At 37.6% G+C, this 57671-nt stretch carries 56 protein-coding genes, 1 pseudogene and 1 riboswitch (1 of these 58 only partly in view); of the genes and pseudogenes, 8 read left to right on the top strand and 49 right to left on the bottom strand.

All coding sequences use genetic code 11. The features are described 5' to 3' along the window. Window positions 1-560: 560 nt before the first annotated feature. Entirely contained in the window at window positions 561-1616 is a 1056-nt protein-coding gene (locus tag JTI58_RS03515) for a tyrosine-type recombinase/integrase (protein ID WP_205445245.1), read from the bottom strand. Window positions 1617-1760: 144 nt separating this feature from the next. Beyond that, window positions 1761-2135: a HesB/IscA family protein gene (locus JTI58_RS03520; RefSeq protein WP_205445247.1), complete on the bottom strand. Its 375-nt coding sequence runs from the start codon at window positions 2133-2135 to the stop codon at window positions 1761-1763. Window positions 2136-2321: 186 nt separating this feature from the next. Here JTI58_RS03520 and JTI58_RS03525 point away from each other — a divergent pair, with 186 nt between their 5' ends. Next, on the top strand, window positions 2322-3014 hold the full coding sequence (locus JTI58_RS03525; protein WP_205445248.1) for a DUF2225 domain-containing protein: 693 nt from the start codon (window positions 2322-2324) through the stop codon (window positions 3012-3014). A gap of 51 nt (window positions 3015-3065) precedes the next feature. On the opposite strand, the gene JTI58_RS03530 is transcribed toward JTI58_RS03525, so the two are convergent. Next, window positions 3066-3302, bottom strand: a complete 237-nt coding sequence (locus tag JTI58_RS03530; protein WP_004228295.1) for a NifU family protein — start codon at window positions 3300-3302, stop codon at window positions 3066-3068. Window positions 3303-3385: 83 nt separating this feature from the next. Between JTI58_RS03530 and JTI58_RS03535 the strand changes: the two genes are divergently transcribed. Continuing rightward, window positions 3386-3721, top strand: a complete 336-nt coding sequence (locus JTI58_RS03535; protein ID WP_205445250.1) for a YuzD family protein — start codon at window positions 3386-3388, stop codon at window positions 3719-3721. 53 nt (window positions 3722-3774) lie between these two features. Here JTI58_RS03535 and JTI58_RS03540 read toward each other — a convergent pair whose 3' ends face one another. Continuing rightward, window positions 3775-4839 (bottom strand): NAD(P)/FAD-dependent oxidoreductase, encoded by a 1065-nt coding sequence (locus tag JTI58_RS03540; RefSeq protein WP_205445252.1) that lies wholly within the window; start codon window positions 4837-4839, stop codon window positions 3775-3777. Between the two features lie 269 nt (window positions 4840-5108). Between JTI58_RS03540 and JTI58_RS03545 the strand changes: the two genes are divergently transcribed. Continuing rightward, window positions 5109-5345, top strand: coding sequence for a YuzB family protein (locus JTI58_RS03545; RefSeq protein WP_004228286.1), 237 nt, complete (start codon window positions 5109-5111; stop codon window positions 5343-5345). Window positions 5346-5424: 79 nt separating this feature from the next. Here the strand turns inward: JTI58_RS03545 and JTI58_RS03550 are convergent, their stop codons facing one another. After that, window positions 5425-6177 (bottom strand): TIGR01457 family HAD-type hydrolase, encoded by a 753-nt coding sequence (locus tag JTI58_RS03550; protein ID WP_205445254.1) that lies wholly within the window; start codon window positions 6175-6177, stop codon window positions 5425-5427. Next, on the bottom strand, window positions 6174-6626 hold the full coding sequence (locus JTI58_RS03555) for a DUF86 domain-containing protein (protein ID WP_205445255.1): 453 nt from the start codon (window positions 6624-6626) through the stop codon (window positions 6174-6176). The genes JTI58_RS03550 and JTI58_RS03555 overlap by 4 nt, the downstream gene beginning before the upstream one ends. An 89-nt stretch (window positions 6627-6715) precedes the next feature. On the opposite strand from JTI58_RS03555, the gene JTI58_RS03560 reads away from it, so the two are divergent. After that, the gene (locus JTI58_RS03560; protein ID WP_205445257.1) at window positions 6716-6982 is read left to right on the top strand and encodes a DUF3055 domain-containing protein; all 267 of its coding nucleotides are present in this window, start codon (window positions 6716-6718) and stop codon (window positions 6980-6982) included. An 82-nt stretch (window positions 6983-7064) separates the two neighbouring features. Here JTI58_RS03560 and JTI58_RS03565 read toward each other — a convergent pair whose 3' ends face one another. The 18 genes from JTI58_RS03565 to JTI58_RS03650 form a co-directional block, all read right to left on the bottom strand. Beyond that, window positions 7065-7247 carry a hypothetical protein gene (locus tag JTI58_RS03565; RefSeq protein WP_009371989.1) on the bottom strand — a complete coding sequence of 61 codons (183 nt, stop codon included), beginning with the start codon at window positions 7245-7247 and terminating at the stop codon, window positions 7065-7067. Between the two features lie 63 nt (window positions 7248-7310). Beyond that, complete coding sequence (locus JTI58_RS03570; RefSeq protein ID WP_205445258.1) at window positions 7311-7838, bottom strand: D-glycero-alpha-D-manno-heptose-1,7-bisphosphate 7-phosphatase; 528 nt, start codon at window positions 7836-7838, stop codon at window positions 7311-7313. 117 nt (window positions 7839-7955) lie between these two features. Beyond that, window positions 7956-8303 (bottom strand): YutD family protein, encoded by a 348-nt coding sequence (locus tag JTI58_RS03575; protein WP_205445260.1) that lies wholly within the window; start codon window positions 8301-8303, stop codon window positions 7956-7958. Between the two features lie 33 nt (window positions 8304-8336). After that, the gene (gene lipA / locus JTI58_RS03580) at window positions 8337-9254 is read right to left on the bottom strand and encodes a lipoyl synthase (RefSeq protein ID WP_205445262.1); all 918 of its coding nucleotides are present in this window, start codon (window positions 9252-9254) and stop codon (window positions 8337-8339) included. 107 nt (window positions 9255-9361) lie between these two features. Next, window positions 9362-10159: a sporulation protein YunB gene (yunB, locus tag JTI58_RS03585; RefSeq protein WP_205445264.1), complete on the bottom strand. Its 798-nt coding sequence runs from the start codon at window positions 10157-10159 to the stop codon at window positions 9362-9364. 23 nt (window positions 10160-10182) lie between these two features. Next, on the bottom strand, window positions 10183-11292 hold the full coding sequence (locus JTI58_RS03590; RefSeq protein ID WP_205445266.1) for an HD-GYP domain-containing protein: 1110 nt from the start codon (window positions 11290-11292) through the stop codon (window positions 10183-10185). Between the two features lie 33 nt (window positions 11293-11325). Next, the gene (locus JTI58_RS03595; RefSeq protein WP_205445267.1) at window positions 11326-12693 is read right to left on the bottom strand and encodes a bifunctional metallophosphatase/5'-nucleotidase; all 1368 of its coding nucleotides are present in this window, start codon (window positions 12691-12693) and stop codon (window positions 11326-11328) included. Between the two features lie 22 nt (window positions 12694-12715). Continuing rightward, a complete protein-coding gene (locus tag JTI58_RS03600) occupies window positions 12716-13540 on the bottom strand; it encodes a sulfite exporter TauE/SafE family protein (protein WP_205445269.1) in 825 nt (274 codons plus the stop codon). Beyond that, a complete protein-coding gene (locus tag JTI58_RS03605) occupies window positions 13540-14397 on the bottom strand; it encodes a DUF72 domain-containing protein (RefSeq protein ID WP_205445271.1) in 858 nt (285 codons plus the stop codon). The genes JTI58_RS03600 and JTI58_RS03605 overlap by 1 nt, the downstream gene beginning before the upstream one ends. A gap of 173 nt (window positions 14398-14570) precedes the next feature. Beyond that, entirely contained in the window at window positions 14571-15566 is a 996-nt protein-coding gene (locus JTI58_RS03610) for an ABC transporter substrate-binding protein (RefSeq protein ID WP_205445273.1), read from the bottom strand. Window positions 15567-15819: 253 nt separating this feature from the next. Further along, window positions 15820-17217 carry a Fe-S cluster assembly protein SufB gene (gene sufB, locus JTI58_RS03615; protein WP_205445275.1) on the bottom strand — a complete coding sequence of 466 codons (1398 nt, stop codon included), beginning with the start codon at window positions 17215-17217 and terminating at the stop codon, window positions 15820-15822. Between the two features lie 100 nt (window positions 17218-17317). Next, window positions 17318-17743 carry a Fe-S cluster assembly sulfur transfer protein SufU gene (gene sufU / locus JTI58_RS03620; RefSeq protein WP_036078619.1) on the bottom strand — a complete coding sequence of 142 codons (426 nt, stop codon included), beginning with the start codon at window positions 17741-17743 and terminating at the stop codon, window positions 17318-17320. Further along, on the bottom strand, window positions 17733-18962 hold the full coding sequence (locus JTI58_RS03625; protein WP_205445276.1) for a cysteine desulfurase: 1230 nt from the start codon (window positions 18960-18962) through the stop codon (window positions 17733-17735). Before JTI58_RS03625 ends, sufU begins: the two co-directional genes overlap by 11 nt. Continuing rightward, window positions 18962-20269, bottom strand: a complete 1308-nt coding sequence (gene sufD, locus JTI58_RS03630; RefSeq protein WP_205445278.1) for a Fe-S cluster assembly protein SufD — start codon at window positions 20267-20269, stop codon at window positions 18962-18964. Before sufD ends, JTI58_RS03625 begins: the two co-directional genes overlap by 1 nt. Window positions 20270-20287: 18 nt before the next feature. Next, window positions 20288-21067: a Fe-S cluster assembly ATPase SufC gene (gene sufC, locus JTI58_RS03635; RefSeq protein ID WP_004228249.1), complete on the bottom strand. Its 780-nt coding sequence runs from the start codon at window positions 21065-21067 to the stop codon at window positions 20288-20290. A 474-nt stretch (window positions 21068-21541) separates the two neighbouring features. After that, window positions 21542-22306 (bottom strand): response regulator, encoded by a 765-nt coding sequence (locus tag JTI58_RS03640; protein WP_205445280.1) that lies wholly within the window; start codon window positions 22304-22306, stop codon window positions 21542-21544. Next, window positions 22278-23615 (bottom strand): histidine kinase, encoded by a 1338-nt coding sequence (locus JTI58_RS03645; RefSeq protein WP_205445282.1) that lies wholly within the window; start codon window positions 23613-23615, stop codon window positions 22278-22280. Before JTI58_RS03645 ends, JTI58_RS03640 begins: the two co-directional genes overlap by 29 nt. A gap of 89 nt (window positions 23616-23704) precedes the next feature. After that, window positions 23705-25222: a hypothetical protein gene (locus tag JTI58_RS03650; RefSeq protein ID WP_205445283.1), complete on the bottom strand. Its 1518-nt coding sequence runs from the start codon at window positions 25220-25222 to the stop codon at window positions 23705-23707. Between the two features lie 155 nt (window positions 25223-25377). On the opposite strand from JTI58_RS03650, the gene JTI58_RS03655 reads away from it, so the two are divergent. Beyond that, a complete protein-coding gene (locus JTI58_RS03655) occupies window positions 25378-26280 on the top strand; it encodes a glutamate biosynthesis transcriptional regulator GltC (protein ID WP_205445285.1) in 903 nt (300 codons plus the stop codon). 35 nt (window positions 26281-26315) lie between these two features. Here the strand turns inward: JTI58_RS03655 and JTI58_RS03660 are convergent, their stop codons facing one another. The 17 genes and pseudogenes from JTI58_RS03660 to JTI58_RS03740 all read right to left on the bottom strand — a co-directional run bounded on the left by JTI58_RS03660 (window position 26316) and on the right by JTI58_RS03740 (window position 47317). Further along, the gene (locus JTI58_RS03660) at window positions 26316-27245 is read right to left on the bottom strand and encodes a glycosyl hydrolase family 18 protein (RefSeq protein ID WP_243456300.1); all 930 of its coding nucleotides are present in this window, start codon (window positions 27243-27245) and stop codon (window positions 26316-26318) included. A 139-nt stretch (window positions 27246-27384) separates the two neighbouring features. Beyond that, entirely contained in the window at window positions 27385-29136 is a 1752-nt protein-coding gene (locus JTI58_RS03665) for a polysaccharide deacetylase family protein (protein ID WP_205445288.1), read from the bottom strand. Continuing rightward, entirely contained in the window at window positions 29133-30995 is a 1863-nt protein-coding gene (locus tag JTI58_RS03670; protein WP_205447088.1) for a glycosyltransferase family 2 protein, read from the bottom strand. The genes JTI58_RS03665 and JTI58_RS03670 overlap by 4 nt, the downstream gene beginning before the upstream one ends. After that, on the bottom strand, window positions 30995-32425 hold the full coding sequence (locus tag JTI58_RS03675) for a polysaccharide deacetylase family protein (protein ID WP_243456302.1): 1431 nt from the start codon (window positions 32423-32425) through the stop codon (window positions 30995-30997). Before JTI58_RS03675 ends, JTI58_RS03670 begins: the two co-directional genes overlap by 1 nt. Before the next feature lie 16 nt (window positions 32426-32441). Then, window positions 32442-33767 (bottom strand): nucleotide sugar dehydrogenase, encoded by a 1326-nt coding sequence (locus tag JTI58_RS03680; RefSeq protein ID WP_205445290.1) that lies wholly within the window; start codon window positions 33765-33767, stop codon window positions 32442-32444. Between the two features lie 1273 nt (window positions 33768-35040). Beyond that, window positions 35041-35304, bottom strand: a pseudogene (locus JTI58_RS03685) (transposase); the annotation flags it as partial. Between the two features lie 246 nt (window positions 35305-35550). Further along, window positions 35551-36888, bottom strand: a complete 1338-nt coding sequence (locus tag JTI58_RS03690; RefSeq protein WP_205442175.1) for an IS4 family transposase — start codon at window positions 36886-36888, stop codon at window positions 35551-35553. A gap of 279 nt (window positions 36889-37167) precedes the next feature. Next, on the bottom strand, window positions 37168-38019 hold the full coding sequence (locus JTI58_RS03695; RefSeq protein WP_205445292.1) for a MetQ/NlpA family ABC transporter substrate-binding protein: 852 nt from the start codon (window positions 38017-38019) through the stop codon (window positions 37168-37170). Between the two features lie 69 nt (window positions 38020-38088). Continuing rightward, window positions 38089-38757, bottom strand: a complete 669-nt coding sequence (locus tag JTI58_RS03700) for a methionine ABC transporter permease (protein WP_205445293.1) — start codon at window positions 38755-38757, stop codon at window positions 38089-38091. After that, window positions 38747-39775: a methionine ABC transporter ATP-binding protein gene (locus JTI58_RS03705; protein ID WP_205447092.1), complete on the bottom strand. Its 1029-nt coding sequence runs from the start codon at window positions 39773-39775 to the stop codon at window positions 38747-38749. The genes JTI58_RS03700 and JTI58_RS03705 overlap by 11 nt, the downstream gene beginning before the upstream one ends. Window positions 39776-39857: 82 nt before the next feature. After that, window positions 39858-39961, bottom strand: a riboswitch (SAM riboswitch). 56 nt (window positions 39962-40017) lie between these two features. Continuing rightward, complete coding sequence (locus JTI58_RS03710; RefSeq protein WP_205445295.1) at window positions 40018-40329, bottom strand: thioredoxin family protein; 312 nt, start codon at window positions 40327-40329, stop codon at window positions 40018-40020. Window positions 40330-40343: 14 nt separating this feature from the next. Then, on the bottom strand, window positions 40344-40685 hold the full coding sequence (locus JTI58_RS03715) for a toprim domain-containing protein (protein ID WP_004228229.1): 342 nt from the start codon (window positions 40683-40685) through the stop codon (window positions 40344-40346). A 90-nt stretch (window positions 40686-40775) separates the two neighbouring features. After that, complete coding sequence (gene gcvH, locus JTI58_RS03720; protein WP_205445297.1) at window positions 40776-41156, bottom strand: glycine cleavage system protein GcvH; 381 nt, start codon at window positions 41154-41156, stop codon at window positions 40776-40778. Window positions 41157-41236: 80 nt separating this feature from the next. After that, window positions 41237-41593, bottom strand: a complete 357-nt coding sequence (locus JTI58_RS03725; RefSeq protein WP_205445298.1) for an arsenate reductase family protein — start codon at window positions 41591-41593, stop codon at window positions 41237-41239. A 206-nt stretch (window positions 41594-41799) separates the two neighbouring features. Beyond that, a complete protein-coding gene (locus JTI58_RS03730) occupies window positions 41800-43584 on the bottom strand; it encodes an acyl-CoA dehydrogenase FadE (protein WP_205445300.1) in 1785 nt (594 codons plus the stop codon). Window positions 43585-43710: 126 nt separating this feature from the next. Next, a complete protein-coding gene (locus JTI58_RS03735; RefSeq protein WP_205445302.1) occupies window positions 43711-44883 on the bottom strand; it encodes an acetyl-CoA C-acetyltransferase in 1173 nt (390 codons plus the stop codon). 49 nt (window positions 44884-44932) lie between these two features. Further along, window positions 44933-47317, bottom strand: coding sequence for a 3-hydroxyacyl-CoA dehydrogenase/enoyl-CoA hydratase family protein (locus JTI58_RS03740; protein WP_205445304.1), 2385 nt, complete (start codon window positions 47315-47317; stop codon window positions 44933-44935). 351 nt (window positions 47318-47668) lie between these two features. On the opposite strand from JTI58_RS03740, the gene JTI58_RS03745 reads away from it, so the two are divergent. Further along, window positions 47669-48013, top strand: coding sequence for a thioredoxin family protein (locus tag JTI58_RS03745; RefSeq protein WP_205445306.1), 345 nt, complete (start codon window positions 47669-47671; stop codon window positions 48011-48013). A 56-nt stretch (window positions 48014-48069) separates the two neighbouring features. Continuing rightward, the gene (locus JTI58_RS03750; RefSeq protein ID WP_205445307.1) at window positions 48070-48582 is read left to right on the top strand and encodes a C39 family peptidase; all 513 of its coding nucleotides are present in this window, start codon (window positions 48070-48072) and stop codon (window positions 48580-48582) included. Between the two features lie 11 nt (window positions 48583-48593). Here JTI58_RS03750 and spoIIP read toward each other — a convergent pair whose 3' ends face one another. The 4 genes from spoIIP to JTI58_RS03770 form a co-directional block, all read right to left on the bottom strand. After that, window positions 48594-49475, bottom strand: a complete 882-nt coding sequence (gene spoIIP / locus JTI58_RS03755) for a stage II sporulation protein P (RefSeq protein WP_205445309.1) — start codon at window positions 49473-49475, stop codon at window positions 48594-48596. Next, a complete protein-coding gene (locus JTI58_RS03760; protein WP_205445310.1) occupies window positions 49465-50004 on the bottom strand; it encodes an RNA polymerase sigma factor in 540 nt (179 codons plus the stop codon). The genes spoIIP and JTI58_RS03760 overlap by 11 nt, the downstream gene beginning before the upstream one ends. A gap of 112 nt (window positions 50005-50116) precedes the next feature. Then, complete coding sequence (locus JTI58_RS03765) at window positions 50117-51004, bottom strand: 5'-3' exonuclease (protein WP_205445312.1); 888 nt, start codon at window positions 51002-51004, stop codon at window positions 50117-50119. Between the two features lie 115 nt (window positions 51005-51119). Beyond that, window positions 51120-52106 (bottom strand): agmatinase family protein, encoded by a 987-nt coding sequence (locus tag JTI58_RS03770; RefSeq protein ID WP_243456304.1) that lies wholly within the window; start codon window positions 52104-52106, stop codon window positions 51120-51122. A 270-nt stretch (window positions 52107-52376) separates the two neighbouring features. Here JTI58_RS03770 and JTI58_RS03775 point away from each other — a divergent pair, with 270 nt between their 5' ends. Beyond that, window positions 52377-53270 carry a hypothetical protein gene (locus JTI58_RS03775; RefSeq protein WP_205445314.1) on the top strand — a complete coding sequence of 298 codons (894 nt, stop codon included), beginning with the start codon at window positions 52377-52379 and terminating at the stop codon, window positions 53268-53270. A gap of 90 nt (window positions 53271-53360) precedes the next feature. Here JTI58_RS03775 and JTI58_RS03780 read toward each other — a convergent pair whose 3' ends face one another. The 4 genes in view from JTI58_RS03780 to JTI58_RS03795 are tightly spaced (at most 4 nt apart) and all read right to left on the bottom strand, a layout consistent with a single transcriptional unit that may run on beyond the window. Beyond that, complete coding sequence (locus JTI58_RS03780) at window positions 53361-54353, bottom strand: polysaccharide deacetylase family protein (protein WP_205445315.1); 993 nt, start codon at window positions 54351-54353, stop codon at window positions 53361-53363. Window positions 54354-54357: 4 nt separating this feature from the next. Further along, window positions 54358-55104, bottom strand: coding sequence for a hypothetical protein (locus tag JTI58_RS03785; RefSeq protein WP_243456306.1), 747 nt, complete (start codon window positions 55102-55104; stop codon window positions 54358-54360). After that, the gene (locus tag JTI58_RS03790) at window positions 55085-56758 is read right to left on the bottom strand and encodes a GNAT family N-acetyltransferase (RefSeq protein ID WP_205445317.1); all 1674 of its coding nucleotides are present in this window, start codon (window positions 56756-56758) and stop codon (window positions 55085-55087) included. The genes JTI58_RS03785 and JTI58_RS03790 overlap by 20 nt, the downstream gene beginning before the upstream one ends. Window position 56759: 1 nt before the next feature. Further along, window positions 56760-57671 carry the 3' portion of a glycosyltransferase family 4 protein gene (locus JTI58_RS03795; protein ID WP_205445319.1) on the bottom strand. Its footprint extends 219 nt past the window's final position, so the window shows 912 of its 1131 coding nt (coding positions 220-1131); its start codon lies off the right edge, out of view; its stop codon occupies window positions 56760-56762.

Below are 57671 nucleotides of genomic sequence, written 5' to 3' on the forward strand. Positions count from 1 at the left end.
TTAGGAAATCGGAGAAAGTTGTTACCTTATATCTAAAACTCAAAAAGAGTAATAGACATAAAGTAACTACGCGATCATTCAACGTCATGGAGATTTATTGAGGTTGCTCGTCGCCTTGTTTCGCAGCAGACTTTCGTCTGTCACACTCTTACGCAATTATCGTCCTGCGTATGCGGTTGTCGTGAAGCTTGTCCGCATGAGTGCGATTACCCTGCCGTAACAGCCGATAATCCACCGCACCTTTTCAATTGGCAGATGCGCGCCTTCATCACAACCGTAAACAAGGAAACGGCTTGACCTGTGATATAGTCGTTTTTGTGCATCGGTACGACAAACCTTTCCAGTGTCTTTAACGTCTGTTATTGGGCAACCAAGACGGAACGAACCTATTTTTGACAATAGGAAACTAGACCTTTGCATTTTATCTTTTTTTCAAGTAAAATGAAGGCATATCATCGCTCATATTCAATTATGGGTGAAACACTTATGCTGGCGGGCATATTTGTGTTAAATCGGAATAAGAAATGTCTAGCGTTACGAGCGCTAGGCTTTTTCTTTTTTTATTTGCGTATTTTTGTTCTCAGTTTCCGTAAAGGTGAATACTCAAAATGCTTAACCTGTATATCACCGTCAGTCATCTGCACATACCTACGGGTCATTGTGATACTAGAATGACCTAAAATTCGCATTAGCGTATATGGATCACCACCATTTAAAATGAAATTGCGGGCAAACGTATGTCTCCAGGTATGTGCGGTACTCCGAATTTCTTTACCTACTCCGGTAACATCACCGTAATATTTCAAACGTTTATTCATCTGCGTATCTCGTACTTCTTCACCGTAACAAGACAAGAAAATACGTTTCGCTTCCGGGAAATGCTGCTTATTCTCGTCTACCAACTCAAATAGTAGTTTTAATGTATCCTGCGATATTGGCACGACTCTATATCGACGATTTTTATTAAACTCCGCACCTAAATGAATACAGCGAGTCTTAATGTCGATGGATTCAGGTGTTATCGAAAGCAATTCATTCATCCGCATTCCCGTATCCAATAGACAAATTTGAAAAACATAATCGCGGAATCCTACGTAAGTACGTTGATCGCAGGCGTTTATTAGTGCTTCAATTTGTTCATCTGTAAACGATTCTATTTTGTCTATATCGTCTTTTTGGCATCTGATATTATCCATCGGACTTATGCGTACCATGTTCTCCGCCTTCCAAAAATTAAAGGCCACCTTTAAAGCTCTAATCCGCATATTAATAGTTGCAGACGATAAGCCTTTGCCGTAGTCACCGCTCATGTATTTGTGATTCTTAAAACGCGGTGCTTCTTCTGTTAAATACCGAATGTAATCACGGCACATTGTCGATGTAATATCGTTAACATATCGAACCTTATAATCAGCCTCGAATAACCATTCCGTAAAATACCGCCAAGTGTTCGAATAATCCTCTTGCGTTCTTCTTCGAATACCTTCGCCAATCTTAGCGGTAATGAAATAACTCCATGCGTCAGACAGCCCGATTCTATGAACGGTCGTAATCGATTCATTTTCACGTGTCTCTACTCTTGCTCTACGTCGTTTAATAGAACGGTTTTCAGACATAAAAAAAGCGCTCCCTTCCGTATCGTTTTTCAATACGTAAGAAAGCGCAATTTAGCGTTAATATTCATATATCCGATAGAAACCAACTAACAACTAGTCGGTATAAATACGTAAGCATGACGTCCTACTGTCCGTTCAACTAGATTACTCACAAACCTCAGGCGTTCCTTCACGTTTTGCTGTTTTGAATGAAGTACCGCAGCCACATGATGCAATGGCGTTTGGATTATCGATGGTGAAGCCACCGCCCATTAGCGATTGTTTATAGTCAATTTTTGTTCCCATCAAAATCGGCGCATCTTCACGGGAAACAAGAATTGTTAAACCATGCTGTACATCTTCAAAGTCATCATCTTTTTTCTCTTTATCAAAATGCATGCCGTAGGATAGCCCGCTACAGCCACCACCATTCACCACTACACGTAAAAAAGAGCCTTGTTCTTCATTATGCTTCATTATTTCATTAATATGAAAGCCAGCAGCTTGTGTTACTTCAATTACTTGCTTTGTACTTGTCATCCCAATCACCTTCCTTCTTACGTATTATCATAACAATTTTGACCATTGTATGACAAACATTCAGCTTCAAGTCGATTTTAAGTCATAATTCTAATATTTTTCACATTAATAGTATTTTTTATTCATGTTAATAAAAGCATCATTGGTATAATAGTTACAACGAATTCTTGGCAGGGGGTAATATATATGGAGATTTCACCATATTATGAAAAAAAAATTCAATGTTTAAATTGCAAAAAAGAATTTCCAACGCTAAAAGTGCGCTCAAAATTTATTAAAGTAGATCATACAGAAACGGATTTTCAACCTATTTATGCAGATGAAGTGAATGCTCTCTATTATAATGTATTTGTTTGTGAGCATTGCGGCTTTTCCTTTACAGAAGACTTTACAAAATATTTTGCGCCAGGTATTCAAGATAATATTCGCACACAAATTACAGAAAAATGGGTACATCATGATTTCAAGGGTGAACGTACTGTATTTCAAGCGATTCAAGCCTATAAATTAGCTTTTCTTTGTGGCACAATTAAAAAGGAAAAAAATGTAGCGATTGCTGGATTAACTTTACGTCTTGCATGGCTCTATCGTTCTTTGAACAATAGCGGACAAGAGGAACGCTTTATGAAATTAGCACGTGATTATTATATGGAATCTTATTCTACCGAGGATTACAGCTCTACACAAATGTCAGCTGTCCGAATTATGTATATGATTGCTGAATTATCTAGACGCATTGGAGATATTGAAAATGCGACACGCTTCTTTTCTAGAGTCATTGAAAAACAAAGTGTCGGTGGCGAGGCAAAAATTATAGATATGGCGAAAGAACAGTGGGCCATTATTCGTGAAGAAAAAGAACATGCACGTCATGTATAGGTAAATAAAAAAGTTCTAGCTTGGAAATCAGCTAGAACTTTTTACAAAGGCTTAGAATACTTGCTCTACTTCCACAATACCTGGTACTTCTTCTAATAATGCTCGTTCAATACCAGCTTTTAGTGTAATCGTAGAACTTGGGCAACTGCCACAAGCACCTAGTAAACGTAATTTCACAACGCCATCCTCAACATCTACTAATTCACAGTCTCCACCGTCACGTAGTAAGAATGGACGTAATTTATCTAATACCTCTTGAACTTGGTCGTTAATTGTTGCTTCTGCCATTTATCTCGACTCCTTTCCTTATAATGATTATAATGTTAGCAACAGAAAAAATCCAATATTGAATCACAAGGAGAGAAAATACTATGCTATCAACAAAACCTATGATTGAAATTTATGGAACAGCTGTCATCTGTGCTAGCTGTGTCAATGCCCCATCTTCAAAGGATACATATGAATGGCTACAAGCAGCCATCAATCGCAAATATCCAGATCACGCATACGATATTCGCTATATCGATATTGAAGGTCCAATTGAGAATGAACGCGATCAAGAGTATGCGACACGTATTCAAGAAGATGAATTTTTCTACCCTCTTGTCCTCATTAACAATGAGGTTGTTGGGGAAGGCTACGTGCAATTAAAGCCTGTATTTACAGCCCTTGAAAATTTAGGTTTCGTCCCAGACGAAACGGTATAACAAAGACAAAGGGATTGTTTCAAAATGATGTTGAAACAATCCCTTTCAGCTAATTAATCATTTTGACGTTTATAATACCACAATAATCCTGATTTCATTAAGCGAGCGATACGTCCAGTTACTGTTGTATCAGCTAAGTACACAAAGCCTTGTTTTTTACCAAGAGCCCCCATGAAGCCTTTTAATTTAATATCTGGCATCTTCTCTGGTAAATGTTCACCTTTCCAACGCATACGAAGTACTTTCACGATTTGCTCCGCTTGTTCCTCTGCTAACTGTGCTGTTGGAGCTAAATCTGATGAAGCACAATCCCCTACAACATAGACATGTTCATCATCAAGTACATTAAAATACTGTGTGACAAGTGGACGGTCATGTTTATCTTTCTCGACATCCATATCACGAACGATTTTGACTGGCTGTACACCCGCAGTCCATACAACCGCATCGAGTAAAATTTCATCATCATGATTAAAAATTTTACCTGGCTCTACTTTTGTAATATTGGAATTGGCAACGACATCAACATTATGCTTAACAAACCAATCCTTTACATACTTACTTAATTTTTCTGGAAAATCTTTTAGAATACGTTGACCACGGTCAAATAGCTTTATTTTTAAATCTGATCGACTTTCACGTAGCTCACTTGCAAGCTCAATTCCACTTAAGCCAGCCCCTATAATTCCAACTGTAGATCCGGCTGGTAAACCACAAAGTGCTTGGAATGTTGCACGTGATTTGCCCATTGTTTGAATGCTGTACGTGTGCTCTTCCGCACCTGGTACACCATGATATTTATCTTCACAGCCAAGCCCAATGACTAAATCATCATATTCTATACGTTGTCCGTCTTCAAGAATGACTACTTTTTCCGCACGATTAATTTCAACGACTTCTCCATATACGGCTGTTAAACGTTCATGCTCTGGGAAGCTTACACGAATTTCTTTATCTGTTGCAGTCCCTGCCGCCAATGCATAAAACTCTGTTTTTAAACTATGGAAAGGGGCTCTATCTACTATAACTACCTCTCTGTCTAACGGTAGGCTGTTTAATAGACGAAGCATGACACGCATATTGCCGTAGCCGCCACCTAAAAGTACTAATTTTCCCATAATAGTCTCCTTTTATATCTCTTTTAATAATTGTTCACAAAGTATCCACAAACGAGTATAACCGATTGTGAGAAGTTTCACAATATCAGAATGAAAATTTGTGAAAGATTTCACAAAACAAACGAGAACTTGTTCATTTCAATTGATTTTTAAGCCATTAATAACGAATTCCCTTTATCTTTTATAAAAAAACGTTTCTTTTCCCTTAAACGTAAATAATTGACGAAAATCGCAAAACCGAGTAGCATTACTTTGGTGAGGTGACATGGATGAATCCAATGGTTGAATTTTGTATAAGTAATTTAGCAAATGGCTCTCAAGCAACTTATGAAGTACTCGAACGCGATCCAAACATCGACGTTTTGGAATATGGCTGCCTCAGTTATTGTACAAAGTGCTCAGAATCCTTTTATGCAATAGTAAACGGTGAATTAGTAGAAGCTGATTCTCCTGATGAATTAACGAAAGCCATTTATCAATTTATTGAAGAAAATCCATTATGGTAGTTTTCTAAAATGCCTATATGAATAAATTTGAACAAATAAAAAGGATGTTATGCTAAAAATCAGCATAAACATCCTTTTATTACTTTAATACGTCCACTACATATGTAGGTTGGCATTCTTTTTCGAGGACAATCTTTGTAGGTGTAACACCAGTATTCACATGAATAGTGTCACAGCCAAAACGAGTGCCACACATAATGTCCGTATCATAATTATCTCCGATCATTACCATGTCTTCTTTCGCAATCCCATGTTCGGTAGCGATCACTTCCAGCATGGCTGGTGATGGCTTACCAATATAGATTGGTTCAACATCTGCAACCTCTCCTACCAAGCGAGCAAAAGAACCATTGCCCGGTAAGAAACCATATTCTGTTGGGAATTTAATATCCTGATTCGTGGCAATAAAGGTCGCTCCTTGCTGGACAAAAACCGTTGCCCTGGCAAGTGCCATATAATCAAGCGTACGATCAATCCCCATGACAAATACATCCGGCTCCTCCTCAACAGGTACAATATTTTCATTGAGTAATGCCTGACGAATACCATCTGTACCCATCATCGCTACTTTTTTGCCTGTGAAATGTAGAGCCACATACTTTGCGGTTACCAATGCACTTGAATAAATATGATCTAATGGGGCGTTCACACCAATAGAAAGTAAAGCTTCTTGCAGTTGTTCTCGCGTCTTCGATGAATTATTCGTTACATAGAATGGCTCAATTCCTGCTTGCTGTAAACGATGAATAAAAGCAACCGCAGAAGGAATACCTTCCTTCCCACGGTAGACAGTGCCATCTAAATCAAAGCAATAGGCCTTATATTGTTTCATTGATGATCCTCTGGCAAAAATGCAGAAACAGGTCCTAATTCATTTGTTAAATAATGATGAACTGCTGGCGAGAACTGCTTTAAAGGTGTTAAATTGGCTGTTAGAACATGAATAACCTCTTGGATATCTACTTCTATAAACTCACGCACAAGCATTTTACGCAAGCCAACAACTGCTTTGTATGGTGCTTCCATTTCAGCAGCTACAACTTTCTCATCGACTAAAATATCAATAATATCCTCGTAGCTTCCAGGATCACGCATAATGAATCCGTCAATCATTAAATTTCCTACATCCATCATTGACTCCATAATGTTGTGTCCAATTCGCTCGATCGCTAATTTCTTTATATCATTCTGAAGCCAATTATCTTCTGTCTCCAAAATAGTTAATAGCTCATCTAAGTACTGTAAATTTTTTGTGATTTTATTACGATCTACAAAATACACAAGGAAAGCCCCCATTCAAAATCTTTAAAAGTTGATAGTCTTTTCTCTTCTATAGTACCATAACTATAGGATTGGAAGGAGATTAAAAGATGGAACGTTTTTTTTTATATGATGATGTAGAAGATACAAAAACACGATTTGTTAGTTTTGCTGGACAAAAGTTGCGTTATGATTTAGCTATATTACAATCTGGCCGCTTCTTTGGTAAAGTGCTTGTCATGGATATCCAGTTTGGCCGATTTGCTATTATTGGTCCTGATGATGTAGAAGAGCCTGGTTACTTAGAACATGTGTACAATCGCACAGAAGAAGAAACAATCGAATTACGAGATTATTTACGTGAATTATTGAACTAACACCCATTTTATTGGGTGTTTTTTATATGGCATAAAAAAATTCCGCTAGCCATAGGCAATTGCGAAATCTTTTTATGAATTGTTATTTATTTAAAGTGGATGGATTATCTTTATTATGAGGCTTGTCTTTATTTTCATTATCATTTTGCTTTTTCGCTTGTTGATTTTGACCAATCACAGCTAAATCATCTACACTAATATCAAAACCATATCCATATTCCTCTCGATCTAATGGCTTTTTATTGCGCTTTTCTTTTGCCAACATCATCACCTCCACTCATAAATTATCCCTTTTTAAATAATTTATACTTCCTTTTTTGCAGTACTTTTAAGCTGTTGCATCTTTAATAATCCACTGGGCAGCGCTTATTAAATCTGGAAAGACAGCATCTGCTAAAGGGTCTTGTTGCCCTAAGAATACGCCCTTTGTTCCTGCCTGTTTTCCTGCAATAATATCCGTATCCGTATCGCCTACCATATAGGATTTTGCTAAATCAATGTTATATTTCTTTCCTAAATCCACAATTAATTTGCTATTGGGCTTTCGGCATGCACAGCCCGACTTAGGCTTATGGGGACAATAAACAACTTCATGGATGGTTGCCCCTTTTTTCTTTAGCTCCTTCACCATATGCTCATGAATTTTCTGTAAGCCCGTTTCCTTCATGAAACCTAAACCGACACCACCTTGATTTGTCACGACAAACACATAATCGAAATGCTTATTTAGCTTCCTGATTGCCTCAGGCACTTGTGGTAAAAAATACAAATCCTTAGGCTTATTCACAAACTTCACACGATTCGTTAGTACTTCATTGATGACACCATCACGATCTAAAAATACGGCTCTTTTCATTTGCAACACACCTTCAATAAGCTGTTTTGTGCTTTAGTTTTCCCCAATTACGCAAAAGCTAACAATGACGAAGAAAAAACCTGATGCCTATCACATCAGGTTTTTTCGTATAATAATTTATTCTGCTAAAGGTTCATGGTCTGTTGGCTTTGTTACTTCACTCATATCCACTACTTCCGGCTGTTTCATGACTTTTCCTATTTTACGTAACACAAAATAAGCACAGCCAAAATTACAATATTCGTATAGATAATCTTGAAGCGTACTTATTTTCGTATCAAAAGTGGATTTTTGATTTTTATCATCAAAAAAGCCCTTTAAACGTAATTGATTATAGCCCCAATCACCTACAATATAATCGTATCTAGCTAAGATATCTGAGTACCTTTCCTGAAAAACTTCCTCCTGAAAGGCCTCTCGATAATCTTCTAATAGTTCATATTCTAATCCTTCAACTATGATCAAAGTGACACCACCCTTTTCGTTCAGCCTTGACGTTTACACTTCTGCTTGTAATTGACGTTCTTTCGTTGCAGCATTTACTTGTTCATCTGCATGATAACTACTACGTACAAGTGGGCCAGCCTCACAATGTTTGAAGCCTTTCTCCATCGCAATCTTACGCAGTTTACCAAATTCTATTGGTGAATAGTATTTTTTAACTGGTAAATGCTTTTTCGTTGGCTGCAAATATTGACCAATCGTCATAATATCTACATTATTCGCACGTAAATCGTCCATTACTTCTAATATTTCTTCATGTGTTTCGCCTAATCCAATCATTAATGATGATTTCGTTGGAATTTCAGGCTGCATCTCTTTAGCTAAACGCAGGAACTCTAGAGAGCGGTCGTATTTTGCACGAGCACGCACTCTTGGTGTTAAACGGCGTACCGTTTCAATATTATGATTTAAAATATCTGGTTTTGCATCCATTAACATTTGAAGGTTCTCCTTCATTCCACCTAAATCTGATGGCAATACTTCAACAGATGTGAAAGGACTTTTACGTCGAATAGCACGTACTGTTTCTGCTAAAACTTGGGCACCGCCATCCTTTAAATCGTCTCGCGCTACCATTGTAATAACAACGTGCTTTAAATTCATAATGGCTACTGAATCAGCAACGCGCTCAGGTTCTGCCAAATCTAGTTCATTTGGTAAACCTGTTTTCACTGCACAGAAACGACAAGCACGTGTACAAACGGAACCAAGAATCATCATGGTAGCAGTACGTCTCTCTCCCCAGCATTCATGGATATTTGGACAACGAGCTTCTTCACATACTGTATGCAGATTTTTCTCACGCATCAGCTTTTTAAGCCCTTTATATTCATCATTCGTGTTTAGTTTTATTTTTAGCCAGTCTGGCTTTCTTACATGTTCTTCTTTACTTGTAGGTTTACAAGATGTCATACGAATATCGCCCCTATCAAAAATATGCATTTTTTAATATTAACTATCTTCACTGTTGTCAATGTAACATATTCAAGGCACTCCAACAACTATCACAACAAACATTTCTACTTATAAGGGACAGGTATTTCTATGGAAGGCTGAGGCGCATCACTACTATTGGTATAAATGTTTGGAACAGGTCCCCTTGTTAGGCCCATCGCGACAGGGATATCCTGCGCAACGGTTGAAGATTTACTAGCAAATGGGACAATAATCTGGACATTTACCTCTAAATGAATCCCTACCTCCACATAAGCACTGTTGATCCCAAATTCTTGAATGGAGGATGTCACATTACTATGAACATTACCAATCACATGGAAGCGAATCGGGATCTTTGGCCCTAAATTTCCAAGTAAAGGAATATTGGCTGCTTGACCAAGCGGTACAAAAAAGACAATGCCATCTCCATCTTGAATTCTGTTAATATCATATTCAACATTATCTAATTCAGGTAAATGGGCTAGTTCTCCTTGTTCAGCTTGCTCCAAATACATTTTAACAAGCTCTAATGTCTCTGCTCGAACACGATTAATGATTTCTGTATTAAACTTAGTCGTCATCATTTCAGACGTACCTGGAGGAATATCTTCAATGATATCATTTACATCTAATACATTTGAGGTGCGCGAATTAATCGCCTTACTCACAACGTAAGATGCAATTTTCGTGGTTTGTACTTCAGCATATTGCAAATAGGTTGGCATGAGCCGTTCATTTAAATAATAAATAAATAATATAAGGCAAACAACCACACTAACAATTAAAATCGTTAATTTATTAAGACGCATTCCCCTTCTACCATATGAGCGTAATTTCATTCTTTTTCGAGGGAAAAACAAAAAAATCTCCTCCTGTTCCATAACGTATGAACAGGAGGAGCAATTTATTCTACTTTAGCGGGAACCACGTAATCGGTCTCAACATTTTCAATTGTCACACCAGGATAATCCACTAAATTCATTTCATATGTAGCTGCGAGCAATTGATCTTGTTCTTCAAAAATACGAATCCACGGTAATGCCGCATCCAATGTGTTTTGTCTAGATACAATACCACGGCGTCCATCAGATAATTTTAAAATAACACCGTTTGGATAATGGACGACAGCTCTTTTTAAAGCTTTTACAATCCTTGCATCATAAAGAGTACCAGAGCCAGCTTCAACAATAGCAAGCCCTTGTGAAGGTAGCATCTTCTCACGGTAAACACGATTTGTTGTAACAGCGTCAAAAACATCTGCAACCCCAATAATCTTGGCAAATGGATGAATTTCAAAGTCAACAAGTCCTCTTGGGTAGCCGCTTCCATCAATACGCTCATGATGTTGGAAAGCACAGTGCGCCACAAGCAGAGAGATTGAATGTAAATTCCGCAATAAATCAAAGCCATAACGAGCATGCATTTTCATCGTTTCAAACTCATCATTCGTTAGACGTCCTGGCTTTGTTAAAATATCTTTTGGTACCATGAGTTTACCAACATCATGCAATAATGCACCGATCCCGATTAAGCGAAGATCCTCAGCAGAATATCCAAGCTCTTTGGCAATTGCAATAGAATACAAAGTCACTTGGAAGGAGTGTTGATATAAATATTCATCAAATAAATAAGCATCTGTTAAAATCGTTAAAATTTCATTATTTCCAGTAACTGCGGAAAGTAGTTCATCTACAATTGAGACAATTGTCTTTGATTGCTGATCTAATATATAAGAAGCATTTACTGGATTTAAACCATCAATGGATTGGAATGAATCTTTTATCGTTTTGATTACTTTATTTCGCGTAGCAGGTGGTACAGTCTCTTCTACTTCTATACCTTCAGAAATCTCATCGTCAATATATAAATAATGTGTATTTAACTGTTGAAGTCTTTGAATAATACGGTCATTAATGACAACATCTTTCTTTAAAAGCGGATGACCTGCCTCATTCCAAATGGTTCTTCCTAATACCATTCCTTCTTTTAATACATCGATTGAAATTAATCGCATGACTTCTTCCCCATTCCATTCTTTAAACTCTCTCTATTGTTTAAAGAATCTTTGACCATAATCTATCATAATGTTTCGTAAAAATTCAGGTAAAATATATTGTTTTTTTGCATATTTAAAACTTGGATAAAAATAACCAAATGTAAACAGATCCAATGTGACCAGTTTATAAATGTGATCTGGATCTGCTAGCTTACCATTAATCAATAATTGGCGATTTTCATTCATGGAAAATCCATATGTCAATATTTTCCCAAAAATGACGCCTCTAAACCCTAGTCCTTTTAATTCGATATAGGGCCACTCTTCATTTTTAGATTGCATATATATTTCTTTCATTTCAGCAACAGATAATTCAATTGTACATAAATTAATTGGATGAGGAAAAATTCGGTGCAAATCTAGGGCAGTCACTGTTCCCTTAGGAAGCCCATCTAAAAATATCCCTGCATTGAATAATGCACAGTCAGCACCGCTTTTTTCCAAAATTGCATGTGCAAATAAATCAGATAGCTGTGAATAATGGAACCATTCCTTGTTGTAGGCTTTCTTTGTTGTAAAAACTGGAGTATCCAATATTCTGTTTCCTTCATCCTCCAAAAACTGCACCATTTCCTGTTCATTTTTAACAATTGGCAAATCCTTATTATGAATTAAAGTATCCTTTTTTTCAACAATTTTCCTCAATTTTTTATCATATTCTATGACAAGATGTCCAGTATATTGTCCAAACTTTCCTCCACCCGTCAGTAAAACACCATTAATGATTTTGCCATCTGGCAGGACATGATGTGTATGAGAGCCGAATATAACATCAATTTCTGGACATTCTTCCGCTAAGAGCTCATCCTCGGTAATACCTAAATGGGATAAGCATACTACAATGTCTACTTCTTCACGTAGTTGATGAGCTAGACGGAGCAATGTACTGCGAGCCTCGTCCATGTGCCAGTTTAATTCTTCATAATACACTTCAAACATGGCAGTGGCAGCAATGACACCCAACTTCGTACCTGTTGCTGTTGTTATTATTACAAAAGGTTTCATCCATGCTGGTTTCTTCCCGTCAGAGGCATATACATTTGCCACAACGACATCAAAATCTGCATGATCATACAAGTGAAAGAGCTCTTCATGGGACAATGTAATGCCTTCATTGTTACCGATTGTCACAACATCGTAACCCGCCTCGTTGAGCAATTGCACATTGCCTTTTCCAACTGTTGCTTCTGTATAAATATTGGAACGATCTAAATGATCTCCAACATCAAACAAAAAGCTTGTTTCTCCTATATTTTCCAGATTATTTCTTATCTCTTTCACATAGCTTTGCATTCGTGGCCAATACTTAAAATGACTATGCAAATCATTTGTGTGAAAAATATGGATTTTTTCAAGCATTAAAGCCACCTCACTTCAAATATTAAGCTAATATGCCTTCTATAATAGAACGAATTCCTAATAATAATAGAATAATCCGTAATGCCAGTACAAGTGTATCGGATTTAATTCTTTTATTTAACGCTGCACCGAGTTTTGCTCCAATATAAGCTCCCGGAATAACAGGAATAGTATAGAGCCATGGGACATGACCGAAATAAACATGACTTGCAGAATTAACGATGGACGTTAAAAACACCATAAACATGGACGTTGCCACTGCGACATGTGGTGGAAATAAAAACAAAATAATCATTGCTGGCACAATCATGGAGCCGCCACCAATACCAAACAGCCCAGAAGCAAAGCCAATACCAAATGTTATTGTAATGGCAAACCAAATGGGATAGCCATATACATAGGTTTTCCCCTCAGAGTCAGTAAATTCTTGTTGCATACCATTTTTTACAAACCATTTTACAGGCTTCAGTTTGTCACGGACAAGCAAAATAATCGATAAAATAATAAGCAATATACCAAAGTATAAATTGAAGGATGGTAAATCTAATCCTTTATTGACCCAAGCGCCAAGGATTGTCCCTGGAATACTTCCAATAAAGAATATAAAACCACTTTTATAATCCACCGTTTTAGCTTTCATATAGCTTAGCGTGGAGGCAAGTCCCGTGAAAATCATCATCACAACTGATAAACCAACTACTTTTTGTGGTGTAATATCTGGTATCATTCCTAGATTTAAGCCGATGTATAATGTGGCTGGTACTAAAACAATTCCACCACCTAGTCCAACTAATGAGCCAATTAGACCAGCAAACAATGCAATGATGACTAATAAAATAAACTCCATTATAGTTCCCCTTCAAACATGTTTAATTGTTTAGGTGCCAACCCAACATCGTTAATATTCAACATAACTTGTAACTCCTTTGCATTTTTCGCTGCATGGTTACCTGAATTATTATTAAATAATACGAAGAGTTCATTGACCTCTGGTTCAAGCTTTTTCATCCTATGTCCAAGCTGCTGTAATTCTTCTCTATTATAATCATATAAGAAGCGAACTTTACGCCAATTTTCTGCATTTCCTGTGTTCCGCCAGCCATGTATATTGCGACCATGGATACGGATCAACGCTTTATTAGCAGTCACTACAGGATAGAAAGGAACAGATCCTACACCAGCCTGTGGTTCGTCACAAATCGTATGGATAAATTGATGTTCTCGTAAAAAATCCATCGTCTGCTGGACAACATTTTCTGCATACCATGTTTGATTTCGAAACTCAATCGCCACTTCAAAATCCTTGAGCTGTTGCCGGATATACAATAAATATTTCACATTTTTCCCTTGGCAATCAAACCATGGTGGAAATTGTGCTAATATCATGGCTAGCTTTCCATAACGTTTAAATTCATTGGCACATTCAATAAAAGCATTGAACATATCATTTTTTGATTCAAAAGGAATCTCTCCACGTAAATGCCCCGTCATGCCTTGGTAAGCCTTGACAACAAAACGGAAATTTTCAGGTGTATCCTCACACCATTTTCGAACATGCTCTTTGGCTGGTATGGCATAAAAAGAAGTATCGACTTCGACCGTTAAAAAATGACCTGTATAATCAAATAATTTATCCTTTGAGGTAGTCACTCCACTATAAAGTGAAGGGTGATCGCCCCAACCAGTTAATCCAACTACAATCATGTGACATCCTCCTCTATGTACATAATCATAGCACACAGTATGTCACTACAAATAAACATCATGTAAAAAATATAGCTTCTTTTGTCTAATCGAATAGCAGGATTGTCTCCATGCAAAAGAAAAAGCATGAGTCCATATACCATTGAACTCATGCTACTTAAACGGGCTACCAGTTATTTCACAAGATTTTGCTGAATAGCCTCTAAAAACTTAATACGGCTGTATGCAGGGCCGCCTTCCATTAATGGATCTAGTACATTGACAAATACTTGGTCATTTTTAAATGCATTAATATTTTGGATGATTGGATTCTTTTTAAAGTCTTCTAAAGCATTTGGCGCATCTGCATTTTCATCTGTTGAAAACTGCACAAATAAATAATCAGGATTCATATCTGCTAGCTGTTCCACAGAAATGGCCTCTTGCGATTTAGCTTTAGCAACTTCATCAGGTACTGATAAACCAAGCTCTCCATAAAGAACAGCATTTAAAAATACTTCTTTTGGATAAACATATGCTTGTCCTCCACGAATACGAATAGCCGCCACTTTTTGATCTTGTAGTTTCTCAGTTAACGTGGCTTTAGCAGCTTCAATATCAGCCTTATATGTAGACAATATCTTCTCTGCGTCTGCTTGCTTACCAGTTAGTTCAGCTAATAAATTCAAATTATATTCCCAGTTCGTCGAAATATGTGATACTAAAATGGTAGGAGCAATTTTTTCTAATTTACTTTGTACCTCTTCTGGGAATTTAGATGAACCTAAAATGACATCAGGATCTAATTCTAATATTTTTTCAAAGTTTGGTTTGATTTTTTCACCAATTGATTCTGCTTTGTCTGTTACAGAAGCATATAGCTCAGGGAACTTGCCACCAACAGCAATAGCTCCTACTGGATGAACATCCAGCACAACCATATCCTCCATCGCTTCCATAGCACCTGTTACAACAATTCTTTCAACCTTTCCTGGCACTTCATAGCTTTCACCAAGATATTCAATCGTTCTCGTGCCATTTTCATTTGTAGTTTCTTCTTTTGTTTGTGTCGCTTCTTCTTTTGGTGCATCAGTGGACGATTCCTCTTCTACTGCCTTCTTCTCTCCACATGCGGCAAGAATGAGCATAAATAATGCTATAAAACTAATAAATAGAAACTTCTTTTTCATTTACATATTCTCCTTTGAATGATTATTGTTATGACAATTAGCTATGTCATCTTGCATATTGAAGTACTGGACATCTTAATAGTTTTATCAGCCCCTTCAATTGATATTGATTCTCATTATCATTTTAGTATGTATTCTTTCAAAAATCCAGTACTATTTCGATATATTATAAATATCCATTTTCATTCGCAACGTAAAAACACAAAAAAGCCCCTAGTCACAAGTTTTGTTGTGACTAGGGGTTGCTAGTAAATTAACCGATAGAACCTTCCATCTCGAACTTAATCAGACGGTTCATTTCTACTGCGTATTCCATTGGTAGTTCTTTTGTAAATGGCTCGATGAAGCCCATTACGATCATTTCTGTCGCCTCTTCTTCAGAAATTCCGCGAGACATTAAATAGAATAATTGTTCTTCAGATACTTTTGAAACTTTTGCTTCGTGCTCTAAAGATACATTATCATTTAAGATTTCGTTGTAAGGAATTGTATCAGAAGTCGATTGGTTATCCATGATCAGCGTATCACATTCAATGTTTGCACGTGCACCACTTGCTTTAGGACCGAAACGAACTTGTCCCATATACGTTACCTTACCACCTTGTTTAGCAATCGATTTAGAAACGATTGTTGAAGATGTGTTTGGTGCCATATGGATCATTTTTGCGCCAGCATGTTGGTGTTGTCCTTTACCTGCTAATGCAATCGATAATGTCATACCACGAGCACCTTCACCTTTTAGGATACATGCTGGGTATTTCATTGTTAATTTAGAACCGATGTTACCATCAATCCATTCCATTGTACCGTTTTCTTCTACAACTGTACGTTTCGTTACAAGATTGTAAACATTGTTCGCCCAGTTTTGAATCGTTGTATAACGGCAATATGCATCTTTACGTACAATGATTTCTACAACCGCTGAGTGTAAAGAGTTTGTTGTATAAACAGGAGCTGTACAACCTTCAACATAGTGTACGTGAGCGCCTTCATCTACAATAATAAGTGTACGTTCGAATTGACCCATATTTTCAGAGTTAATACGGAAGTAAGCTTGTAATGGTGTTTCTACTTTAACGCCTGGCGGTACATAAATAAATGATCCACCTGACCATACAGCCGAGTTTAATGCAGCAAATTTATTGTCCGTGTAAGGAATCACTTTGCCCCAATATTGTTTGAAAATATCTTCGTTTTCACGTAAAGCAGAGTCAGTATCTTTGAACACAATACCAAGATCTTCAAGGTCTTTTTTCATGTTGTGATAAACTACCTCAGACTCATACTGTGCGGATACACCTGCAAGATATTTTTGTTCTGCTTCTGGGATACCTAATTTATCAAAAGTTGCTTTGATTTCATCTGGTACTTCATCCCATGACTTTTGTGTAGCTTCTGATGGTTTTACATAGTACGTAATTTCATCAAAATCTAAATCACCAAGATCGCCACCCCATTGTGGCATCGGTTTTGTATAAAATGTTTCAAGAGCTTTTAAGCGGTACTCCAGCATCCACTCTGGCTCTTTTTTCATATTTGAAATTTCACGGACGATTTCTTCTGTTAAACCACGTTTTGAACGGAAAATTGATACGTCCTTGTCATGGAAACCGTATTTGTAATCGCCGATATCAGGCATTTTTTTAGCCATCTTTTCTCCTCCGTTCGTTGAGATGTATTTTTCGAGGTATTCATCCCTTGCCTTGAGTGAAAACTTAGTAGCTTTCACTCATGCAACAAGGAAGCAAGATTTATTTCACACCTTTTTCCATTGCTTTCCAAGCCAATGTCGCACACTTAATTCGTGCCGGGAATTGTGAAACACCTTGCAGTGCTTCAACATCCTCAAGGTCATATTTATCGCTGTACTCCTCACCCATCATCATTTTAGAAAAAATATCAGAAAGCTCAATAGCTTCCTCTACTTTTTTTCCTTTGATGAGCTGTGTCATCATGGATGCAGAGGACATAGAAATAGAACAGCCTTCACCGTCAAATTTCGCATCCTCTACAACACCGTCAGTCACTTTTAATGTTAAATGAATACGATCGCCACATGTAGGATTGTTCATATCAATCGTTACAGCATCCTCTTCTAAAGAGCCTTTATTACGAGGATTTTTGTAGTGATCCATAATGACTGAACGATATAGTTGATCTAAATTATTAAAAGACATCGCCAAAATACTCCTTCGCAGAACGTAACCCTGCAACTAAACGGTCAATATCCTCCTCTGTATTGTACAGATAGAAGCTTGCACGCGCTGTCGCTACTTGCTGAAGACATTTCATTAGTGGCTGTGCGCAATGATGTCCTGCACGAACAGCAATACCGTTCATATCAAGCACCGTTGCCACATCATGTGGATGTACATCATCTAAATTAAATGTCACTAATCCACAACGCTTCATCGGGTCACGTGGGCCGAAAATTTTCAAACCGTCAATTGTCTCAAGCTGATCCATTGCGTAGCCTGCAAGCTTATGCTCATGCTCTGCAATGTTATCTAACCCAATATCAGTTAAGAAATCAATAGCGGCTCCTAAACCTATTGCACCTGCAATAATAGGCGTTCCACCTTCAAATTTCCACGGTAATTCCTTCCACGTTGACTCATGAAGCCCAACGAAATCAATCATTTCGCCACCAAACTCAATTGGCTCCATCTTTTCAAGGTGTTCCTTTTTACCATATAGTACACCTATTCCAGTTGGTCCGCACATTTTATGCCCTGAGAAACCTAAGAAATCTACATCCAAATCTTGCACATCAATTTTCATATGTGGCGCGGCTTGTGCACCATCGGCTACCATGACAGCACCATTAGCATGTGCAATTTGAGCAATTTCTTTAATTGGATTTATTGTTCCAAGTACGTTTGATGCCATTGACACCGAAACAATTTTTGTTTTAGGTGTGACAGTCGCACGTACTTTCTCTAAGCTAAGAGTGCCGTCTGCTTCAAGCTCAATGTATTTTAAAGTTGCATTTTTTTCTTTGGCTAATTGTTGCCAGGGAATAATATTGGAGTGATGCTCCATATGAGTAATGACAATTTCATCACCCTCGACAACATTTGCACGTCCATAACTTGACGCAACTGTATTTAAAGCCGTTGTTGTACCACGCGTAAAAATAATTTCCTGTGTTGATTGTGCATTAATAAACTTACGAACCTTTTCACGAGCACCTTCATATTTATCTGTTGCACGGTTTCCTAGTGTATGCACCCCACGGTGAACATTGGAATTATCAAATTCATAATAAGCTTTAATGGCTTCAATCACTTGAACAGGTTTCTGTGACGTCGCTGCACTATCAAGATATACAAGTCTATGACCATTTACATCCTGATTTAAAATTGGGAAATAGCTTTTAATGTCTTTATTCATCATTAGCGAACTTTCCTTTCAATAACCTCCGTCAGTTGCTTTTGAACGCCTTCGATTGGTAATTGCGTAACAACTGGCGCAAGGAATCCATGGATAACAAGGCGCTCTGCTTCTGCTTTCGAGATACCACGGCTCATTAAATAGTAAAGCTGTAGAGGATCTACTCGACCAACAGATGCTGCGTGTCCTGCTGTTACATCATCTTCATCAATTAATAAAATTGGGTTTGCATCCCCACGAGCTTTTTCTGACAGCATTAATACACGTGATTCTTGTTGTGCATCTGCTTTTGTTGCACCGTGCTCGATGTAGCCAATACCGTTGAAGATTGACTGAGCTGCATCTTTCATTACACCATGCTTTAAGATATGCCCGTTAGAGTTTTTACCCCAGTGACGAACCTCAGTAGTGAAGTTAAGTTTTTGTTCTCCACGACCAACTACGACTGTTTTTGTATCTGCATGAGAACCGTCACCAATTAGATGCGTAATGTTTTCTGAGATTGTGTCTGAATCATTCATTAGACCAAGAGCCCAGTCAACTTTCGCGTCACGTGCTAAACGTGCACGACGATTTACATAAGTCGTAAAGCCTTTTGCAAGGACATCTACTGCACCATATGTCACCTGTGCATTATCTTGAACAACAACTTCCGCAATAATATTCGCTTGTCCTTTTGCCTGTTCAATTGTTGAAACATATGTTTCCACATATGTTACAGCTGAATTGGCTTCTGCTACTACTAAAACGTGGTTATATAATGAAGCTTCCGCATTGTCATTTAGGAAAACAACTTGAAGTGGTTGCTCAATAATTACGTTTTTTGGTACGTATACAAACACCCCACCATTAACAAGTGCTGTATGAAGTGCTGTTAACTTATGCTCATCTACTTTAACAGCTTCTGTCATAAAGTATTTTTGAACAAGTTCGCCATGTTCACGAACAGCTGTAAAAATATCAGTAAAAATAACACCTTTATCAGCCAATTCTTGTGATGTCTTAATGTACGCTGGTGTATTATTACGTTGAATATATAGGTTTTCTTGTGCTTCAAGGTCAATTAAACCTTTTGCTTCTTCAGGTAGAGCATCCAATGAAGAGAATGCCTCACTATGAACTGCCAATGCTGGGAAGTTCACGAAATCCCATTTAGTAATATTCGTTCTATCTGGTTTTGGCAAATCTAAACCAGTTACTTTGTCTAGTGCTGCCGCGCGAAGTTCTGTAAACCAAGTTGGTTCACCATTTGCTTCTGAGAACGAGCGCACGTCCTGTACTGTTACAGGCAAGTTAAGTTCCACTGTCATGCTAGTTCGTCCTCCTTCTTATGCTTCTTGTTCTTCTGTTTCTTCTTCGATTCCTAATTCTTTTTTAATCCAGTCATAACCTTCTGCTTCTAAGCGTTGTGCAAGCTCTGCACCACCTGATTTCACAACACGTCCTTGCATCATTACGTGTACATGGTCTGGTGTAATGTAGTTTAATAGGCGTTGATAGTGTGTAATCATTAAGCAGCCAAAGCCTTCACCGCGCATTGCATTGATGCCTTTTGATACAACTTTCAATGCATCGATATCAAGACCAGAGTCAATTTCATCTAAGATCGCAATTGTTGGTTTGATCATCATTAATTGAAGAATCTCATTACGTTTTTTCTCACCACCAGAGAAACCTTCATTTAAATAACGTTGAGCCATATCTTCATTCATTTCAAGGAATTCCATGTTTTTATCTAATTCACGGATAAATTTCATTAATGAAATTTCATCGCCTTCTTCACGACGCGCATTAATTGCTGAACGTAAGAAATCAGCATTTGTTACACCAGCAATTTCAGAAGGATATTGCATTGCTAGGAATAAACCAGCTTGAGCACGCTCATCCACTTCCATTTCAAGCACATCTTCGCCATCAAGCTCAACAGTTCCTGAAGTTACTTCATACTTAGGATGACCCATAATAGCAGAAGCTAGTGTTGATTTACCAGTTCCGTTTGGTCCCATGATTGCGTGAATTTCGTTTGTATTAATTGTAAGATTTACGCCTTTTAAAATCTCTTTTCCGTCGATAGCAACGTGAAGATCTTTAATAACTAAAGTTGACATGAAAATACCTCCATAGTGTTCAGTGAATGGGTCAACCATTCCTTAATTATCATCATTCTAATCTTAACTGAAAATCGTTCTCTATGCAAACCATTTCAATTACTTTCACATTCCTCAAATAAAATCTTGTAAAATAAAGACTTTGTAAGCATTTTCAGATTATTACTACTTCACCTAAACAATGAGAATAGACTTTCTTCATTTTCAATGAAATATCTATAATTGAGAATCGATTTCATCTAGCTACATAGTGAAAACCTCATGAAAAGTGCTAATTGTAGCGGTTTTGTGACAAATTAGCATAAACAACCATATCTATACTATAACCTATTTCATTAAAATGGAATCAATTAAAGCCCATATTGTAAGAAAGAAATTTTGCTATAAAGAAATGAACCATATCTTGAAAGGAAAGCGTGTATAAATTAAAAGGTAGAAACGTTGATGGTATCCAACATTTCTACCTTTTCTCAATCAGCCTAGATGATATGCCCATAAATATCCTTTTGATTCCAGTAAAAAAGCATCCGCATCTGAAGTGGAAGTAACAATAATTGCATCATTCGTCTTCAGCTCATAGCCATCATTTACACGTTCTATCTGAATGGGTAAACTTAGCTCGATAAAAAGCTGACGCAGACGGTAGATTGTACTATAAAGATTGGCTAACGCCCTTTTCTCTTCTAAATTGGGCCAAATATCATCTAAAATACGATATTTTGATACTACATTTCCTTCATTGACTAATAGATAATAAAAAAGTTCCTCTGTGACCTTTGTTCGCCATTTAATAGCTTTGTCATTTAACCTTGCTCCAACTTCACCTTTCAATCTAACTTCCAACTTCGTAGCATTTTGCTTCGTTTGACGTCCATAATATTTCGTCAGTCTTTCATTTATTTGAAGTACAATACTCGGAGTCATTGGCTTTAATACATAATCTAATGCTTGCACTCGAAACGCATCAACAGCGTATTTTGCATATGCTGTTGAAAAAATAATTGGAACATCTATGCCTTCTTCTACTAAATGAGCCGCAAGCTCTAATCCATTCATCTTAGGCATTTCAATATCTAAAATAATCGCATCATATTCACCTTTAATGGTCAAAATTTGAGTTGTCGCTTCTATAGGAGATGTAAAGGAAGCAATAACCTTAAAAATCCCCTCTTTTTCAAGTAATAGTTTGTGCAAATCTAAAATCGGCTGTTCATCCTCTACCATAATAATTCTCCACATATGGAAGCTCCTTTAAAGGTTGTATAAATACCATTGTTGTCCCTTCATCTTTCTTTGAAGTAATCGAAAGAGTAGCATGCGGTATTTCTTTTACTCGACGTAAAACATTCATGAGGCCGATGCCATTTGAAAATATAGTTTCACCATGGTTTAAAGCTTTTACCTGTTCCTCAGTCATACCAACGCCATCATCCATCACTCGAATGCTAAGATGATTTTGCTGCCTTTTTATTTCAATAGTAACTGTTCCATTTCCATCCTTTTCAAAAATCCCGTGACGAATGGCATTTTCGACTAACGGCTGAATCAGTAGACTTGGAATTTCTACCGTTGATGCATCTAATGTCTCTTCTATTGTTAATATAACAGTTAGCTTATTGCCAAAGCGAGCTTGTTCGATCTCTACATAAGCACGTATGATTTCAAGCTCTTTCTCTAATGTTGCGCGTTGTTCATCCTTACCTGATTCTAATATAGAACGTAGGTAGGTAGATAGCATCGTTAATAAATGTCCTGCACGCTCACCATCTGTATAACAAAACGAAATAATACTGCTGAGTGCATTGTATAAAAAATGTGGATTAATTTGTGCCTGTAGAAAAGCCATTTCGTGTTGTATTGCTTTGCCCATAGCCTCTTTAGTTAATGCAATGGCAGATAAACGTGTAATTAACATTTCTTTTGTAGCTGGTTTACGGATATAATCATTTGCTCCTGATTCTAAGACAAGTGAAATATTGGTTGGATATTCATTGGCTACTAACATAATAATCGGTAAATCTATATAACTAAAATACTGTCTTATATGTTTCGTTAGAGCAATACCTCCCATTCCAGGCATCACTTCATCTATCAATAAAAAATCAGGTTTTTTTTGCTGAATAATAGTAAGTGCTTCTTCTGGGCAATGCACAACCTCTATAAAATATTGATTTTGTAGAAGAGTTTGTAACACTTCTGCATGTATGACATCATCCTCAACTATGAGTAACTTCGGCAAGTTTTCATTGAACGGTGTCTGTTTGTTCCATATGACATTCATTTCATTATCTTTTAGCACTTCCTCATAACCCCCAAATGGCAAAGTGATGTTGAAACGAATGCCATTTTGTAATAAATCTATTGAATATGCGCCTTTCATCTGTTCAATGATGGCTTTCCCAATGGACTGACCCGTTTCATCTGCTGCAATTTGCTTTATAGGCTCTGCCCCAGTTCCTTCAACCGAAATTCTTACGTCTGTATTAAGATGTAAAACCGTTAAAATGACATCCCCATTCACAGCATGAGAAATAGCTGTTTCAAGCACCCTGTATAAGATTTGTCCTACTCGCTGCTCATCAGCTTGTACTAATAATTTTGGATTAATGTGCTTGTATACACAAATATTTTTGTTCTTTATTTTTTTTCGTGCATGGTTAATACATGCAGAATAATCATTTGAATATTGACTGGATGGACAGTTATTTGTAAATCTTGGAATCTTATCCGGGTAAAATCCTTCAAGTCATTTACTAAATATAATAAACGTTCTAGTTGTTGTTCTAGTAATTGTTGCTCACCCGTCATAGATTGATTTGACAAGGATTTTGTGATATTTAATGCATGATAAAGGGGTTGTTCTAATTCATTTGTTGTTACCTCTAAGAACGATTCCTTACCAATTGTTGCCTTTTCCAGACGTTGGTTATATAATTCAGCGTCTCTTGTTCGATTAATTAGTCGCATAGCCAAGAAAACATTCATATTTACTACAAAAAATAGCAGGCCAATGCGATTAAAAACATTTCGTCCTGAGAAAAAAAGCTGATCAAATGTTCCACTAACGCTAAAAATAAATAGAGATATTATCGTTGCACTTAATATGGCTAGTTCATTTTTTGGTACATGAGCACTTTTCGTCATCATCAAATACAATAATCTTCCAATTATTAATAATGCTAAAAAATTTATATAGGTGAAAAATAGATATTGGAGATTTGATAAGGATCTTGCTGGTAAAAGGAGCGTTCCAACTCCATATAATATAAGAGGTGACACAAATAACATAGCTGTCCTACGCTTCATCATGGCTGTTACAGTATAGACGAAGAACAGGAATAACATCACTGCATTCAAATACGTTATAAAATCTTGCAGACGAAAATACCACTCAAATGCTATAGAAGGAAACTCTCTATAAAGAGTTCGTTCACCCCTTGTACATACTAGAATTGCTAATGTAAAAAAATAGATTGCACTATAAAAAAACGCTTTATCTCTTATTCTTAATAAATACAAACTAAAATGAAAGATTGAAAATATCAATAACATGATGATGGTTGTTTTTTCTAAGTACACATCTTGAATTACATCTTTTGCAAGAGCATCCGCTTCACCAATATCTATAGGAAATATAATGCCATGCCTAGCATTATAAAAATCTGCCACTTGTATTGTTATGGTTAATGATTCCGAAGAAGGTGAAAAATACACTTCATAAACAGGATTACTTGGTACTGATGCTTCTCGAGCAGTAGTAAGTGTACCATAGGATGCAGCGATCTCATTATTAATATAAAGTTGATGAGATGACCAAATATTTCGTACCCGAATACCTATTTTTTTGAAATGAGATGGTAGCTTAATTTTAAGTTGATAAGTACCGTACTCTGCATCATTCTGCCATGGTCCGGGAACCTTTTCAATCGGAGCGTGATCAGGAAAATTAGCAGGTTCAAGAAATTTATTGCCTATAAACCGCCATTCTCCAGACAATGCTACAATCTCTTCCTCTTTTGTTATTTCTGATAAATCTAATAAACCATCCGTCGCCTGTAATTTAGTATGACTTGTATCTTGATCGTTAAAAATTAAGTATGCTAACATGGCAATTGCTACTAAAATAAATAACCAGCTTAATCCTTTTCTTATCATGAAACCCACCTCATCCCTATCGTACAAAAATAAACTCTCAAATATCTAACAGCTTATAATTTTTATTTTGACATTAACAGTCATTTTTCATCTTCAATAATATATAATTAAGGTATAATCAATCTTATTTTTAGATTAATAGAGGTGAATTGTTAGTGGAGTTACGTCAATTACGCTATTTTGTAGAGGTTGCTGAACGTGAGCATATTTCAGAGGCTGCTGAGCATCTTCATGTAGCCCAATCTGCCATTAGTCGGCAAATCGCAAATCTTGAAGATGAGTTAGGCACCCCGTTATTTGAGCGAGTGGGACGAAATGTTAAATTAACCCCAATAGGGAAGACATTTCTTGAGCATACCATTACGGCATTAAAGGCCATTGATTTTGCAGCAAAGCAAGTGGAAGAATATCTTAATCCTGCGAAAGGCTCTATTAAAATCGGCTTTCCAACAAGTTTAGCTAGCTATGTTCTACCAACCGTTATTTCAGCCTTTAAACGCGAATACCCTGATTTACAATTTCAACTACGTCAAGGATCTTATCGATTTTTGATTGATGCAGTCAAAAATCGGGAGTTGAACCTAGCCTTTTTAGGACCCCTCCCCCCAAAGGACGAATCCATTCAATCAACAATTCTGTTTACTGAAAATATTGCTGCACTCCTACCAGCCAATCATCCATTAGCTAAAAGAGAAAGCATACAGCTTGCAGAGTTGCGAAATGATCTCTTTGTGTTATTTCCAGATGGCTATATTTTGCACAAGGTAGCGATGGATGCTTGTCGAGCTGCAGGCTTTTTACCAAATGTCATTTCAGAGGGGGAAGATTTGGATGCATTGAAGGGCTTAGTTGCTGCTGGCATAGGTGTTAGTCTATTACCAGAAAGCTCTCTATATGATTCAGCGGCTCGCTTTACCATAAAGGTTCCTATTGAATCTCCTACAATCCCTAGAACTGTTGGTATTATTTCACCAGTAAATCGAGAAATTGCCCCTTCAGAAATCATTTTCTTAGACTTTGTGAAAAACTTCTTTTCTCGTCTTTCTCAATTCCAATAAAAAATCGCCTTTTGGGCGATTTTTTTGACTTCACATTATTTAGTTGAATGCTCACCAATCCATTGTAATGTTTTTGCGCCTAAGCCTCCTGCACGCCATAACACCACGTCATGATAGTTTCTCCTCTGTACATAATTCACCCATTTTTCAAGCGTTACTTGATCAGCATACCAAACCTCATGGCTGGTATTACTATCATCTATATACGTAAAATAAACGGCTCCACTTGTCTTATCACGTTTCTTTTCTGCTTGTGTTTCAGCTAATATTTGCTCAGCCTCCAGCTCCGTTAAAGCAACTGTTTTACCTTCTGCTCCCCAATCGAAACCACCCGTAGCAAAGGCAATGGCTAAATCTTGATTTGACTTTTTGATCTTTTTCACTAAATCATTAAGAAAAGTAAAAGTGGCTTTCGCACCTGGCCCACTATGATAGCCATGAACATTATAGGCCATTACAGTATAGGTCGGTCCATTTGGTAATTTTACATCAAATGGAAAACTTGGCTCTAGCACAACATGCAATGTCATATCCTTTTTAGAAAGCGCTTGGTACAGCTCTTTTAAAAAGAGGATATATTTTTTTAGGTCTTCTTGCGCTACCTTTTCATAATCAATCTCAATACCAGCCAATTGGTACTGTTCTGCTACCTCTAAAATATGGCTGATATGCTTTTTTCTAGCAGCAGAATCATATACCAATCTGTGCAAAAGCTTACTATCCTTTTGAACAGATGGAGCGTTATCTGTTACATAATCATTAATAAACGTTAGGATCACATGATGTGAATTGGTAAATTGCTGCTGTGTTTGTTGCAGCATATCAATTGCATTTTCTGTTAAAAGCAATTCGTCTTTACTATTAAAATAAGCACCGAAAACCCTTAGATCTTGTAACCCTTGCTGAGAATTTTTCACATCCTCCATAGCCAATTTATTTTGCCATTCGGGTAACCAGATAGACAATCGGAGCTTCTCCTTATTCTTTGTATCAACTTTTGCTACAGCTGCTGGCTCCTTACTAGGACTACAAGCCGTAATAAATAGGAGCGCTATACAGATAAACAATACAAAATTCTTCACTTGAATTAAATTTCACCTCAGTTTAGAAGGTTTCAATAAAGAAATCCACCACATCATTTAACATAACCATGGCTTTATTCCTTACCTTCTCAAAATTCGTATATTGGTTTGTATAAATGATTTGCTTTTTACTATCTGTAATCAAAATATCCTCTATGAATGTGTCGTAAATATCATCGGCATACTGTTCATGTGAAGTATCCTTTTTACTGTACAGCGCACCAAATCCAATCTGTGCCCCTTGTAATGCTGGATTTATTTGAACGGTTTCGGATAATACATTATCTACATTTATTTCTATTTTATCCTGATGGACTGTAATATTAAATACTCTCTTTTTCGTTAAGTTTCTTGGGTATTCTTTGTCATTAATACGAGAACCTTTTTGAGTATCATGATAGGTGTAAACGGTCGCCTTGTTAAAGGCATATTCCTCTTCATTCCATTTTACTTCATTTAACTGAAATCGTTCCTTCTCAACAATCCCTGCCTCTGGTAATTTTTCACTTACCACAATCTCATTATCTACTAATGCAATTCTCAAATAGCTGTTTGTTGTTGCATCATAATTGGTATAGAAAGCTTGCTGACCTACAACGTTTCCTTTGAATGTAAAATTTGCTTGAAAGTTTTCGGCTAATGCATCCTTTAAGAGAATTCTACCTTCACTAGATGGGGGAGAGGTTAACGTAATTTCATTATTTTCAAATTCTGCCGCCCCATTTACCACATGCCAATTTTGAGCTATTTGAGGATCTCCTATCTTAAATTCAATGTTTTGTTTACTAGTTTGAAAAATTTTCATCATGACATGATTGGTTGACCAATACGGCGAAACTTGTAAACGATTTAAGTTATAAAGATCTGCTTCTCGATCATTATAAGCACCCAACTCTAAATTAAAATGCAGACGAAACTTGTCTTTAATTTCCTTGTCATTGATTTTCTGTACTAACGGGTCCATATTGTTATAAAGAGAGTTAGCATGCATAATCGCATAGGCTTTTGGCACTTCACCAAACTCCTGTTGATAGATATCCTCCATCAGCTTATAATCCTTCTTAATGCGTTCTTCCATCTCTTGCCGTGTTTCACTTGGAATCATATATGGATTGCGAATAAAGTCCATTAAATAGTGGTTGTAGTATTCTATCGTTGTTTTATTGGGTACATCATTTTCATCGATAACACCAAGTGATTGTCCTTTATCATTAAAAACATTAATATAGGTTAGCCTATAGCCATTAGATCCTAATTCCCAATACCCACTTCTTTTCATCAGCTTTAAATCTTTAGGCTTTAAGAATTTACTATCCCTCGTAGCCATTTTATTAGCATACGTAAACATCGTCGCCTTATAATTTAATTTTTCCATAATATTTTGAGCAAAAATACTAGAATCTGTGCGACCATCCTCAAAGGATAAATACAATGCTTTTTTAGGCAATGGTTTGTCTTTTTGATAAAAATCTAAAATATCCTTTTGTGTAATCGTTTGATAACCTTGTTTTTTCAGCAATGTTAATTGTTCATCCAAATTCTTTTTAGACACATATTTGGGAGAATCATTTCTACTCAGCCCAAAATAAGAAAGGGCAATAAATCCCTCTTTATTGTTTAATGGTACCGCTTCAGCCGTTCGCCTCTCTGTCAAAAATATAGCTTTTATTAAAATCACAGCTAATAAGAACACAATGATTAATTGTACGATCGAACGAATGATTTTCCGACGATTTTTTTTAGCTGGCTGGAGTTCTATACTTTTTCCTTTCATTCCTTCTCACCCATTTTTCTATTTTTCAACATCGAAAACCGGGATTTTCGTACTTTTTGCTTTTCCATTTTCTTTTCTTTCGCTAGAACGTCTTGAGGGGTTTCTCTTGTTCCCCATGTAGATTTCCAAAAAGTTACCCAGGCTGCTGGCATCTGCCAAAGCAAAATAAATTCATAATAGAGAACAAAAATAAAACCAAACCCCCATAGTGTGCTCTTTCTAAAGAATAAATGTGCCAAACTCATTAACATTGCCATTAATAGTAAGCCTAGTAAAAATGTTGTTGGAAAAATGCCATATACTAGTGGTACATAAATTAAGTTATACACAACAATAATCGGGGCAGCGATTGGCACAATTAAACCAATGATAAAGAAAAGAAACATAAAAGGTTCTTTTTTCCACATAAATATAAATGCGCGTAATGATTCTCTTAACCAAGAACGTTTCCATCTCATTTGTTGTGCTAAAAAAACTTTCGTATCAGAGGGCACAATCGTAGAACAAATGGCATTATCCTGATAGCCTGTTCGATGTGTTTTCAAAATATAGTTGGTCATGCTGCGGTCATCCCCAAATGTGGCTGGCTGACCGAGAAACTTTTGATTAAGCCAGGCTGTCTCATTTTTTAGAATAAGCTCTTTCCGATAACATGCTAATGGCCCTGATAAACAAGTAACCGTATCAAACCATGATTCGGCTGCTTTCATAATACGGAAGGCAATATAATAACGGACTGTTTGTAATTTTGTAAGAGAATTGGTAAATTTATTTTCAACCTCCGTTCGACCAGCCACACCGCCCATTTTGGGATCTTGGAAAGGCTGAACTAAATTGCGAATGGCATGTGGCTCTAAAAAACTATCTGAATCCACAAACACAACCAATTCATGCTTGGCTTGATGAACCCCTGCAACTAAGGCTTCTCGCTTTCCTCCGTTCTGTGGTAGCTTATAAAACTTTAAGCGATCATTTGTCCTAAAACGTTCACCCTCACCATGTATAAGATTAATCATATCCTTTGCCTTTTCTTCTGTACGATCTGTTGAACAATCATCCACGACGATTACTTCTAACTTATCCACTGGATAATATTGATTAATACAACTAGATACCGTGCGATGAATCCATTCCTCTTCGTTAAACACAGGAATTATAATGGATACACCTGGTTCAAACTTCGGATTGATTGGTATATTTTTGTAAAGCATACCAAATACATATCTGCTTAACAGAAACGTTGCGGCAATAATACTATAAAGATATAAAAATTTATTAAACCTGAAATAAATCAAACTTTCGGCTCTCATTAATATGACACATAGTGACACAATCAAGAAAAATAAGCTGGCTACAAAAATAGAAACGCCCCACCGATTTTTTATCATATACTCATTTAAAGGATGCAAAAATTCACATGCAACATAATAGCGGGTTTGTTCATCTACTTCTTTAGTAAAGCAACGTATAACCCTAGCCTTTAACTTGACTTTGGACTCATAGCCCTCTGGCATTGCCCCACCTGGTATTGTGAATCCCATAGTTAGTATTTCATCGATCAATAAATGCTGGGGCTGATGGGAGTAAACAAGGATACCCGTTACCGAAATATCCTCCGCATAATATTTATTAGAACTCACTGGACGTCTAGGTCTTTTAAGCTGAACCTCAAAATTTGTTTCATAGCGTAAACTCATTCGTTGGAGACGATAAACTTCGTTCACATCTGTAGGATCAATCTCCTCTTTCTGGTAGGATGCACCACGTCGATCCACTAGGTTTCGTACATTTTCAGGATCGGGAATATTTGATAGAATTCGACGGTCAGAGCGTGGTGTCATTAAAATCTCTTTTTTCATCACTCAGTCACATCCCTACTTATATCTTCCTCAATCCAAGTCGACATTTTACTAAAGCTATAGCCATCTTGTTGTAGTTTTTCAATAATTAGAGGTAATGCTTCTACCGTATTCGTCCCATCTAAAATATGCATGACAATGACTTTCCCTGGTGCAGCCCTTTCGATCACTCTTTCATAAATGTCCTGCGCCTTGTAATCTAAATTCCAATCAAAAGAAGCAATATCGTACATGGCAATGGTTTTAATTCCAGCGGCAGTAATAATTTTGGCCGTTCGCTCATCCATTATGCCTTGTGCTGGTCTGAAATATAAAAGTGGTGGCTCTTGTAATGCATAGGTCAGAGCCCTGTGAGCCTTCACTAAATCATCCTGCAATTCTTCAGGTGTCATCTTCGTCACATCTAAATGGTAATAGGAGTGACTTGCTACCTCGTGACCTTCCTCTACAATCATTTTTGCTAACTGTGGATTCTTCTCGACTCCGCTACCAATTAAGAAAAATGTACTTTTGATATTATATTTCCGTAAAACGTCCAGTACTTCTTTTACGCGCTTTTCATGTGCCCAATCATCAAAAGTAATGGCTATTTCCTTTTTGGACGTCTCTTTTCGATAATATATATTGGGCTTGGCATGCTCATAATTTAAATTGGGGCTAACAGCGTCATACCCTTTTATTTCTTCTACTGACTTTGTTAAATAACGTTCGTCTAACACATCGCTTAACGTAGTAATCGTGTACTCATGTTCTTTAGCCAATTGCGCTAATAAGGGGATGGTATCAATAATGGCAGGATTAATGTATGTGTTGAGATGAATGATAGAGCCCCTATCAATATATTGGCTGATATAGTCAATTAGTTCTTGAGCACTTTGCATTTTTCTATCAAGTGGATTAATAGATAATCCAATAACTGCCTTCATGTTTAGTGTGGCTGCTACTAAACGCATGTTTTCGGTAACATCACCTGAGCGACTGCGAACATATTTCGGAGTATAGCCTAAATGCTCTTCAAAAATTTGATTAGTTAAAAAAATTTCTTCATACGTCTGGTCATAATCTAAAGTTGCTACATTTGGAAACGTCAATGTACCGTTTTGTACCTCATGACCTCTCTTTAAGATATCTTTCACAAGCTCTGGCTCCTGAGCAACACGCATCCCCTCCAAGAAAAAAGTCGCTTTCATATCCGATTCATCTAACTTTGTTAGTAATTGCTCCATTGTTTCGTTATCTGCGAAGCCATTAAATGTTAAGGCAACTTTCGACACGACAATGTTGGCATGACTAATTAAATCACTCATTGTACCATTAGATTTTTTGATTTTAATAGAAGAATCTACTGGATGAATCGTTTCTTTGGTAGCGGGGTGACATCCCGTTAGAAGTAATAACATAAGCAGACTACAGATTTTAAGTAGTTTCATTTCCAATGAATTCCCCTTATAACTTGTGATAATTTTTATTTTCAAACACAAAATTGGTATTACGTGTATCAAAAATTAAGGAAGCCTGTTGATCAATTAAAGAATAATCAATTTCTGAATGATTCGTTAAAATTAACACTGCATCTGCATGTTGGACTATTTCTCCTGTTAATGGAACTGTATTTAAAAGGGATTGTTGTACAGAGAATGTTTGAATAAACGGATCGATAATCTTTAGTTCACACTGACTATCTAATAACTGCTGGATAACACGAAGTGCTGGAGATTCACGTGGATCATTTATATTAGGCTTATACGTAACACCAATGATAACAATCGTTGCCTTACTTAGTTCTTTATTTTGTCTACTTAAGTAATTTTCTAATCTATTCACAACAAAGCTAGGCATTGAATCATTGACTTTGTCTGCTGCCTCAATTAATGTTGCAGAGATGCCATGCTGTTGCCCAGCCCATAATAAATATTTAGGATCTACTGGTATACAATGCCCCCCTACTCCAGGTCCAGGTGTAAATGGCATAAATCCGTAGGGCTTTGTAGAAGCTGCTTGAATCACCTCCCAAACATCAATATCCATTTTATAACAAATCTGACTTAACTCATTGACAAGGGCAATATTAATTTGTCGAAACGTATTTTCCAGCAATTTCTCCATTTCAGCTACTCTCGGACTCGACACAGTATATATACTGGTATGAATGACTGTTTCATAAAAGACCTTTGATACTTCTAGACATGCTGCTGTTATTCCCCCAACCACTTTCGGTGTATTCGAAACGGAAAACTTGCTATTTCCTGGATCTATACGTTCTGGTGAATACGCTAAAAACAAATCATGACCGATGACAAAGCCATTTTTTTGTAAAATGGGCTGAACAAATTCTTCTGTTGTCCCAGGGTAAGTTGTGCTTTCTAAAATAATGAGCGCATTGGTCTTAATATTTCTTCCGATGTCATGCGTTGCCTCTTTTATAAATGACATATTAGGCGTTCCATCTACTGCTGTAGGTGTAGGCACACAAATCACTATTACGTCAACTTGCGAAAGTTTGGAAAAATCATTAGTTGCTTCAAATCGACTACTTTTTATGATTCGCTGTAAATTTTCTTTAGGTAAATCAGCTATATAACTATCACCCTCCTGTATCTGTCTGATTTTATCTTGATTTTTATCAAACCCTATAACATGAAAACCACTTTGTACAATCTCAACAGCAAATGGCAGCCCCACATAACCAAGTCCAATAACCCCTATAGTCGCAGTTTTTGTTTTGATTTTATTCGATAAAGCTGAGCTTCGTGATTGCGTTTTTATTTTCATAAAAAATGACTCCTCTATCTAAAACAATTTTCAACTTCCAACGGATTTTAAAGATTTTTGAGCAATGATTTATTGATAGTAAGCGTTCTACAAAGTAATTGAGTATTTCTCATTATCTTTTTAATCAAACTCCTTTCATTGCTATCGACTTCCTCATGATTTTTCTGTGAAAAACGATTAATTAAAAACCTTCAACAATTTGCTAACGTTTATATAGTACTAATTGAAACTAAACAATTTCTAAACATTTCGAAAATACATTATAAAACGCCTATTTTTCTTATAATTCGACAATATTAGTGCAATAATTCACATTATATTTATCAATAAATTCATACCTACTAGTTCAGGCTAAATAATAAATAAATGCAAAAAATCCCTTAAGTATCACCAATACTTAAGGGATTACATAAAAAGGTATGTGAGTCATATGACTCACATACCTTTTTAGTGTTGAAAAACAAAACAGTCAATTGAAAGGTAGAAATGGATTTCCGTTGCAGGCTACTTGCTTTCCTGTGGGCGAGCGTCGAATCGCTTCCTCCGCTACCGCTCCGTGCAGGGTTTCGCCTGTCTCGCTATCCCACGGGAGTCAAGTAGCCTTCCACTTCAACCCACTAATTTTTTAGCAAAGGTTTTCAAATAAAGTGAAGGTGCTCACTACTCTTTATGAAGAGGTGTTGTCACGCATCACTTCTCCACACTGAAAATAAGAGCTTATCCCCTCTAAGAATACAGATAATAGGCGATTTGATTATGAAAAAAAGTAAAGACACTTTGCAGAATGGTTGATTGGAGTGGAGCCAGCGTCACTCCTAGGGGATTTAGCGTTACAGAGGAGACCCTGGAGCGAACGTAAGTGAGTGAAGCGGCTCATCGGACGCCCCCTGGAAAGGACGCTGGCGGAACGGAAATCAACCCCTCACCTTGCAAAGTTGCTTTTTCTGGCGTTGACATCATCTTTTTTCAACAACATGAAGGTATGTGAGTAATATGACTCACATACCTTCGTAGTGTTGAAAAACAAAACAATCAATAGAATTTTTATGAAAGGTGAAAAGGCTTTCCTTTGCAGGTTACTTACTTGCTGCTAACGCTCTGTGCTGAGTCTTTCTATCCTACAGGAGTCAAATAGCCTTCCATGCCCACCCACAAAAGTGTTTTCTTTTTGGCAAAGATTGCACAAATAAAATGAAGGTGTTCACTACCCATTTCATTGATGGTTTCACTACTTCACATTTAAAATAAGAGCCTATCCTTTCTCTATAAATAGAAATAATGCGTTACTTTCAATTTCTTTGATAGTTTGACGCATGGACTGAATACCAAAATCATACTGAATAAACGTCCTTTAAAGAGAACAACAGGATCAATACTAGAAAGACCGTTAGCAGTAAAGGTTTTCTATTAAAGGATAGATAAATGAAAAATCAATAGCAGTCTCTAGTTTTCGCCCTAAATGATCTGTAGGAACTAAATGATCAATCGTTAACTTTTCTAATTGGTCACGGTCATTGGTTTGATTCTTCGTCATCATGGTTGATCACCTCGAAATTTTACTTTTTATCAACATATGAATAAGGAGTTCTTTATGTAGAAGTTGATTGGAACGAAGGGTGGCGACCATAGCCGTGTCCTTAAGAAAACATCAGACATCCTACGCCAGATTTTCGTGTGTTTATCTTCTGTTTAAAATGGGTATTACACAAGGAGTGAGGGAAAAATGGCCTCACTAAATAAACTATACAAATTATCCATCCAAATATTGGGTTTACATCGACTTTTAAGAAGTTTTGCGTTTTTTACACTTTAGGCAAAATGACGAAACGTTTCGGGTGAGCGTATCGAAATAGACATATAGCTGTTTTTTCGAATGCCACATACTTTTTAAAAGTCGATTTATTTGTTTTGCAATCAACCGGACCGTCTTTCTTTCACTAATCCTCCGTTTTCTTGTCACCCATAGATCATTTCTCATCATTCCCATGATCATTTCAGTCAATAAAAGCACAATACTTTGAAGATAGAAATGACATAACCATCGTTCAATCTTCACCTTCTTCACCTTATCGACTTCTAAATCTGATTTCCATGTTTTAAATAAGAGCTCGATTTGCCAGCGTAATCGGTAAAGTTCATGAATTTCACTTGCTGGCATATCCTCTGGTACATTTGTTAAATAGATGACCACTCCAGGTATTTGTTCTACTTCATTTTTATGGACTTGCCCTTGTTTCTTTTGACGTCTTCTTTTTTCCCGCTTGTGTAGCTCTTTTTTCTGTTCCTCTGAGAGGCGATAGAGAATACAACGTGCAGGCATTTTTTCGTGTCGTCCTACAAATAATTGGGACCACTCTTTGTATTCGCCACGTACCATATCTAATGCGATTTCTTCTAAATGAATTTGTTTGTAACGGCGACTTTCAATCAATTTCCCATTTGGATGACGAGGTGGATGACTTACTTCGACAAACAATTGCGTATCTTTTTTCGTTTTTGTGATATAGAAAGCACCTTTTGCGTGCACCTTTTTAAAAAAATCGAATTGAAAATAGCCTAAATCCTGTAGAACCAGTTCTCTCTCCTGAATCAAAGGTAATCGCGTCATTCCTGCTGGATTATCGGCATCACGTCCGTTCATTAAATCAAAATAAAGTAGCTGTTGGGTTAAATAATCAAACTCCACTTGCACTTTAACAGACGAACAATGGACACCCTGAAAATTTCCCTGATAGGCATCTGGCAATTTGATCGTTGTGCTATCTAAAATACGTATTCGAGTAAATGTGTATCCCGTTAGCTTGGGGAAGGCGAGTTGAAGCTGCGTTTTGAATAATCGTCCAAAAATGGTTTCCAAAAAAGTAACAGCCCGTTCATCAAAGCGTTTATTAAGAGCCGATTTCGTCATAAATATATCCTGCTCCGCCAAGTCCGTACAAAGCGTTTCAAGCGAATCACTGATAATCTCACTCTTTTTCAAAAACAGAAAGTGTAAAAATTGTGCCGCACTAAACGAACGCTCGCGTTGAATAAAACCCGATAATCTACCCACCTCTTTTACTTCATTTTTCCCAAGTATCTGAAAAAGTGGCGCAAGTAATTGAATATTTTCTGGTTTCATTTTGCTGGACCTCCTTTATCAAGTGTACTTATCTATACCTTGATAAGAGAAATATGAACCAACGAATAAAGGAAATCACTAAGGACACGGCTATGGGGGTGGCGACTCCTGCGGGAAAATCGAGATCCTGGACTGAGGGAAGCGAGGGAAGCAGCTCGACCCCGCCCGCGGAAAGCATCCGCCCGTAGTGGCAATCAACGGCTTTATTTTATTTCATTGTAAAAGAAAAAGACTGCAGGCAAACTCAAAATTCATTGAGTTTGTCTACAGTCTCGATGATTATTTAACTGGTACTACTGCACCTTTCCACTCTTCTAAAATGAAGTCTTGGATTTCTTTAGATGTTAATACTTCTAATAATTTTTTAATTTCAGGTTTTGTTTCATCACCTGCACGTACTGCGATGATGTTAACATATGGAGATTCTTTATCTTCAAGAGAAATCGCATCTTCGATTGGGTTTAGACCGTTATCGATGGCAAAGTTAGAGTTGATCAGTACTGCATCGCCTTCATCATTTTCGTACATTTGTACAAGCATTTCTGGTGCAGTATTTGCATCGAATTTAAAGTTTTTAGGATTTTCATCAATATCTTTTAATTCTGCTGCTGTTTTATCAATGCCTTCTTTTAATTTAATTAAGCCTTTAGCTTCTAATAATGACAGCATACGACCATGGTCAGATACTGAGTTAGAAAGTAAAATTGTTGCGCCCTCAGGTAGGTCTTCTAACGTTTTATATTTTTTTGAGTAAATACCGATTGGTTCAATATGAACACCACCAGCATTGACAAAATCATAGCCATTGTCTTTGATTTGTAGTTCTAAGTAAGGAATGTGCTGGAAATAGTTTGCATCAATTTCTTTTGACTCTAAATCTTGGTTTGGTAGAACATAATCTGTATACGTTTCAATTTCAAGGTCGACGCCTTCTTTAGCTAAAATCGGTTTTGCTTTTTCTAAAATAACTGCGTGCGGTGTATTAGAAGCACCTACTTTTAATGTTACGTTTTCTTTACTATCTGTTTGATCGCCAGATGCTGATTTTTCATCTTCTTTTTTATCTGTACCGCAAGCTGCTAATGCTAGTACAAGTATTGATAAAAATAATCCTGCTAATAACTTCTTCATTTATGACACTCCCTTTTATTTGTTTAAAATATGTTAGCGGTAAGAACCGGAATAACCTCAATTTTCTTTCTAGCGTTTATCAATTCTCTCAGTAAATAAATCACCAATCCATTGAATAATAAATACGACTACTAAGATCAAAATAGTTGCCATTAATGTCACATCTTGGCGATTTCGTTGGAAGCCGTCTAGGAACGCTAGGTTACCAAGACCACCTGCACCGATAATTCCAGCCATCGCAGTATAACCTACAAGGGCAACAGCCGTTACAGTGATACCAGAAATTAAAGCTGGTAATGATTCAGGGATCAATACTTTCCAAATAATTGTAGAAGTTTTTGCCCCCATTGAACGGGCTGCTTCTATAACACCTTTATCAATTTCGCGTAACGCAATTAATACCATACGAGCATAAAATGGTGCTGCACCGATAATTAATGCTGGTAACGCCGCATTAGCTCCTCGAATTGTACCAAGTAAAAACTTCGTAAATGGAATTAATAAAATAATTAATACGATAAATGGAATGGAACGGAAAATATTAACGAGTGATCCTGTTAAAAAGCTAACGATTTTATTTGCCCATAACTGATTGGGGCTAGTTAAAAATAGAACGATACCAATGGCTAACCCAAGAATAAATGTCACAACCGTAGAAATAGCTGTCATATACAATGTTTCATACGTAGCTTGCCACATATTTTCCCAGTCTACATTCGGAAAGAGATTAGTTAGCATTTGCAATCACCTCCGTTTGTACTTCGACTGTATTTAAATAACGAAGGGCTTCAGCCACGTTTGTCTTCGAGCCATCAATTTGCACAATCAGTGTACCGTATGCACCATTTTTTGTTTGTGAAATATTACCATGAACAATACTTACTTCTACATCAAATTGTTTCACAAGATGTGAGATAACAGGCTGTTCTGTTTTTTCACCAACAAAAATCAGTTTGACAAGTTGTCCAGTTGGATAGTTTGTTTTGATTTGTGCCACCGTATCCTGTGTTTCCTTTGTGTCTGTAATTTGAGATACAAACTTTTTGGTAATGGCCGCTTGTGGTGCTTGGAAGACTTGTAATACCTCACCACGTTCCACAATTTCGCCTGCCTCCATCACCGCTACACGATGACAAATTTTGCGGATGACATGCATTTCATGTGTAATCAGGACGATTGTTAAGCCTAAGCGTTCATTTATATCAACGAGTAAATCGAGAATGGCATCCGTCGTTTCAGGATCGAGTGCCGATGTCGCCTCATCACATAGTAAAACTTCTGGATTATTCGCTAATGCACGGGCAATCCCTACACGTTGCTTTTGTCCACCGGAAAGCTGGGATGGATATGCCTTATCACGTCCTTCTAGGCCTACAAGTGCAATTAATTCCTTTACACGTGCTTCACGTTGAGCCTTTGGAAAACCAGCGATTTCTAAAGGGAAAGCAATATTTTCAGCCACTGTTCTCGACCAAAGTAAATTGAAATGCTGGAAAATCATACTTACCTTTTGTCTAGCTGCTCGAAGCTTTTGCCCTTTTATCGATGAAAATTCTTGATTGTTCACCGTTACTGTTCCTGTTGTCGGTTTCTCTAAACCGTTTAATAAACGAATCATGGTACTTTTACCAGCGCCACTATAGCCGATAATGCCAAAAATTTCACCTTTATTGATGGTAAGGTTGACGTCTTTGACTGCCGTTAATTCGCCATTTGCTGTTTTGTATTTCTTTGTAATATTTTGAAGCTGGATCATAGCGAATACTCCTTTTCTCATATAGAAAACCCCTTCACTCACAGACAAGTAGAAGGGGTCACGTATTATACGTTAAACCGTTCTCTCATCTTTCAAAGAAAAATCTTTGGGTGATTTGGCACCTTTTCACATTGTGATGGTTGCCGGGCTTCATAGGGCACTTCCCTCCGCCACTCTTCATAAGAGTTCGATATATTTAATGTTTTAGTAATATATTTGATACTTTACCACGCTAGTAAAGTTCAGTCAATTGATTTTTTTAACAATTCATATAAAAATGGTACGGATTGAAAAGCATAAATCTTTTCTGTCACTTTTTCGCCATCACTGATGAGTAGACATGGAACACTTTCAATTTGATGCTCATAGGCTATGTGTTCCAAAAAATTGATATTCGCTTTGCCAATTTGTAGCTGTGGCAGTAATTGTTCAATAATGGACATCATTTTGGATGCCACTGCGCACGTTCCACACATTGGTGTATATAAATAAAATGCAGCTGTCTCTCCCGACTGTTGGGCCGCTGCCCACTGCTCTGTTGACCATTCTTCCATTTACTCACGCAACCTTACAAAATATATTCATTATGGATTGAGAAATGTGCACGCAGTAAAATCATTGCTAACACTTTTCTTGGTGTTGTCTCTACTTCCTTGTACGTTGGCATTGTACGAAGGTGCTCAGCTTCTGGATAATGTCTGTCCATTAATGCACGTAGCTTATCACCAGAAGTATCTGCATCAAAAAAAGTAAATAGCTCACAGCCCTCGTAGGGATCAAGTAGTTCTTCTAATTGATGCACACCAATTGTGCCGTTCGTACATAGTATTGTAACATTCTCATTTAAAATAGGCTCAATTTGTAGCTTATCTGAGCGTCCTTCTACTATCAAGCATTTTCCCTCGAACATTACGCCACCTCCATTTAGAGATCCCACTTATAAGTCATTATATAACAAAAAACGCCGGTAGTTTCCGACGTTTTTTGATTATGGCTTGTCTTATTCAGCGATCATTTCTTCGTATTGCTCTGCTGTCATTAGTTTCTCAATTTCTGATGCATCAGCAGGCTCAACAACGATCATCCATGCTTTTTCATATGGTGATTCATTAACGAATTCTGGGCTATCTTCTAAATCTGCATTTACTTCAACTACAGTACCTGAGATTGGTGCGTATAATTCAGAAACAGTTTTTACTGATTCTACGCTACCGAATGGATCATCTGTTTTGATTTCGTCGCCAACTTGTGGAAGCTCAACGAATACGATATCTCCTAATTCAGATTGTGCGAAGTGAGTAATACCAATACGTACTTTTCCATCTTCTACTTTTACCCATTCATGTTCTTCAGAGTATCGTAAGTCTTTAGGTGTGCTCATGCAAAAAACCCCTCCATAAATATGTAATATATTCACTTTCAGTTTGCCATACTTCTCCTATAAATACAAGGTTAAATACGTTATTTCCAAGCTTGCTCAAAATCTGCTTCTTTAAAACCTAAAGTAACTTTTTTTCCATCTGTGACGATGGGACGTTTAATTAACATACCGTCGGAAGCAAGTAGCTCAAGCTGTTCATCCTCAGTCATTTCCGCTAACTTGTCTTTTAAGCCCAGCTCACGATATTTCATACCAGAGGTATTAAAAAACTTCTTCAAAGGCTGTCCACTAGCTTGCCAAATAGCTGTTAATTCTTCCTTAGTTGGCGGTTGCTCTGCGATATGTACCTCTTCATAGGAAACCTCATGCTCATTTAACCACTTCTGTGCCTTTTTACATGTTGTACATTTCGGATAATGGAAAAATTGAATCGTCATTACAATGCTCCTCTTCTGTCTTTTTCTGTAGTATACCATCATAGTTGTTTTCAATGGTGAACTTCACTCTTTTTTGTAAGTTTATCCATCAGTTTCACATTTTTATCCGTCTCTTTTACGATTCTATCCACCAATTTTGCACTTCTATCCATCTCATATAAAAAACCTAGCTATCTTTTGCAGATAGCTAGGCTAGGTGTGCGCTATTAAACAATATATTTTTCAGCATCAATTAGTTTAACTGAAGCCTCACGCTTCTTCGCAATTAAATTGTATGGATTATTGCGCGTTAGCTTACGCAGTGCAGATAATGTCATACGGGCTGCATCGCCATCTGCTGAAGCAAGAATTGTATCTTTTGCTTCTTTTTCGATTTCTGCGAATGCTTCTTGGCAGAAGATTTGTGTGTATAGCAATTTTTGATGAGCTTTTTCAGCGCCGTCACGAGCAATTGCCTTTTCTGTACGTAAGACAGCTGATTCCATCGCAAATAATTGGTTAGCGATATTGGCAATGTTCACCAATACTTCTTGCTCTTGATCAAGTTTTGCGCCAAAGCGTTGTGCTGCTAAGCCTGCAGCTAATACCGCAATCTTCTTCGCATTTTTCACTAAATATTTTTCTTGCGCTAGCGGCTCTGTACCGATATCTTCTGGCATTAGCATGAGCAGCTCTTGCTGTAAACTTTGAGCAACTTGTAATAGAGGAAGCTCACCTTTTAGTGCCTTTTTCATAAATGTACCAGGTACTATCATGCGGTTAATTTCGTTTGTGCCTTCAAAAATTCGATTAATACGAGAATCACGGTAAATACGCTCTACCTCATACTCAGCCATAAAGCCATAACCGCCATGAAGTTGTACTGCTTCATCTGCAATATAGTCTAATGTTTCTGAACCGAATACTTTGGCAATCGAGCATTCAATAGCATATTCAGCAATCGCACCTGCAATCACTTTTCCTTGCTTTTGCTCTTCTAGACTTAATTGGCTTAAGCGATCTTCAAATAAACCAACAGTACGATAGTTTAATGATTCTGAAGCATACAATTGAGAAGCCATTGTTGATAATTTCTCTTTTGTCAGATTGAAATCAGAAAGCTTTGTTTTAAATTGCTGACGTTGGTTTGTATACTGAATAGCTAACTCCAATGCACGTTTAGATCCACCAATTGTGCCCACGCCAAGTTTATAACGACCAATGTTTAAAATATTGAACGCAATGACATGACCACGACCAATTTCACCTAATAGATTTTCTACAGGTACTTCCGCATCTTCTAATACTAATGTACGAGTAGATGATGATTTAATCCCCATTTTCTTCTCTTCTGGGCCTACTGAAACACCAGTGTATGCTCGTTCTACGATAAATGCAGAGAATTTATCGCCATCAATTTTTGCGTAGACAACAAATACATCAGCAAAGCCTGCATTCGTAATCCATTGCTTTTCACCATTTAAAATATAATGTGTACCAGCTTCATTTAATTTCGCAGTCGTTTTTGCACCTAAAGCATCAGAACCTGAGCCTGGCTCTGTTAATGCATAAGCAGCAATTAATTCACCTGAAGCAAGCTTAGGTAAATATTTTTTCTTTTGATCTTCATTACCGAATAGAACAATTGGTAATGACCCAATACCAACATGGGCACCATGTGTGATAGAGAAACCACCTGCAACAGACATTTTTTCAGCGATTAAAGCTGAAGAAACTTTGTCTAATCCAAGCCCTTCGTATTCTTCAGGCACATCTGCTCCAAGTAAGCCTAATTCGCCTGCACTTTTTAGGAGACGCACTGAATGCTCAAATTCATGGTGCTCTAAATTTTCAACTACTGGTAAGACTTCATTTGCCACATATTCCTCTGTTGTTTTAGCAATCATTTTATGCTCGTCAGTGAAATCTTCCGGTGTAAATACACGATCTAATTCCACATCTTCAATAAGAAATCCGCCGCCTTTAATGAAATCAGTTGTTTTTTCAGTCATGATAAATTCCTCCCAATATATCGTTTTGTTAGTTGATTCCCCTAATGATCATGTATAGAAAAGCTTGATGTATACAATGTTCGGAGGCAACCGTAAACAGTACACCTCAAGCTGATCTAGCTAAAATTATAAAATTTCAAATACGCCAGCAGCGCCCATACCGCCACCAATACACATTGTCACGACGCCATATTTTTTACCTTGACGCTTTAATTCATGAATCAGCTTTAATGTTAAAATAGCTCCCGTTGCGCCTAGTGGATGACCTAATGCAATCGCTCCACCATTGACATTGACTTTATCTTGGTCGATGCCTAAATGACGTACAACCTCTAGTGACTGTGAAGCAAATGCTTCATTGATTTCCCATAAATCAATATCATCGATGGATAAACCTGCAATTTCCAATGCTTTTGGCACTGCCACGATAGGGCCGATGCCCATTACTTCAGGAGGTACACCACCAACTGCAAAGCCTAGGAATTTTGCCATTGGTGTCAGTCCCTGCTTGTCAGCTTCTTCACGATCCATTACTAGTACGGCTGCTGCACCATCAGAAGTTTGGGAGGCATTACCAGCTGTTACACTGCCTTTTACATGGAAAGCTGGACGCAGTTTTGCTAAACCTTCAACTGATGTACCTGGACGTACACCTTCATCCATACTAAATGTGAATTTTTTTACTTGTGGTTTATTGTTATCGTCTACGTAATGCTGTTCCACTTCGATTGGTACAATTTCATCATTGAATTTACCTTCTTTAATCGCCTTTTCAGCAAGCGCGTGTGAGCGAACAGCAAAAGCATCTTGATCTTCACGACTAACATTGTATTGACGAGCTACTTCCTCAGCTGTATGCCCCATGCCCATATAGTATTGTGGAGCCGTTTCCGCTAAAGTCGGATTTAAACGTGGTGTATTCCCCACCATCGGCACCATACTCATGGATTCTACACCACCAGCAAGAATGGCCTTTGAGTGTCCTAGCATGATTCGCTCTGCTGCATAGGCAATCGCCTGTAAACCTGATGAACAAAATCTATTAATCGTCAGGGCAGGCGTTGTATCTGGTAATCCAGCAAGTGCACCAATACTACGTGCCACATTCATCCCTTGCTCTGCTTCTGGCATCGCACAGCCTAAAATTAAATCATCAATCGGCCCTTCATAGCCTGCTCTTTTCAATGTTTCTTTGACTACGACAGCACCAAAATCATCTGGTCTTACTGTTGCTAAAGAACCTTTTTTTGCTTTTCCAATTGGAGTTCGTGCTCCTGCTACAATAACGGCTTCACGCATCGTATTAATCCCCCTTTGTTTCATGTGCAAGATTGATCTATTTCGTCAATTAGTTACGAAGTGGTTTACCTTTTAACAGCATGTGTTGCATTCTTTGCTGTGAAAGCGGATTAGCAACAAGGCTAAGGAATGCCTCACGCTCTAAGTTCAATAAATATTGTTCATCGACTAAAGTGCCATACGGAACCTTACCACCTGCAATAACATAGGCTAATTTTTTAGCAATTTTTAAATCATGTTCGCTAATAAAGCCTGACTCAAACATCCCTTGCGCACCGATGAGTAATGTTCCATAGCCTGATGCACCGACCACTGGCACTTTTGTTGGTACAGGTGGTTGATAGCCTGCTTCGTAAAGCGCTAATGCCGCCTGCTTCGCATCATATAATTGATGATCTGGATTAACTGAAATACCATCCGCAAAGTTTAGGAAATTATTTTCACGTGCTTCCTCACCAGATGTTGAAACCTTCGCCATCGCAATTGTTTCAAATACTTTATTAGCAATATGTTGATAGTCTACCTCTACGCCATTTGGTAAGCCCTTTAGGAATTTTTGATAGAGCGCTTTATTTCCGCCGCCGCCTGGAATTAAACCAACGCCAACTTCCACTAAGCCCATATACGTTTCCATCGTTGCTTGAATATGTGCAGCCGGTAAGCAAACCTCTGCCCCTCCACCTAATGTCATGGCAAACGGTGCTGCTACAACAGGCTTACGTGAATATTTAATTTTTTGCATAGCATCTTGGAATGCTTTAATGACGAAATCTAGTTCAAAAATATTATCATCCTGTGCTTCTACTAAAATCATTCCTAGATTTGCGCCGACACAGAAGTTTTTCCCCTGATTACCGATGACTAAGCCCTTATAGTTAGCCTCTACCTCATCTACCGCAAAGTTAATCATTTGGATAATATCTAGACCGATTGCATTGGATTGCGAATGGAACTCAAGTAATGCAATTCCATCCCCTAAATCTATTAAACTAGCACCTGTGTTTGATTTAATCACACCATGCTTTTTCTTATAACGTTTTAAATTAATCTCTTTTTCATTGACTGGTACTTTGACATATTGTGAACCATTATAATAAGCTAAGTCGCCATCTAATTCTGTATAGAATGTCTCAAAGCCATTTCCTAACATCTCTTTGATAAATGCAGGTACCTCTCGACCTTCAGACTCCATTTTTGCTACGGAATCTTTTACGCCTATAGCATCCCAAATTTCAAACGGTCCTTGTTGCCAGCCGAAGCCCCATTTCATCGCATTATCGATGGCTACGATATCATCTGCAATCTCACCATGTAACTGTGCAGAATAAAGTAATGTAGGTGCAAAAATTCCCCATAATAGCTCACCTGTACGATCCTTCGCATAGGTTAATGCCTTAACTTTATTGGCCAATCCACGAGTTTGTTTCGCCATTTCAATAGAAGGTGTTTTTAATTTTTTCGCTGGACTATACGTTAAGGTTGTTGGATCGATTTCATGTATCTCTTTTCCTTGCTTTAAGAAGAAACCTTGACCCGATTTAGCACCTAGCCAACCGTTTGTGACCATTTTTTGTAAAAATTCAGGTACTGCAAATACTTGCTGCTCCTCACCTGTTGTTTGATCGTAAACATTTTTCGCTACATGAATGAATGTATCTAACCCCACTACATCTAGCGTACGGAAAGTTGCAGATTTTGGACGACCAATAAGCGGACCTGTTACAGAATCTACTTCACCAACAGAGTAACCACCTTTTAACATCTCCTGTAAGGTGATAAGTAAACCATATGTTCCGATGCGGTTGGCAATAAAGTTTGGTGTATCCTTTGCAAGTACAACACCTTTACCAAGCACATCTTCCCCAAACGTTTTCATGAAGCTAACTACTTCAGGTGCAGTTGTATTGGCAGGAATCACTTCTAATAATTTTAAATAACGAGGTGGGTTGAAAAAGTGTGTGCCCAGAAAATGCTTTTGGAAATCATCTGAACGTCCCTCTGCCATCGCATTAATGCTAATACCAGATGTATTTGAACTAATGATTGTTCCTGGTGTACGAACAGCATCAATTTTTTCGTAAAGACTTTGTTTAATTGGTAAATTTTCTACAACAACTTCAATAATCCAATCTACATCTTTTAGTTTTCCTAGATCGTCTTCAAAGTTGCCAACCGTTAGTAGCGATAAATTTTTCTTAGAAGTAAGTGGTGCTGGCTTTTGCTTTAATAACTTTTGCAAAGCTCCGTTTACAATACGATTTCTTACAGCTGGATGCGCTAAAGAAAGACCCTTTGCCTCCTCCTCTTGCGTCAGTTCCTTTGGTGCAATATCCAATAGTAATGTTGGTATACCGATATTTGCTAAATGTGCTGCAATTCCAGAGCCCATCACCCCAGAACCTAGAACAGCTGCTTTTTTAATGTTGTAAGTCACAAGCAATTCCCCCTTATTCTCCCATTGAATGAATAGCCATTCATTTTTTGGCCAAAAAAATATCAAGTGTACCTTAGTGAATTTTTTGTCCTTTTGTTGAATGAGATTCTCTCCACTCAACCAAGCACGACTAAGGTTTATCTTCGTTCCAACGACACTTCATAATGAATGAAGATAAAACTACTTTTCTGTTTTTAGTGTAGATTATTTTGTCTAATTTAGCAATCTTTTTTCAAGAATTATTTTTGCAATATACATCTTTTTTTGTTTTTAGCGAGCTAAAAGCGGACAAGAAGTAGCGATCGAAACGGCCAAACAGAAAACTTTCGAATTGCAAGAAAAATGTGTAGAATGGATAGCAAGGAGAGTGAATACTTAATGAAAACTATTACTACTGCAGAACAATTTAATGAACTAATCGCTGGCGACCAAAAGGTTTTAGTAAAATTTTATGCTGGCTGGTGCCCAGATTGCACACGTATGAATATGTTCATCGATCCAATCATTGAAGAGTACAACCAATATGACTGGTATGAGCTAAACCGTGACGAGCTTCCAGAAATCGCTGATAAGTACGATGTTATGGGAATTCCAAGCTTATTGATTTTCCAAAACGGTGAAAAACTTGCACACTTACATAGTGCAAATGCCAAAACACCACAGCAAGTAACAGAATTTTTATCTGCTCAGCAATAATGAATAAAGAGCTGCATTTCTTCGTGAAATGCAGCTCTTTTTGAAAGGAGCCTATTATGCGTCAACATTTGCCACTACGAGGAACCTCACAATATGAGGTTTCCATTGCACCAAGCTATCGCAATTCTGCCTGTGGACCTACTACGATTCACGTCATCTTAAACTTTTTAAACGAGTCAACGCCTTCCATTAATGAGCTGTATAAACTGCTTGGTGGCACAAAAATTGGCTTATTTAAATGGAGACTGATTCGTAACCTTCGTCGACTGCTACCAACCTGGGATATTCGAACTTGTTCATTAAAGGAAGCTCTACAGGAAATTGATGCAGGTCGCCCAGTTGCTATGCGTTTTGACCGCTATTTTAGCCTCCAGTGGCGAGATAAGAAATCAACCTTTTCCTATCATTGGGTACCACTTATTGGCTATGAGATAAAAAATGATGAGCTATGGTTAATATTCCATGATAATGGGGGGCCACATCGTGATAGCCAAATTCGTCAGGCTCTCTATAAGGACAACGAGAAGGTATTATCCTTTGTTAAATTGGCACCTCACGAGAGCAAATAACCACTAACTAATTATTTGCTCTTTTTTAATGTGTCATTAATCACCTCTGCAAGAATATCAGCCGTTCGATAGGTTTCCTCTAGACTATTTTCTACACCTCCAATATTTAACAACAAAGAATTTTCATGTATATCTTGATTATAGGTATTGGCGGTCCTCTCTCCCTTTTCGATAACTCCTCTCGATAGACCCGGATATCGCTGCTCTAATTGTTCATGAAGCTGTACAGCAAATTGCTTATTCTGCTCATAATGGATACTGATTTCCGAAACAATAAATTGAATTTTTGCATATGATTTACCATTTATTTCGATTGTTGAATCACTTCTACTACTGGAATCTCGGTGAATGTCAAACACCATCTGAATACTTTCATTCTCTTCTAACGCTTTTTTTAAATAGTAACCGGAAAATGTATAGGCTTCTGGGTAATGCTTATTATATTTTTCTAAGACGCCAAAGATATCTGTATTATCATGAATGGCATTAATTTGCATATCATTTAATGCTTTACTTAATCTTTTCCCAACAAGCGTAACATTTTTCGTCTCACTCACTGCCGTCATCTTTTCCTTTTGTGCGTCAAGCTCAGGGAAATAAGATTCCCGATTATGTGTATGATAAATGTAAACTAAAGGCTTTGATAATGTTTGTGCAGATTGTCCAAATGTATGGTTGATCCCTTCTCTTTCAAGAATTAGCAAACAAAAAATGAAAATAGATACGAAAACTCCGCTTGAAATAATTGTCGTAAATCTGATAATTTTTCTTTTTTTCTCTAAGTCCCTCGCTTTCATTCGAAGCAACTTTTCTGTTGAGCTTTTGAACTCTTTTGATGGATACTGAGGGTACATTTCTTTTAGCTCATCCATTAATTCCTGCTCACTTCGCATTTGTCAAAGCCCCCTCTATTTCAATATTCAGTTTCTTTTTCAGAATTTTCAAGGCTCGATGGTAATCCACTTTGACTTTCGCCATACTACATTGTAAAACGGCTGCTGTTTCACTTACTGAAAATTCATTGATACCTCGGAGAATGACAACTGCTCGGAAATCAGGCTTTAATGTTGCAATAGCCCCATGAATTAATCTTTTCGTTTCTGTTATTTCAAATTCTTCATCAGGTTTCTTGTCACTCGATGATAACTGTTTAAAAAATCCCTCTTTAAACAGGGCCGTAAACCTCCTTTTTCGATAATGATCGATTGCTACATGTTTTGCTATTGATAAAATCCAAGTCTTTAAAGGATAGTTACTATTAAATTTCGGTAAGCTTTTCAAAACTCGAATAAATACTTCTTGTGTTAAATCCTCTGCATCATTTTGATTACCCATAAAATAAATCAAAAACCGATACACATCCAAATAATGCAAATTATAAATTTCTACTATTTTTGATTCTAAATTAGGCGAATCAAACAAGCTTTCCCCTCCTCCATGTATGGTCACTTATAATTCGTTTGAAAGTGAAAAAAGGTTACAAAAAATTTCAATAAAAAAAGCAGAGCATATTGCTATACTCTGCGATGATCAGCTAAATAAGGGTATACAAAGATCGGGCGTGCTTGGCAATTAGCGTGTAGCCACGCTCTTCTATTTCTTTAATAATATGTGGTTCATAGTTTGGTAACACAAGGCTCGTAAAATCGGCGTCAATTGGTACATTGGTTTGAATTGTTGCAAGCTCATGTGATAGCTGCAACATATCTAAATTATCTTTGATTTTTGTTCGTTGACCTGGCTTTAATTCACCAAGCGACTCTAGTATTTTGTCGATCGAGCCATATGTTTGAATAAGCGTTAACGCTTGTTTAGGGCCAATCCCTTTCACACCTGGGTAGCCATCACTTGAATCACCCATAAAGGCTTTCACCTGTGCAAACTGTGAAGGTTCAATACAATATTCTTCTTTAAAGCGAGCGTGTGTATATATATCGTATTCTGTATAGCCCTTTTTCATAAACGCAATTTCTGTAGATGGTCTTAAAAGCTGAAGTAAATCCTTATCACCACTAATGACCGTAATGTCTGCCTCGTCCTGCCATTTCGTAATCATGGAGCCAATTAAATCATCTGCCTCCATGCCCTTCACTCCGAAATTTTGCCAGCCAATTTGCTGTGATAAATTTTTCGCCATATCAAATTGTGGCAGCATTTCCTCTGGTGGGGCTGGGCGATTTGCTTTATAACCATCAAATAAATCATTGCGGAATGTATGTGCTCCCATATCCCAGCAAACAGCCATATGTGTAGGCTTCATGATTGATTGTGCTGTTAGAACATGTCGCACAAATCCTTGGGCTCCATTCGTTGGTGTTCCATCTGCCAAGCGAATAAAATGCCCCATAGCAGCCGAAGCGAAAAAAGAACGGAATAACAGTGCCATACCGTCAACAATCAATAATTTTGGTTTTGTTGTCATGAATAATTTCCTCTCTATTACAATACAAAGTTTGTATCTATTTAGTGTTGTCTACTTAAACATTATAGCAAACTTTCAATAATCAGCATTGTTAATACTCGGAAATACACTTACTCTACAACGTAACCTTCCCTTTTTTCGAGATACGATTGCGATGATCTAGTTGAATGCCAGTTAACCATTGTAAAAATGCCGTCACACCAATCTTAACGGTTTCTGGACGCAGTATCCCTTCTTTAGGATCAGCATAAACAAAATCAATATGACGAACACCCTCATTTTCACCAATAAGCTTAAGGATATCAAACAATTCATAAGCCGTTAAACCACCAGGTGAAGCTGCAGGAACATCACATGCAAATACAATATCAAGTGCATCTAAATCCACTGACACATAAATGCGATCTACTTCATACATAAGCTGACGCAACATTTCACGTATTGTGAGCTGAATACCATCTCGTCGCATTTGCTTTAACGTAATCATATGAATGCCTTGTTCTTTAGCATAATGGATCATTTCTGGTGAATTGAAAAATCCATGCAAGCCAACATTATAGACATGTCTCCCCTCTACAACCCCTGCGGCAATTAACTGATGAATTGGAGAATCTTGCGCTAAACCAATCTCCTCTTGGTTCCTTGCATCTAAATGCGTATCAATCTGAATAATGCCAATGCGATCCTGTGGGAAGGCGTTTTTTATCCCTTTTATGGAGTGCGCGGTAATAGTATGATCTCCACCAATCAAACAAGTAAAGCTTCTTTGAAAAGCTATACTTAAATTTTCCGCAGCAGCCTCGATGGCAGACTCCGAAAGCATTCTATCTTGTTCTAGAATCGCCACGTCCCCTAAATCCACAACCGAAAGCGCGCGTAAATTCACCTGCTCATCTAAATTATACGATTGAAAACCTGGCCAAGCCTTACGAAAGGCTGTTGGGTATTGCGCTTTTGACGACGCACCATTGGCATACGATAAAAGAGCGCCATATACAACAATATCCACCCCATTTGGGTTCGGATTTGTCTGCTGCTTTATCCACTGATGCATCGCTGATCCATTTTCCTGCTTCCATTGGCATTCTGACTGTATAAACATATTCATCTACCACCTTCTTTTCATTCAAGTTAAATTGACCTAAATCAATTGTTGCTCCCCTATAAATGTCCTAACATATTTTCTCTATAGTAATAGTACCATTCGTACAATGATTTTCGTCAAAGTTTTTCTTTTTTCCTCTTTTCTTGGAAATTTTCTTTTGATCCAACAAAAAAAGCAAACTTGAAATCAGTTTGCTCAGAAATTACATATATCTTTTGTTAGGAGATCGTGGCTTTTCTCCACTTTTGGAGTGGTGTTCACCCTGCTTTGATCACTTTGACACCTTATATGAGCGGGGTTCACCTTGCTTTGATCACTTTGACACTCTTTATGAGCGGGATTCAACCTGCTTTGATCACTTCGACACTCTTTATGAGCGGATTTCAAACTGCTTTGATCACTTTGACTCCCTTTTTGAGCGGGTTTTTACCTGCTTTGATTACTTTGACACTCTTTATGAACGGCATCCTCGCTTCTGTGATCACTTTGAAACCCTTTATGAGCGGAGTTCACCTTGCTTTGATCACTTCGACACTCTTTATGAGCGAGTTTCACCTTGCTTTGATCACTTTGACTCCCTTTTTGAGCGGGTTTTTACCTGCTTTGATTACTTTGACACTCTTTATGAACGGCATCCTCGCTTCTGTGATCACTTTGAAACCCTTTATGAGCGGAGTTCACCTTGCTTTGATCACTTCGACACTCTTTATGAGCGAGTTTCACCTTGCTTTGATCACTTTGACACTCTTTATGAGCAGCTTCCACCCTGCTTTGATCACTTCGACACTCTTTATGAGCGAGTTTCACCTTGCTTTGATCACTTTGACACTCTTTATGAGCGGGGTTCAACCTACTTTGATCACTTTGACACTCTTTATAAGCGGGATCCAACCTACTTTGATCACTTCAACACTCTTTATGAGCGTGATCCACCTTGCTGTGATCACTTCGAAACTCTTTATGAGCGGGGTTCAACCTGCTTTGATCACTTCAACACTCTTTATGAGCGGCATTCAACCTGCTTTGATCACTTCGACACTCTTTATGAGCGAGTTTCACCTTGCTTTGATCACTCCAACACTCTTTACGAGCGGCTTCCACCCTTCTGTGATCACTTCAACACTCTTTATGAGCAGCTTCTACTCTTTTACGAGCACTTAGCTCAGCTCTTTGACCAGAAATCACCCTTTATCAAGCAGGAAACTCCACCATTTCAACATCTCGCCTCTTTATTAGAACCTCTTGAATCGACTACTTCTGCTGTTTCGAAAGGTTTTCGCAAAGTTCTGCTACCTCATACATGGAATAGCTTTGAAAATCATGTTGGCTACGCAATTCTTCAAAATAACGTAATAGTTCTTCTAGCATCGCCAAATTTTTTTCAATATGCTTACCAAAATTATGAGGGTGCCACCATAAATGATAAAAAGCTTGTGCCTGTGCAGCCTTGAGCATGCCTTCCTTTATTCGCTTTACTTTTAAACTTTCGAATGCACGCAATGGACTACAATATGGCCTTAAAAAAGCACTTGATCGAATATTAATCAGTTGCTCCTCTTGCATTTCTTCCAGTGTGGCTATATGATGGCCAGTTATATTCCAATAGCTATCTAGCCACTTCTTTGCACCTAAAAGTCTTCCCTTTTTCGTAAACTTTTGAGCGTCATATAATGCATGATTTTCTGTACCTCTATAGCAAACATAGCCCGCTTCTAGACAAGCTGTTAAATAGTCTTTGTTTACTTGATTACGAGGAAAAACAATGGACTTCATAGGCGTAGTATAACCTTCACTGATTGTTTTGGTTGCGTGTAAATCTGCGCAAAAGGCAGCTTCTGTTTGGCCCTTTTCCAAGCAATAAAAATGAGAAAATGTATGACTTCCTATTTCCTGATGTGGTGTACGTTTAATTTCCTCAATTAAAGATTTACCAAAATGCAGGAGGTCCTCTTGTTCATTTTCGCCCACCTTTGCAAGCTGTGTATGTGCTGCAAAGCGCATGTTTTCATATTTCACAGGGATACCTCGTAAATAATGAGCCATTTCTGCCTTTGATTCAGCAAACAATAATCCGACGGTTGCCCAAGTTGCATGGATATCATATTGCTCAAATAGCGCTAGTATCCTGGGCAAGGCTTTACGTACACCATATAGGTTTTTATTGTATTGTCCATAACGAAATACATCATGGACACCCCAATTCAGCTCAAAATCTAATGAAATAACGAGACCCCCACCATTCATGTTGCTACTTCCTCCATTTTTGCACACCTAGTAATAGTGCACGTATTTTTGATTGGATAATGTAGCCTGAGTAAACATGAACAACCTGGCCACCAAAGCTCAATTTAAAGGCTCGTACATTTCGATTGTCCGTTAACTCGCCCATATCATATAAAACAAAACCGTGCTCCTTTAGGTGTAGCAGGTTATGCCAAATTAAAAAACGATTTGCATAACGGATCGGTCGTTTTAATGGAGCAGGCATAGCAGATGCATGACATGTTGCCTCGTAAAAGGACATCGCTTTTTTTTCATGCACAATATCTAGTCGATAACAAAGTGTTTGTCCGCAAACACTCTGGATCTCAGATAATAATAATGCGCCCTGTTCATTGAGGAGCAGGATGGTTTCCATTTGCGACTTACCAATTGCTTCAATCTTTTTTCTTTTTGCAAATTGATTGTAAAATTGCTGAAAGGCTCGCAAGTTTTCTATGGATGGCTCTTTATATAAAATGACTTGATAAGATTCCTTTTGGGCACGTCGTAGGATTTTGCGATTTCCTTCAGAAAGCGCTAAATACAATGAAAGCTCGTGTTCTTGCAAATCAATGTGAATCGTTTCGCTTTTCACAAGCTTCCGACTAGGCACTAGTGAATGCGTATAGCCTACAACTTTCATAGACTTTCGAACATTGGCTGGCTTTTCGAGAAAATAAAAATGATGCATTGCGATATTCCATCGCTTACTTTTAATGGACAGAATGTACATCGCCCCCACTCTCTGTATATTTTTCTACACGGTGTCGCTCAAAACGAGCGATTTTATAATGTTTCATTCGAGAAATAGGTTTATAGCCTAGCTGTACTAAGCGCTTCCGCTTGCGCCATTGCCAAAAACTTACCGTTACCCACAGTGTTTGTGATGGATTTATTTTTCTGAAGAAAGCTGTAATAATATCGATTTGTTTGAAAACATCATAGGCTAAAAAATAGGTTTGCTTTGGTAATGCTTCTACAATTTGCATTGAATCTACACGCCAATTTGTGGCATGTAATGCAAACGCTGGCTTATTCGTTTCCGCAAAGGAGTCTTTATAGATTGTATAGCCCTTATAAAAGAGGGCCATGACTTCTTCCTGATCAAGCTGCATCGCTTCCTGAATCGACATTTCTTCAAATAAGTTTCCGACAGGCTGCTGTGGTGATATGTCCTCTGATGGGGATAATTCATACAGCTCCACTTGTTTCAAACGAATAATTTTTTCTACGAATTGTTGTCCATATTCTAGCCAATCTTTTACCTTTCCATACTTTACTAAATAACGTAAATGACCTAGTGTGTTACGCTTCCACTCTACGACTCTTTGGTTCCCTTTCACATATTCCTTGAGTCGTTGCTTTAACGATAAAAAACCTGCCAGTAGATTTGTACGTTTCGTACCGCTGCTAGCAAGCATCTGTCTTGTAAAATCAATGTCCGAGCGCCAGTCAAATTTATATGGCTCGTAGCCTATGCTCATATCAAATAAGCGATAGTTAGCAGCAAACGTTCGCTGAATGGTTTTCTGATTGACTATCCGTCCAGCACCAAATAAATTAAATGTTGGTTCATGTGCAAGTGCATACGTTACATAGCGGCCTCGACAGCAAAGTCCATAGGTGAAAGCAATCCACTGGTTTTCAAAGACAAGTGCATCGACCTCCACCTGTAATGCCTCACCTTTAAGCATCGTTAAACGCTCAAAAAAATCTCTTTTCCTCCCCTTTGTAAAGCCACTTGTATCCAGCTTTTTTGCCCATCGTCGATCAAATAACCGAAACATTTGCCAAAGCTCGTCTTGTGAAGGCACACGTCTTGCTAAGGAGCCTAAATTTCTTAGTTTTCGTTCCCGTCGATCAACGCCATGCATTTTGCGGCGTTGATTGAAATGGTGCTGAAAATCTATTTCTGAAAAAGCGAGATAAGGTGTCACAACACGGAAAATACTTGTACGTAATTGTCTTTCTACAAAGTATTGCTCTAGGGTCTTAGTAGACTGTTTACTTTCTAATAAACCATGCAAGGAAAAAATAATATGCCGATGCTTTTTAATAAGCTCATCGAATACAAAGGTTGTTACTTGCTGTAACCATTCCTTTTTAGTCACAATCCCTGTATAATTGGCGATGTTTTCTCCTGCAAAAGCATACACTCTAATCCCCCACCGAATTGACACTGTAAAGGGGAAAAAAGCCATAATCGTCCCCTCATGTTCAATGGCATAAAGCTCTACACGCTCTTTCCGTCCTACAATTTGCCACCAATTATAAAACCAAGCAAATTCTATAAATGGATTATCATTGTCCTCTTCTTCTAAAATGGCATCCCAAATTTCCTTGTACCACATAAGCTCATCATCAGTTCTAATGCGAATTAATTGCAATTTAATCCCCTTTCTTCACTAGTTCTGAAACAGCCTGTTGATAAACCGTTAATGTTTTTTGATACATAGGGATAAAGGTGAAATACTGTAAATAACGGTGTTCACTTGCAGTCCCCATTTGCTCTCTTAAAGTGGTATCCATTAACAGTTGATGCAGTCTCTTCTTCAATAATTCGTTATCCTCTCGCTCCACTAAAAATCCATTGTCATGATCAACAATGAGCTCTTTCACACCACCTACATTAGTTGCAATAATAGGAAGACCTACACGCATCGCTTCAATAATCGAAATCGGCAAGCCTTCCCAATCTGATAACAGAACAAACAAGTGGCATTTCTCAAGATAAGAATGAACGTCTAATTGATTGCCTAAAAATGTTACACGATCTGATAAACCATTCTGTTCAACGAAGTATTCTAGAACTGGGCGCAGGGAACCATCCCCAATCAATTGAAGGTGCCAAGGGATCTCTGTCAGTTCCGCTAAAGTCTTTAGTAAAATATCCTGTCTTTTAGGCACTTCAAAACGAGCAACCATGACAATGACTGGCTGCTCCATGCATATCTTTTCAGTTGTTTCATTTCTCTCTATTGATTCAATGCCATTATGAATGGTCAGTAATTTATGAGCAGGAGCAACCTTCTTCAGTAGTGCCAGTTCCCGATCATATTCAGACACCGTAATAATTTTTGTCGTGAATGGCTGAATTGATTTTTCCATCCGGTGATAGAACAGCTTTTTCTTTTGAGGAACACCTTCTGTAAAGCTCCAACTGTGTGCCGTAAAAATAGTTGGAATTCGTAATAAACTACCAACTACTCGACCAATCACACCAGCCTTGGATGAATGGGTGGCTATAACGTCTGGTTGTAGACGTTTGAAAACGGCTCTTAATTGCCAAAATGTTTGAAA

The organism is Lysinibacillus fusiformis (assembly GCF_016925635.1).
GTDB lineage: Bacteria > Bacillota > Bacilli > Bacillales_A > Planococcaceae > Lysinibacillus > Lysinibacillus fusiformis_F.

Coding starts and splice junctions, on each gene's coding strand:
- JTI58_RS03600 (WP_205445269.1), bottom strand. CDS start 13,540: ATGGAGTTTATTTTATTAGTCATCATTGCATTGTTTGCTGGTCTAATT.
- JTI58_RS03560 (WP_205445257.1), top strand. CDS start 6,716: ATGGAACGTTTTTTTTTATATGATGATGTAGAAGATACAAAAACACGA.
- JTI58_RS03610 (WP_205445273.1), bottom strand. CDS start 15,566: ATGAAAAAGAAGTTTCTATTTATTAGTTTTATAGCATTATTTATGCTC.
- JTI58_RS03765 (WP_205445312.1), bottom strand. CDS start 51,004: ATGACAACAAAACCAAAATTATTGATTGTTGACGGTATGGCACTGTTA.
- sufB (WP_205445275.1), bottom strand. CDS start 17,217: ATGGCTAAAAAAATGCCTGATATCGGCGATTACAAATACGGTTTCCAT.
- JTI58_RS03625 (WP_205445276.1), bottom strand. CDS start 18,962: ATGATGAATAAAGACATTAAAAGCTATTTCCCAATTTTAAATCAGGAT.
- JTI58_RS03710 (WP_205445295.1), bottom strand. CDS start 40,329: ATGGAAGAATGGTCAACAGAGCAGTGGGCAGCGGCCCAACAGTCGGGA.
- JTI58_RS03735 (WP_205445302.1), bottom strand. CDS start 44,883: ATGCGTGAAGCCGTTATTGTAGCAGGAGCACGAACTCCAATTGGAAAA.
- JTI58_RS03785 (WP_243456306.1), bottom strand. CDS start 55,104: ATGTACATTCTGTCCATTAAAAGTAAGCGATGGAATATCGCAATGCAT.
- JTI58_RS03525 (WP_205445248.1), top strand. CDS start 2,322: ATGGAGATTTCACCATATTATGAAAAAAAAATTCAATGTTTAAATTGC.
- JTI58_RS03725 (WP_205445298.1), bottom strand. CDS start 41,593: ATGACGATTCAATTTTTCCATTATCCGAAATGTACAACATGTAAAAAG.
- JTI58_RS03540 (WP_205445252.1), bottom strand. CDS start 4,839: ATGGGAAAATTAGTACTTTTAGGTGGCGGCTACGGCAATATGCGTGTC.
- JTI58_RS03670 (WP_205447088.1), bottom strand. CDS start 30,995: ATGAAAAAAGAGATTTTAATGACACCACGCTCTGACCGTCGAATTCTA.
- JTI58_RS03770 (WP_243456304.1), bottom strand. CDS start 52,106: ATGTTTATACAGTCAGAATGCCAATGGAAGCAGGAAAATGGATCAGCG.
- gcvH (WP_205445297.1), bottom strand. CDS start 41,156: ATGAGCACACCTAAAGACTTACGATACTCTGAAGAACATGAATGGGTA.
- JTI58_RS03745 (WP_205445306.1), top strand. CDS start 47,669: ATGGATAGCAAGGAGAGTGAATACTTAATGAAAACTATTACTACTGCA.
- JTI58_RS03640 (WP_205445280.1), bottom strand. CDS start 22,306: ATGTGGAGAATTATTATGGTAGAGGATGAACAGCCGATTTTAGATTTG.
- lipA (WP_205445262.1), bottom strand. CDS start 9,254: ATGACATCTTGTAAACCTACAAGTAAAGAAGAACATGTAAGAAAGCCA.
- JTI58_RS03730 (WP_205445300.1), bottom strand. CDS start 43,584: ATGACTGAAAAAACAACTGATTTCATTAAAGGCGGCGGATTTCTTATT.
- sufD (WP_205445278.1), bottom strand. CDS start 20,269: ATGACAGTGGAACTTAACTTGCCTGTAACAGTACAGGACGTGCGCTCG.
- JTI58_RS03680 (WP_205445290.1), bottom strand. CDS start 33,767: ATGAAAATAAAAACGCAATCACGAAGCTCAGCTTTATCGAATAAAATC.
- JTI58_RS03515 (WP_205445245.1), bottom strand. CDS start 1,616: ATGTCTGAAAACCGTTCTATTAAACGACGTAGAGCAAGAGTAGAGACA.
- JTI58_RS03690 (WP_205442175.1), bottom strand. CDS start 36,888: ATGAAACCAGAAAATATTCAATTACTTGCGCCACTTTTTCAGATACTT.
- JTI58_RS03605 (WP_205445271.1), bottom strand. CDS start 14,397: ATGATTGTAGTTGGATTAACTGGTTGGGGCGATCACCCTTCACTTTAT.
- JTI58_RS03650 (WP_205445283.1), bottom strand. CDS start 25,222: ATGATAAGAAAAGGATTAAGCTGGTTATTTATTTTAGTAGCAATTGCC.
- JTI58_RS03700 (WP_205445293.1), bottom strand. CDS start 38,757: ATGCTAACTAATCTCTTTCCGAATGTAGACTGGGAAAATATGTGGCAA.
- JTI58_RS03595 (WP_205445267.1), bottom strand. CDS start 12,693: ATGCTTGAAAAAATCCATATTTTTCACACAAATGATTTGCATAGTCAT.
- JTI58_RS03590 (WP_205445266.1), bottom strand. CDS start 11,292: ATGCGATTAATTTCAATCGATGTATTAAAAGAAGGAATGGTATTAGGA.
- JTI58_RS03535 (WP_205445250.1), top strand. CDS start 3,386: ATGCTATCAACAAAACCTATGATTGAAATTTATGGAACAGCTGTCATC.
- JTI58_RS03530 (WP_004228295.1), bottom strand. CDS start 3,302: ATGGCAGAAGCAACAATTAACGACCAAGTTCAAGAGGTATTAGATAAA.
- JTI58_RS03675 (WP_243456302.1), bottom strand. CDS start 32,425: ATGAAACTACTTAAAATCTGTAGTCTGCTTATGTTATTACTTCTAACG.
- JTI58_RS03665 (WP_205445288.1), bottom strand. CDS start 29,136: ATGAAAGGAAAAAGTATAGAACTCCAGCCAGCTAAAAAAAATCGTCGG.
- spoIIP (WP_205445309.1), bottom strand. CDS start 49,475: ATGCGAAGTGAGCAGGAATTAATGGATGAGCTAAAAGAAATGTACCCT.
- JTI58_RS03715 (WP_004228229.1), bottom strand. CDS start 40,685: ATGTTCGAGGGAAAATGCTTGATAGTAGAAGGACGCTCAGATAAGCTA.
- JTI58_RS03705 (WP_205447092.1), bottom strand. CDS start 39,775: ATGATCCAGCTTCAAAATATTACAAAGAAATACAAAACAGCAAATGGC.
- yunB (WP_205445264.1), bottom strand. CDS start 10,159: ATGGAACAGGAGGAGATTTTTTTGTTTTTCCCTCGAAAAAGAATGAAA.
- JTI58_RS03570 (WP_205445258.1), bottom strand. CDS start 7,838: ATGAAAAGAGCCGTATTTTTAGATCGTGATGGTGTCATCAATGAAGTA.
- JTI58_RS03545 (WP_004228286.1), top strand. CDS start 5,109: ATGAATCCAATGGTTGAATTTTGTATAAGTAATTTAGCAAATGGCTCT.
- JTI58_RS03750 (WP_205445307.1), top strand. CDS start 48,070: ATGCGTCAACATTTGCCACTACGAGGAACCTCACAATATGAGGTTTCC.
- sufU (WP_036078619.1), bottom strand. CDS start 17,743: ATGTCTTTTAATAATTTAGATCAACTATATCGTTCAGTCATTATGGAT.
- sufC (WP_004228249.1), bottom strand. CDS start 21,067: ATGTCAACTTTAGTTATTAAAGATCTTCACGTTGCTATCGACGGAAAA.
- JTI58_RS03565 (WP_009371989.1), bottom strand. CDS start 7,247: ATGTTGGCAAAAGAAAAGCGCAATAAAAAGCCATTAGATCGAGAGGAA.
- JTI58_RS03780 (WP_205445315.1), bottom strand. CDS start 54,353: ATGAATGGTGGGGGTCTCGTTATTTCATTAGATTTTGAGCTGAATTGG.
- JTI58_RS03695 (WP_205445292.1), bottom strand. CDS start 38,019: ATGAAGAAGTTATTAGCAGGATTATTTTTATCAATACTTGTACTAGCA.
- JTI58_RS03550 (WP_205445254.1), bottom strand. CDS start 6,177: ATGAAACAATATAAGGCCTATTGCTTTGATTTAGATGGCACTGTCTAC.
- JTI58_RS03520 (WP_205445247.1), bottom strand. CDS start 2,135: ATGACAAGTACAAAGCAAGTAATTGAAGTAACACAAGCTGCTGGCTTT.